The sequence below is a fragment of the Methanosarcina horonobensis HB-1 = JCM 15518 genome, from assembly GCF_000970285.1.
GTDB lineage: Archaea > Halobacteriota > Methanosarcinia > Methanosarcinales > Methanosarcinaceae > Methanosarcina > Methanosarcina horonobensis.
Window position 1 is genome coordinate 633,841 of sequence record NZ_CP009516.1, and the last position, 57,671, is coordinate 691,511.

53 protein-coding genes (1 of these 53 running past the window's edge) are annotated in these 57,671 nt (G+C 42.1%); 29 read left to right on the top strand and 24 right to left on the bottom strand.

Annotation, left to right across the window (positions count from 1 at the left end):
* From MSHOH_RS02740 to MSHOH_RS02755, 4 genes are all read left to right on the top strand, one after another.
* On the top strand, positions 1–1,055 hold the 3' portion of the coding sequence (locus tag MSHOH_RS02740; RefSeq protein WP_048137168.1) for a thiolase domain-containing protein. The gene continues 118 nt to the left of window position 1, outside the view; only the last 1,055 of its 1,173 coding nucleotides appear in the window; its start codon lies off the left edge, out of view; the stop codon is at positions 1,053–1,055.
* 6 nt (positions 1,056–1,061) lie between these two features.
* On the top strand, positions 1,062–1,460 hold the full coding sequence (locus MSHOH_RS02745) for a Zn-ribbon domain-containing OB-fold protein (RefSeq protein WP_048137170.1): 399 nt from the start codon (positions 1,062–1,064) through the stop codon (positions 1,458–1,460).
* A gap of 84 nt (positions 1,461–1,544) precedes the next feature.
* Entirely contained in the window at positions 1,545–2,075 is a 531-nt protein-coding gene (gene cyaB / locus MSHOH_RS02750) for a class IV adenylate cyclase (RefSeq protein WP_048137173.1), read from the top strand.
* 200 nt (positions 2,076–2,275) lie between these two features.
* A complete protein-coding gene (locus tag MSHOH_RS02755) occupies positions 2,276–2,740 on the top strand; it encodes a type IV pilin N-terminal domain-containing protein (protein WP_048137174.1) in 465 nt (154 codons plus the stop codon).
* Between the two features lie 112 nt (positions 2,741–2,852).
* Here MSHOH_RS02755 and metG read toward each other — a convergent pair whose 3' ends face one another.
* The gene (metG, locus tag MSHOH_RS02760) at positions 2,853–5,000 is read right to left on the bottom strand and encodes a methionine--tRNA ligase (protein ID WP_082089219.1); all 2,148 of its coding nucleotides are present in this window, start codon (positions 4,998–5,000) and stop codon (positions 2,853–2,855) included.
* Positions 5,001–5,317: 317 nt separating this feature from the next.
* Between metG and sppA the strand changes: the two genes are divergently transcribed.
* Both sppA and serS read left to right on the top strand, forming a co-directional pair.
* Entirely contained in the window at positions 5,318–6,550 is a 1,233-nt protein-coding gene (gene sppA, locus MSHOH_RS02765) for a signal peptide peptidase SppA (protein ID WP_048143075.1), read from the top strand.
* Positions 6,551–6,675: 125 nt separating this feature from the next.
* Positions 6,676–7,938, top strand: a complete 1,263-nt coding sequence (gene serS, locus MSHOH_RS02770; RefSeq protein ID WP_048137178.1) for a serine--tRNA ligase — start codon at positions 6,676–6,678, stop codon at positions 7,936–7,938.
* Positions 7,939–8,477: 539 nt separating this feature from the next.
* Here the strand turns inward: serS and MSHOH_RS02775 are convergent.
* Positions 8,478–8,981, bottom strand: a complete 504-nt coding sequence (locus MSHOH_RS02775; protein WP_158024024.1) for a hypothetical protein — start codon at positions 8,979–8,981, stop codon at positions 8,478–8,480.
* Between the two features lie 1,084 nt (positions 8,982–10,065).
* Between MSHOH_RS02775 and tnpA the strand changes: the two genes are divergently transcribed.
* Positions 10,066–10,530, top strand: coding sequence for an IS200/IS605 family transposase (tnpA, locus tag MSHOH_RS02785; RefSeq protein WP_048137183.1), 465 nt, complete (start codon positions 10,066–10,068; stop codon positions 10,528–10,530).
* A gap of 96 nt (positions 10,531–10,626) precedes the next feature.
* Here tnpA and MSHOH_RS02790 read toward each other — a convergent pair whose 3' ends face one another.
* From MSHOH_RS02790 to MSHOH_RS02815, 6 genes are all read right to left on the bottom strand, one after another.
* On the bottom strand, positions 10,627–12,603 hold the full coding sequence (locus MSHOH_RS02790) for a glycoside hydrolase family 15 protein (RefSeq protein WP_048137186.1): 1,977 nt from the start codon (positions 12,601–12,603) through the stop codon (positions 10,627–10,629).
* Positions 12,600–13,406, bottom strand: coding sequence for a V4R domain-containing protein (locus MSHOH_RS02795; protein WP_048137188.1), 807 nt, complete (start codon positions 13,404–13,406; stop codon positions 12,600–12,602). Before MSHOH_RS02795 ends, MSHOH_RS02790 begins: the two co-directional genes overlap by 4 nt.
* 52 nt (positions 13,407–13,458) lie before the next feature.
* Complete coding sequence (locus MSHOH_RS02800) at positions 13,459–14,655, bottom strand: glycoside hydrolase family 57 protein (protein ID WP_048137192.1); 1,197 nt, start codon at positions 14,653–14,655, stop codon at positions 13,459–13,461.
* Positions 14,652–15,788: a glycoside hydrolase family 57 protein gene (locus MSHOH_RS02805; protein WP_048137195.1), complete on the bottom strand. Its 1,137-nt coding sequence runs from the start codon at positions 15,786–15,788 to the stop codon at positions 14,652–14,654. The genes MSHOH_RS02800 and MSHOH_RS02805 overlap by 4 nt, the downstream gene beginning before the upstream one ends.
* 385 nt (positions 15,789–16,173) lie before the next feature.
* Positions 16,174–18,321: a phosphoribosylformylglycinamidine synthase subunit PurL gene (purL, locus tag MSHOH_RS02810; protein ID WP_048137197.1), complete on the bottom strand. Its 2,148-nt coding sequence runs from the start codon at positions 18,319–18,321 to the stop codon at positions 16,174–16,176.
* Positions 18,322–18,792: 471 nt separating this feature from the next.
* Positions 18,793–19,032: a helix-turn-helix domain-containing protein gene (locus MSHOH_RS02815; protein WP_048137199.1), complete on the bottom strand. Its 240-nt coding sequence runs from the start codon at positions 19,030–19,032 to the stop codon at positions 18,793–18,795.
* Positions 19,033–19,573: 541 nt separating this feature from the next.
* Between MSHOH_RS02815 and yciH the strand changes: the two genes are divergently transcribed.
* From yciH to MSHOH_RS02830, 3 genes are all read left to right on the top strand, one after another.
* Complete coding sequence (gene yciH, locus MSHOH_RS02820) at positions 19,574–19,882, top strand: stress response translation initiation inhibitor YciH (RefSeq protein ID WP_011032808.1); 309 nt, start codon at positions 19,574–19,576, stop codon at positions 19,880–19,882.
* A gap of 205 nt (positions 19,883–20,087) precedes the next feature.
* Positions 20,088–20,453 carry a transcriptional regulator gene (locus MSHOH_RS02825; RefSeq protein ID WP_048137201.1) on the top strand — a complete coding sequence of 122 codons (366 nt, stop codon included), beginning with the start codon at positions 20,088–20,090 and terminating at the stop codon, positions 20,451–20,453.
* The gene (locus tag MSHOH_RS02830; RefSeq protein ID WP_048137203.1) at positions 20,450–21,676 is read left to right on the top strand and encodes an Nre family DNA repair protein; all 1,227 of its coding nucleotides are present in this window, start codon (positions 20,450–20,452) and stop codon (positions 21,674–21,676) included. Before MSHOH_RS02825 ends, MSHOH_RS02830 begins: the two co-directional genes overlap by 4 nt.
* A gap of 186 nt (positions 21,677–21,862) precedes the next feature.
* Here MSHOH_RS02830 and purC read toward each other — a convergent pair whose 3' ends face one another.
* The gene (purC, locus tag MSHOH_RS02835) at positions 21,863–22,576 is read right to left on the bottom strand and encodes a phosphoribosylaminoimidazolesuccinocarboxamide synthase (protein WP_048137204.1); all 714 of its coding nucleotides are present in this window, start codon (positions 22,574–22,576) and stop codon (positions 21,863–21,865) included.
* A 479-nt stretch (positions 22,577–23,055) separates the two neighbouring features.
* Between purC and MSHOH_RS02845 the strand changes: the two genes are divergently transcribed.
* The 4 genes from MSHOH_RS02845 to MSHOH_RS02870 all read left to right on the top strand — a co-directional run bounded on the left by MSHOH_RS02845 (position 23,056) and on the right by MSHOH_RS02870 (position 27,792).
* Positions 23,056–24,342: an ATP-binding protein gene (locus tag MSHOH_RS02845; protein ID WP_048137207.1), complete on the top strand. Its 1,287-nt coding sequence runs from the start codon at positions 23,056–23,058 to the stop codon at positions 24,340–24,342.
* Positions 24,339–25,079 (top strand): MBL fold metallo-hydrolase, encoded by a 741-nt coding sequence (locus MSHOH_RS02850; RefSeq protein ID WP_048137208.1) that lies wholly within the window; start codon positions 24,339–24,341, stop codon positions 25,077–25,079. The genes MSHOH_RS02845 and MSHOH_RS02850 overlap by 4 nt, the downstream gene beginning before the upstream one ends.
* 155 nt (positions 25,080–25,234) lie before the next feature.
* Positions 25,235–26,350, top strand: a complete 1,116-nt coding sequence (tnpB, locus tag MSHOH_RS02855; RefSeq protein ID WP_048143078.1) for an IS200/IS605 family element RNA-guided endonuclease TnpB — start codon at positions 25,235–25,237, stop codon at positions 26,348–26,350.
* Between the two features lie 1,208 nt (positions 26,351–27,558).
* Positions 27,559–27,792, top strand: coding sequence for a DUF378 domain-containing protein (locus MSHOH_RS02870; RefSeq protein WP_048137212.1), 234 nt, complete (start codon positions 27,559–27,561; stop codon positions 27,790–27,792).
* A gap of 257 nt (positions 27,793–28,049) precedes the next feature.
* On the opposite strand, the gene MSHOH_RS02875 is transcribed toward MSHOH_RS02870, so the two are convergent.
* Together MSHOH_RS02875 and MSHOH_RS02880 are read right to left on the bottom strand one after the other, a co-directional pair.
* Entirely contained in the window at positions 28,050–28,532 is a 483-nt protein-coding gene (locus MSHOH_RS02875; protein WP_048137214.1) for a peroxiredoxin, read from the bottom strand.
* 192 nt (positions 28,533–28,724) lie between these two features.
* Positions 28,725–29,705 (bottom strand): hypothetical protein, encoded by a 981-nt coding sequence (locus tag MSHOH_RS02880; RefSeq protein WP_239451183.1) that lies wholly within the window; start codon positions 29,703–29,705, stop codon positions 28,725–28,727.
* A 202-nt stretch (positions 29,706–29,907) separates the two neighbouring features.
* On the opposite strand from MSHOH_RS02880, the gene MSHOH_RS02885 reads away from it, so the two are divergent.
* Complete coding sequence (locus tag MSHOH_RS02885) at positions 29,908–30,237, top strand: pyrimidine dimer DNA glycosylase/endonuclease V (protein ID WP_048137218.1); 330 nt, start codon at positions 29,908–29,910, stop codon at positions 30,235–30,237.
* A gap of 10 nt (positions 30,238–30,247) precedes the next feature.
* On the opposite strand, the gene MSHOH_RS02890 is transcribed toward MSHOH_RS02885, so the two are convergent.
* The gene (locus MSHOH_RS02890) at positions 30,248–30,883 is read right to left on the bottom strand and encodes a permease (protein WP_082089220.1); all 636 of its coding nucleotides are present in this window, start codon (positions 30,881–30,883) and stop codon (positions 30,248–30,250) included.
* 3 nt (positions 30,884–30,886) lie between these two features.
* On the opposite strand from MSHOH_RS02890, the gene MSHOH_RS23345 reads away from it, so the two are divergent.
* Positions 30,887–31,297: a hypothetical protein gene (locus MSHOH_RS23345; RefSeq protein ID WP_162197596.1), complete on the top strand. Its 411-nt coding sequence runs from the start codon at positions 30,887–30,889 to the stop codon at positions 31,295–31,297.
* 100 nt (positions 31,298–31,397) lie between these two features.
* Here MSHOH_RS23345 and MSHOH_RS02900 read toward each other — a convergent pair whose 3' ends face one another.
* A complete protein-coding gene (locus MSHOH_RS02900) occupies positions 31,398–31,733 on the bottom strand; it encodes a PadR family transcriptional regulator (protein ID WP_052730679.1) in 336 nt (111 codons plus the stop codon).
* Positions 31,734–32,286: 553 nt separating this feature from the next.
* Between MSHOH_RS02900 and MSHOH_RS02910 the strand changes: the two genes are divergently transcribed.
* From MSHOH_RS02910 to nikR, 5 genes are all read left to right on the top strand, one after another.
* The gene (locus MSHOH_RS02910; protein WP_048137224.1) at positions 32,287–32,883 is read left to right on the top strand and encodes a B-box zinc finger protein; all 597 of its coding nucleotides are present in this window, start codon (positions 32,287–32,289) and stop codon (positions 32,881–32,883) included.
* A 36-nt stretch (positions 32,884–32,919) separates the two neighbouring features.
* Positions 32,920–33,249, top strand: a complete 330-nt coding sequence (locus tag MSHOH_RS02915; RefSeq protein ID WP_048137226.1) for a carboxymuconolactone decarboxylase family protein — start codon at positions 32,920–32,922, stop codon at positions 33,247–33,249.
* An 18-nt stretch (positions 33,250–33,267) separates the two neighbouring features.
* A complete protein-coding gene (locus MSHOH_RS02920; RefSeq protein WP_048137228.1) occupies positions 33,268–33,666 on the top strand; it encodes an LIM domain-containing protein in 399 nt (132 codons plus the stop codon).
* A gap of 231 nt (positions 33,667–33,897) precedes the next feature.
* Complete coding sequence (gene ftsA / locus MSHOH_RS02925; protein WP_082089461.1) at positions 33,898–35,256, top strand: coenzyme F390 synthetase; 1,359 nt, start codon at positions 33,898–33,900, stop codon at positions 35,254–35,256.
* Positions 35,257–35,581: 325 nt separating this feature from the next.
* Positions 35,582–36,004, top strand: coding sequence for a nickel-responsive transcriptional regulator NikR (gene nikR / locus MSHOH_RS02930; protein ID WP_048137230.1), 423 nt, complete (start codon positions 35,582–35,584; stop codon positions 36,002–36,004).
* A 100-nt stretch (positions 36,005–36,104) separates the two neighbouring features.
* On the opposite strand, the gene MSHOH_RS02935 is transcribed toward nikR, so the two are convergent.
* The 3 genes from MSHOH_RS02935 to MSHOH_RS02945 all read right to left on the bottom strand — a co-directional run bounded on the left by MSHOH_RS02935 (position 36,105) and on the right by MSHOH_RS02945 (position 40,913).
* Positions 36,105–36,461 carry an ArsR/SmtB family transcription factor gene (locus MSHOH_RS02935; protein ID WP_048137232.1) on the bottom strand — a complete coding sequence of 119 codons (357 nt, stop codon included), beginning with the start codon at positions 36,459–36,461 and terminating at the stop codon, positions 36,105–36,107.
* Positions 36,462–36,712: 251 nt separating this feature from the next.
* Positions 36,713–38,464, bottom strand: coding sequence for a flippase-like domain-containing protein (locus MSHOH_RS02940; protein ID WP_048137234.1), 1,752 nt, complete (start codon positions 38,462–38,464; stop codon positions 36,713–36,715).
* A 286-nt stretch (positions 38,465–38,750) separates the two neighbouring features.
* Positions 38,751–40,913: a DUF2298 domain-containing protein gene (locus MSHOH_RS02945; RefSeq protein ID WP_048137236.1), complete on the bottom strand. Its 2,163-nt coding sequence runs from the start codon at positions 40,911–40,913 to the stop codon at positions 38,751–38,753.
* A 539-nt stretch (positions 40,914–41,452) separates the two neighbouring features.
* Here MSHOH_RS02945 and MSHOH_RS02950 point away from each other — a divergent pair.
* Complete coding sequence (locus tag MSHOH_RS02950; protein WP_048137238.1) at positions 41,453–42,892, top strand: aldehyde dehydrogenase family protein; 1,440 nt, start codon at positions 41,453–41,455, stop codon at positions 42,890–42,892.
* 231 nt (positions 42,893–43,123) lie between these two features.
* Here the strand turns inward: MSHOH_RS02950 and MSHOH_RS02955 are convergent, their stop codons facing one another.
* The 3 genes from MSHOH_RS02955 to MSHOH_RS02960 form a co-directional block, all read right to left on the bottom strand.
* The gene (locus MSHOH_RS02955; protein ID WP_048137240.1) at positions 43,124–43,393 is read right to left on the bottom strand and encodes a DUF3303 domain-containing protein; all 270 of its coding nucleotides are present in this window, start codon (positions 43,391–43,393) and stop codon (positions 43,124–43,126) included.
* 15 nt (positions 43,394–43,408) lie between these two features.
* A complete protein-coding gene (locus tag MSHOH_RS24190) occupies positions 43,409–43,567 on the bottom strand; it encodes a hypothetical protein (RefSeq protein WP_162197597.1) in 159 nt (52 codons plus the stop codon).
* A 347-nt stretch (positions 43,568–43,914) separates the two neighbouring features.
* Complete coding sequence (locus MSHOH_RS02960) at positions 43,915–45,234, bottom strand: NAD(P)/FAD-dependent oxidoreductase (protein ID WP_048137241.1); 1,320 nt, start codon at positions 45,232–45,234, stop codon at positions 43,915–43,917.
* Between the two features lie 260 nt (positions 45,235–45,494).
* On the opposite strand from MSHOH_RS02960, the gene MSHOH_RS02965 reads away from it, so the two are divergent.
* Positions 45,495–48,224: a calcium-translocating P-type ATPase, SERCA-type gene (locus MSHOH_RS02965; protein ID WP_048137243.1), complete on the top strand. Its 2,730-nt coding sequence runs from the start codon at positions 45,495–45,497 to the stop codon at positions 48,222–48,224.
* Between the two features lie 95 nt (positions 48,225–48,319).
* Here the strand turns inward: MSHOH_RS02965 and MSHOH_RS02970 are convergent, their stop codons facing one another.
* From MSHOH_RS02970 to MSHOH_RS02980, 3 genes are all read right to left on the bottom strand, one after another.
* Positions 48,320–49,504 (bottom strand): cation:proton antiporter, encoded by a 1,185-nt coding sequence (locus tag MSHOH_RS02970; protein ID WP_048137245.1) that lies wholly within the window; start codon positions 49,502–49,504, stop codon positions 48,320–48,322.
* 149 nt (positions 49,505–49,653) lie between these two features.
* A complete protein-coding gene (locus MSHOH_RS02975; RefSeq protein WP_239451184.1) occupies positions 49,654–50,325 on the bottom strand; it encodes a CBS domain-containing protein in 672 nt (223 codons plus the stop codon).
* Between the two features lie 94 nt (positions 50,326–50,419).
* Positions 50,420–52,006: a flippase activity-associated protein Agl23 gene (locus MSHOH_RS02980; protein ID WP_048137247.1), complete on the bottom strand. Its 1,587-nt coding sequence runs from the start codon at positions 52,004–52,006 to the stop codon at positions 50,420–50,422.
* A gap of 78 nt (positions 52,007–52,084) precedes the next feature.
* On the opposite strand from MSHOH_RS02980, the gene MSHOH_RS02985 reads away from it, so the two are divergent.
* From MSHOH_RS02985 to crcB (MSHOH_RS03000), 4 genes are all read left to right on the top strand, one after another.
* Positions 52,085–52,378: a ubiquitin-like small modifier protein 1 gene (locus MSHOH_RS02985; RefSeq protein WP_048137249.1), complete on the top strand. Its 294-nt coding sequence runs from the start codon at positions 52,085–52,087 to the stop codon at positions 52,376–52,378.
* A 19-nt stretch (positions 52,379–52,397) separates the two neighbouring features.
* A complete protein-coding gene (locus MSHOH_RS02990) occupies positions 52,398–53,591 on the top strand; it encodes a molybdopterin molybdotransferase MoeA (RefSeq protein ID WP_048137251.1) in 1,194 nt (397 codons plus the stop codon).
* A gap of 155 nt (positions 53,592–53,746) precedes the next feature.
* Positions 53,747–54,127, top strand: coding sequence for a fluoride efflux transporter CrcB (gene crcB / locus MSHOH_RS02995; RefSeq protein ID WP_048137253.1), 381 nt, complete (start codon positions 53,747–53,749; stop codon positions 54,125–54,127).
* 3 nt (positions 54,128–54,130) lie between these two features.
* On the top strand, positions 54,131–54,499 hold the full coding sequence (gene crcB / locus MSHOH_RS03000; protein WP_048137255.1) for a fluoride efflux transporter CrcB: 369 nt from the start codon (positions 54,131–54,133) through the stop codon (positions 54,497–54,499).
* Between the two features lie 185 nt (positions 54,500–54,684).
* Here the strand turns inward: crcB (MSHOH_RS03000) and MSHOH_RS23350 are convergent, their stop codons facing one another.
* Entirely contained in the window at positions 54,685–54,858 is a 174-nt protein-coding gene (locus MSHOH_RS23350; RefSeq protein WP_158024026.1) for a DUF5350 domain-containing protein, read from the bottom strand.
* A gap of 415 nt (positions 54,859–55,273) precedes the next feature.
* Between MSHOH_RS23350 and MSHOH_RS03005 the strand changes: the two genes are divergently transcribed.
* Together MSHOH_RS03005 and MSHOH_RS03010 are read left to right on the top strand one after the other, a co-directional pair.
* Positions 55,274–55,996 carry a YkgJ family cysteine cluster protein gene (locus MSHOH_RS03005; RefSeq protein ID WP_048137257.1) on the top strand — a complete coding sequence of 241 codons (723 nt, stop codon included), beginning with the start codon at positions 55,274–55,276 and terminating at the stop codon, positions 55,994–55,996.
* A gap of 203 nt (positions 55,997–56,199) precedes the next feature.
* Entirely contained in the window at positions 56,200–56,712 is a 513-nt protein-coding gene (locus MSHOH_RS03010) for a hypothetical protein (protein ID WP_048137259.1), read from the top strand.
* Between the two features lie 134 nt (positions 56,713–56,846).
* Here the strand turns inward: MSHOH_RS03010 and MSHOH_RS03015 are convergent, their stop codons facing one another.
* Positions 56,847–57,545: a 2,5-diamino-6-(ribosylamino)-4(3H)-pyrimidinone 5'-phosphate reductase gene (locus MSHOH_RS03015; RefSeq protein ID WP_048137261.1), complete on the bottom strand. Its 699-nt coding sequence runs from the start codon at positions 57,543–57,545 to the stop codon at positions 56,847–56,849.
* Positions 57,546–57,671: the final 126 nt, after the last annotated feature.

Genomic DNA, 57,671 nt, shown 5'->3' on the forward strand with positions numbered 1-57,671 from the left:
GCGGAAAAGACATCGATGCCCTTTACATTGGAAATATGAGTGGAGGCCGCTTTGTTGAGCAGGAACACATAGGAGCTCTCATTGCGGATTATTCCGGACTCTCAAGGAACCTTCATGTTCCGGCTACCAGAGTGGAAGCCGCCTGTGCATCCGGAGGGCTCTCCCTGCGCCAGGCTATAATGACTGTAGCTTCAGGCTACAGCGATATTGTGGTTGCAGCAGGAGCAGAAAAAATGACAGACGTGGGGTCAGAAGAAGCATCTTCAGCTCTTGCAGCAGCCGCTGACCGGGAATGGGAAGGCATGGCAGGAGCAACATTCCCAGGGCTTTATGCAATGATTGCAAAACTGCATATGCACAGGTACGGAACTACAAGCGAACAGCTTGCAGAAGTAGCCGTAAAGAACCATAAAAACGGGTGTCTTAACCCTATTGCCCAGTACAAGAATGAAATTTCCGTAGATGATGTACTGAAATCAATAATGGTGGCCGACCCGTTACATATCTTTGACTGCTCGCCGATAACCGACGGAGCATCAGCACTTGTTCTGGCGCCTGCGGAAATTGCCCATAAATATACCGATACTCCCATTTATATTGAGGCAACAGCACAGGCAAGTGACACTATTGCCCTGCACGACAGAAGGGACATCACTACTCTGGACGCAACCGTAATGGCTGCAAAGCGGGCATATTCAATGGCAAAATTAACTCCTGAAGACATAGACCTCGTAGAAGTACACGACTGCTTTACTATTGCCGAGATCTGCGCAATTGAAGACCTCGGCTTTGCTGAGAAAGGTAAAGGCGGAATTGTCACCGCAAACGGTGAAACTGCAATTGGTGGCAGGATTCCTGTCAACACATCAGGTGGTCTGAAAGCCTGCGGACACCCTGTAGGAGCAACAGGAATAAAACAGGCTGTGGAAATCGTAACCCAGCTTCGTGGGGATGCAGGCAAGCGCCAGGTAGCAGGAGCTGAGTACGGGATGACCCACAACGTAGGAGGGTCAGGAGCGACAGCAGTAGTACATATTTTCTCGAGGGAGAGGTGATATTCGATGTCTTCTGTTCCAAGATTCTGGAGAAACCTCGGCAGCAGGTATAACCTTGAAGGAACCCACTGCAAGGAATGCGGGGAATTTTTCTATCCCCCGCGCAATATTTGCGTAAACTGTAGGCGCACGGGCGAGCTAGAATCCTTTAAATTCAAAGGTACCGGTGAAATCATAAGCTATACACTGATTCACACCGCTGCGGAAGGTTTTGAAGGCCAGGCTCCCTATACCCTTGCAATTATTAAACTGGATGAGGGACCCCGTCTGACCTCTCAGGTAGTTGGCGACCCTGACAAAATCCAGATCGGAACGCGGGTCAGGTCTGTGTTCAGAAAGCTCGGGGAAGACGGTGACCGTGGTATGATTTACTATGGCACCAAATTCGTCCCTGTAGATGCCTGATTGTATCCGGATTTTTTTTCGGCCGGGCATCCTATTTATTTAAAACGGATTGAACCATGGATTTAACCGGAGATGTCTGGAATTATGATTGAAGTGGAAGTCAAGGTAAAAGCGGATCATTCAAAGATCCGCCCTATCCTTGAGAAAATCGGGGCAAGTAAAATCGGAGTTGAAGAACAGTCAGATGTCTATTTTGCAGCTCCATACAGGAATTTTGCAAAAACCGATGAGGCTCTCAGGATCCGTTCTCTGGGCGGGCAGGCTGTACTGACTTATAAAGGTCCCAAACTCGATAAGGTCTCCAAAACCCGGGTAGAGCTTGAAACACCTGTGGATGGAGCTACTACGGCAAAAATTTTCCATTCCCTGGGTTTCCAGGAAGCCGGTACAGTCCATAAAAAAAGGGACATTTTCAGGGCAGGAGAGATCACTGTTTGCCTTGATGCAGTTGAAGGGCTTGGAGAGTTTCTGGAAGTAGAGCTTGATGTGGAAGATGAAAAAGACCTTAAGAGTTCAAGGGATCAGTTATTTAAATTCTTGTCTCAGTTTGGACTGAGTGAAACCGATTCTATCCGGACTTCTTACCTTGAAATGGTGCTGGAAAAGAGAAACTGAAAGCATTTTTTAGGGTTAGGTATTCTGGAATTCGTACCGTTTTATGCTCACTTATTTTCTTTTTTCTTATTTGCCGTTTCCTTTGCTATGTCAGACTTTTATATTTAACAGTTAAAATTCCCTAATCCAAAACAGGCTAATATTTTATATACATGCAACTGCTAAATACTCCATGAACATTTTCGAGTTTGGAGTGGAAAATGAGTGCGGCAGAGATTTTAAACAACAAAAAAGCTGTCTCGCCGGTTGTTGGGGTTGCTTTACTAACTCTTTTAACCATTATTTTTGCATACGCTATAGGTTCCAGCAGCATTACAGGTATCCTACAGTCATACTCAACAGGGCTTTCAATGGGCGGCAGGCTTGACACTGGAGAGCTTGAGGGAAACCTGATAAAGCTTGAACATAACGGTGGAGAGCCATTTACTTTCAAGAACGATACGAAAATAGTTGTAGAAGTTGAAGGTGATAGTTTCGAACTAAATATTTCTCATTTATACGGCACAACCCTGAATGCCGGAGATACGGTAAGCCTTTATCTTACTCCCATGTATCCTGAAGATATTGGAAAACTTGATAATGTCACTGCAGGAGATAAGATTGTCTTAAAGGTTATTGACGGCCAGAAGAGGCTCATGGTCTTAAGGCAGGAAGTAGTCGTTTGATTACTTCCTGCCATACACTTTCATGCCCGTACAAATGCGGGCACGAAGACAAACATCAAATTTACCTGTTTTGGATCTTAAACCGGCTTTAAATTTCTATCTCATTCTAATTTTATCTTATTCTTGAACCCGGCTTAATCTCTTTATCAGGCATCAGGGCTGCTACAATTGCTCCTCCATCATCGGCTGCAAGCATCATGCCATTTGACTCAACTCCGCAGAGTTTGGCAGGCTTCATGTTGGCGAGAACGATTACGGGCTTTCCGACAAGCTCTTCGGGAGTGTAATACGAAGCCATGCCCGCAACGAGTTGCCTCGGCTTTTCCTCTCCTATGTCCACTTCAACCCTCAGGAGCTTTTTTGACTTCTTTACGGGTTCGGCAAAGACTACTTTTCCTACCCTGATGTCAAGTTTTGCAAAGTCCTCGCAATCGACCATTGGAAGCATTTCCATTTGCCCTTTCTCTTCTGGTTTTGCAGCCTTTACGGCCTTTTCGGCAGCTTTTGCCTCTTCAGAAGGTCCCATTCCTTCGGATTTTGAGGGCTCCTTTTCACTACCCTTTACTGCGTTTCTCTTTGCGTTTGCAGCTTTTACACGCTGGTTTGCAATTTCTTCCATCTCTCCTATCCTGTCATCTTCGAGCTTGGTAAAGAGGATTTCAGGTTTTGCAAGTTTTATGCCTACCTTCAGGGGCACAAGAGCTTCGTCATAGTGCGCGGCGTGTATATCGCTCTCCTGTCCGAGTTCTTTCCAGGCTTCTTCCATGGTTTGCGGGAGCACGGGTTCAAATATCAGGCTCAGGGCTTTTACCAGGTGCAGGCAATTATAGACTACCTGTCCGCATGCGGTTCTGTCTTCTTTTATCAGTTTCCAGGGTTCGTGGGACTGGAAGTAAGTATTTCCGAAAGAGGCAAGGGTCATTGCAGAGTCAACGGCTTTCTTGAACTCGTACTCAGCCATTGCAGCTTTAACCTCTCCTAAAGCCTTTTCTATCTCTTTCTTGACTTCTGGCTCGAGCTCTCCTTCGGGTACATCTCCGTAATTCTTGAAAGCAAAAAGCATGGTTCTATACATGAAGTTTCCGAGCACTGCCACCAGTTCGGCATTGATCTTTTCCTGAAGCACGCGCCAGGAGAAGTTCAGTTCTTTGGTGTGTGAGGTATAGCTTGCAAGGTAGTACCTGAGAAGGTCGGGATGGAATCCGTGGTCAAGATAGTCTTCTCCTACCCAGACGACATAACCTCTGGTTTTGGAGAATTTCCTGTCTTCTATTTTGACCATTCCTGAGGCTACAACGGCTGTAGGTACGGAATAATCTGCACCTTTAAGCATGGCAGGCCAGAAAATGCAGTGGTGGTAGGTAATGTCTCCTCCTATGAAGTGGACTATTTCCCCGTCCTCTTTCCAGAACTTTTCCCAGGAATTTCCTGCCTGTGCAGCCCATTCCTCGGTAAAAGCAATGTATCCTATCGGGGCGTCCACCCATACATAAACCACAAGTTCGTCATGTCCTGGGAATTTAACTCCCCATTCCAGGTTCCGTGTAATGCACCAGTCCGTAAGCCCCTGCTTTACCCAGCCAAGTGCATAGTTAATAGCATTGATGGTTCCTCCAAGGTCGTTTGAGAGATAATCCCTCAGGTAGTCACTGAATTCGGAAAGTTTGAAAAAGAAGTGCTCCTGCTGGCGGTACTCTGCAGGTCCTCCACAAATAGTACATACGGGATTCTGAAGCTCTCCGGGCTCCAGATGTTTTCCGCAGCCCTGGTCGCATTCGTCACCTCTGGCAATTTCCTCGCAATAAGGGCAGACTCCTTCTACATAGCGGTCAGGAAGGAAGCGGTTGCACGCCGGGCAGTAAGCGATCTCTATGACTTTTGGGTAAACATAGCCTTTTTCAATCAGCCTGTTTACGATGTCAAGGGTCCGGTTATGGTTTTCAGGGTCATCAGTTGTCCCGAAAGCATCAAAGTAAACTCCAAGCTGTTTGAAAGTTTCTTCAAAGTGTTTGTGATAAATCTCTACGAGCTCTTTAGGTGTGATCCCGAGCTCTTCAGCGTTTACGACAATAGGGGTTCCATGGGTATCCGAGCCGCAAACAAAGGTTACCTCCCTTCCTTCCTTTTTCAGGGAGCGAGCAAAAATATCAGCAGGCACATAGGTCCGAAGATGCCCGATATGTGCCTTGCCGTTGGCATAGGGCAGGCCACATGTGACAAGTACGGGTTTACTGGATGAGTTTGACATTCTTATCTCCATATATTTTTATAGGTGTATCTCTTCTGGATGATTGCAATTCTGAAATATATTTCGCTTATTGTATTTACAAGGTAACTTATTTGAGGGATAGTTGATAATCATATATAAAGAGGGGTGAAATGCAGAGAAACATATAATAGTTACTCTGGCAATTTAGACCTATTGAATTAATTTTTTTATCTGCGGGCTTTTGAAAAATATACTTCTGGCAGTTCCTCTCAGGAAATTTGCCTGCCCCTTAACTGGAGTTTTCAGCAGTGAAAAAGTACAGACCGGGGAAATTAGAGAAAAAATCCAAAAAATACGGTCCTGTAAATATGAATGATGAAAATGTAAATTCGGAAAACATTGATTCAAAAAGCACGGATTCTGAAAAGACTTTCGAAGACGACATTTCAAAAAACAGTACTTACAATAGAAAAGGAACCATTACATCTGATGGAGACATTTTGGAGAGTAAAATCAAAAATAATTCATCAGATTCCTATTCTGCTCCTGAAAGACAGGTGACAGCAAAAATGGATGTTCAGGGATCTTCTATCCAAAACCCTACTATGAAAAATATCGAAAATGAGAGTTTAAGTATGAATTCGGGCTCTTCTCCTTCTGTACCTAAAAAGAAACGCAGCGGTACATCCTATATCGTGGTATTGCTGGCTCTTATTACTGTTATTGTGGTCAGTATAGCTGCTATTTTTTATGGGCTCGGTTTCGGAGGAAATCTGGGAAGTTCTGAGAAAATAGCGGTAATTTATGTGCAGGGCACCATGCTCACTGGAAATGTTCCTGCAGGTCTCGGCTATGCAACTTCGGAAGAAATTTCTGAGAAAATTCGCTCTGCTGTAGCGGATAAAAACGTCAAGGCAATCGTACTCAGGATAAATAGTGGGGGTGGATCTCCCGCAGCCGCTCAGGAAATAACAGCAGAGATCGAGAAAGCCCAGGAACAGGGTGTTCCTGTTATTGTTTCTATGGGAGATCTTGGAGCCAGTGCTGCATACTATATCTCTACACCAGCAGATTACATCTTTGTAAATCCCTCTACAAATACGGGATCCATTGGAGTTATCTGGACCTTTGAGAACATGTCTGGTTATTACCAGAATGAAGGTGTGGATCATTACGTTTCGAAATCCGGCGAGTTCAAAGACATGGGGAGTACGTGGAGAGGGCTTACGGATGAAGAGAAAGAATATGCTGATACAGTTGTAATGGAGAGTTATGAAGACTTTATAACTCAGGTTGCAGAAGGGCGGAACATGAGCCGGAGTGAGGTAAAAGAACTTGCTGACGGCCGTATCTATAGCGGGTCCAGAGCAAAAGAACTTGGGCTTGTGGACGACTTTGGAAATCTCTATGATGCAATTGATAAGGCTGCGGAACTGGGAGGTGTCCAGGGGGAGCCAAAAGTTGTGTATATGAACAGGGTAAGCCTCTCAAGTTTACTTCTGGGTTCGGAATCCAATGATTCCAGCGAGGAGGCAAGTCAATTAGTCAGTTACTTTGAGGAAAGTCCTTATGGGAAAATCCTTGCCTGCTGGGGCAATTAATGGATTCCCTTACTTTCCTTTTTTTCCATTACTTATTTCTTCAGTTTTCTGTCTCTTATACAGGCTTACAGCCTAAAAATAGCAAAATATATATTAGCTAACATGCAGGATATCACGGGCTTAACATGCTGGAACTTAAATTTGTACGTAATAACCCCGACATAGTTGGGCGTGCTCTCGTTAGCAGGAACATGGGCACCGAGCTTATAGACAGCCTTCTTGAATACGACGCGGCATGGAGGGAATGTCTTGCCGAGGGCGACAGCCTGAAGCATAAGCGAAATGTGGTCACTCGCGAGATAGCGCAGCTTAAGAAGGAAAACAAAGACGCTGCATCCAAGATAAATGAAATGCAGAGCATCAACAGTCGCATTAAAGAACTGGACGATAAGATACGCGACTATAAGTCAAAAATAAATGAAATAATGCTCAGCATCCCAAACATCCCTTCCGAAACAACACCGATAGGCAAGGATGAGAACGACAATCCGGTTGTAAGGGTGGTTGGAGAGCCAAGAGAATTCACATTTACTCCAAAGCCGCACTGGGAGATAGGAGAAGAACTGGATATACTTGACTTTGAAAGAGGAGCAAAAATCGCAGGCCAGGGCTTTACAGTCTATAAAGGCATGGGTGCGAAACTCGAGAGAGCGCTCATAAATTTCATGCTTGACGTACATGCCGAGCAGGGCTATCTCGAGGTTTTTCCGCCTGTCCTCATCAATGAAAAAGCTATGACCGGCACAGGACAGCTTCCGAAATTTAAAGATGATATGTACCTGTGCGCTGACGGTTATTATCTTGCCCCGACAGCAGAGGTTCCGGTAACTAACCTCTATATGGATGAATATATGGAAAACCTGCCGGTGTTCCTTACTGCATATACTGCCTGCTTCAGGCGTGAGGCTGGAAAACATGGTCAGGATACAAGAGGCATTATCCGCCAGCATCAGTTCAATAAGGTTGAACTTGTCAAGTTCGCGAAACCTGAGACATCTTATGAAGAACTGGAAAAACTCACTCTCGATGCTGAAGAGATTCTCAAACTCCTTAATCTGCCGTATCGTGTAGTAAGCCTCTGCACCGGAGACCTAGGATTCTCGGCTGCCAAGACTTATGACCTCGAGGTATGGGTACCTGCACAGAAGAAATACAGGGAAATCTCCTCATGCTCGAATTTTGAGAACTTCCAGGCAAGGAGAGCCAATATCCGTTTCAGGACTCCTGAAGGTCCTCAGTTTGTCCACACGCTTAACGGCTCGGGCCTTGCTGTTGGCAGGACGGTTGTTGCAATACTTGAGAACTACCAGCGTGAGGACGGCAGCGTCGAGATTCCTGAAGTTCTCAGACCGTATATGGGCGGGGCTGAAGAAATCAGAAAAGTATAAACTTGCGAATCATTTCAAAAATCTCTCGCACAGCTGGTAGAACTATATTCCATAATTGATGGGACCGTTGAACTGAAGATATATAGGACTTACCCATTTGAACTGAAAAATGGCAAATAATATTTTATGTACTCGATCTTCTATGTCGAGTACATCTGTCCTATGTGAAAATGTATTATCTTTAAGGCCAATCTGTACTTAATTTCTGAAAAATTATGGTCGACTTCTTTGTTACTGAAAGATGCGAAAGCGCGGGTATTTTTCTTCCCTGCATCTTCGTTTCAGTAAGCTCCCTTCCTCGATAATACAACATAGATTCTATTTATCTTTTGAAAATTGAACAAAAATTACCTAAAAATCAGGCTGTTTTTTTGAAATGTTAGAAAAGTTATCTGAAAAATAGTTATGTTCAATAGTTTCAGTTTTAACTTTTGTGCGGAGAGTATTTCTAACTCTCCGGCACATAAACGTTTTTGGCTTATTGGTTATACTTATTCACTGGTCCTGTAATAATATCTGATCGCAGATATTATACGACTTCACCATTCATCTTCTTCATCATCCCACTCTTCATCGTCGTCCCATTCATTTACTTCGTCAAAGTTCCCTTCTTCATTATCCCACTCTTCATCATCCCACTCTTCATCATCGTCCCATTCTTCATCAAAGTTCCATTCATTTACTTCGTTAAAATCCCACTCTTCATCATCGTCCCATTCATTTACTTCGTCAAAGTCCCACTCTTCATCATCGTCCCATTCATTTACTTCGTCAAAGTCCCACTCTTCATCATCGTCCCATTCATTTACTTCGTCAAAGTCCCACTCTTCATCATCCCCTTCTTCATCATCCCACTCTTGGTCATCGTCCCATTCATCATCATAGTCCCATTCATCATCATAGTCCCATTCATTGTAGTCCCATTCATTGTAGTCCCATTCATCATAGTCCCATTCATCTTCTGAAATAAAATTCGTAGGATTTGCTGCAGGTTTTGTAATGTCATTATACGAAGCTGCTCCTACAGCAATTAAACTTGACATCATTATTACACTTAAAACACATATCAAAATTTTCATAACTGATTTTTCATTGAAATGCATTTTGTTCCTCCAAATATTCCTATTATTAATTGTCTGTTTTGATAATCTAATCTATGTTTGTCCCAAAATTCAAATAACTTCTACATTTGGATTCTGAATCTAACTTATTATATCTGATTTATCCATTTTATATGAGAAATTAAATCTTTAGATACAAAGATCAAATCTTTATATTTTTGTAATTTAATGGACAATAATGTCTTTTTTAATTCAAATATAATAAATAATAATCAGATTGTAGATTAAAAACTAAAACTAAGGGATATTCTTGAATCATTGGTAGTATTATTTAAATCATGTCTTTTTGAAGAAAAATTAAAATTAACAAAAAAATACTTTACTTTTTTTACTAGACTTTAATATTAATTCTCTTTTTTCCTGTAGGATACCAAAATTCGATAATATCAAAACTGTAGAATCTTACTAGAATAGAAATACTTTAACTATCAACGAAAGTGATAATACTCTTGATGGCTTTAAAATTCTAGAAACTTTAAAAAGATACGGTTTTATGAAGGTAGAAGAACTTAGATTTTATGTTAACATAAAATTTTAAAAATTGTTTTACTAGGCATATTTCTCTTGATTCTGTCCTCATCAAGGATACCTATTTCCCATGAATAATAGTTTAGGACTTACACGCTTAAGGTGCAAAGTCACAAACAATAGACATATCAAAAACAAATATCAAAAACAATAGACGCTGTAGTTAAATATACATTTTAGATATTTACAGGTTTAACGCGATTGATTTCTCGTCTCAATCGCGTAAGCCGTGATATACAAAGTGACTCGAAAATCGCGCATGTAAGAACTAAGCAACCTCAGGCTTCTTAATTTTATTACTAATGGAGCGCAGAGGGTCACGAATACCCCGTCCTTCAGGTCGGGGATGAAGTGAACCCTCGCCTCTTCGTTTTTTCACTTTAATTATCTAAATCCTCACTTTTTTTGTAAAATAAGGTTTTTTTGGCACCATAACCAGAGGTGGTGCCAGCCACCTTTGGCTAGGATGTGATATAAGTTGGAATTACGCAGTTTTAGCCATGGCTATGGTCAGATTACTTACCACATCGTGTTGGTGCCTAAGTATCGATACAATATATTCTACAATAAGAGAATTAAAAAGGATTGCGAGTTGATTCTCAGTATAATTTGTGCTAAAAATGGCTACAAAATACATGCAATGGAAGTAGTAGATGATCATGTTCATTTGTTTCTTGAATTTCATCCAAGTAATTCTCTGTCAGAGGTAATTCAGTATTTGAAAGGAGGTAGTTCTTACAGCTTATTCAAGCTTCATCCTGATCTTAAAAAACGATATTGGGGTGGAAATCTATGGTCAAGTGGAAAGTTCTATCGATCCGTTGGAAACGTAACTGCTGATACAATTAAGCATTACATTAAAGAATCGCAAGGAAAACCGAGTGAAGAGTCTCGATTGCATAGGTTCATGAGATCCAAGCAAAGAAGACTTGATGATTTCTAATTACCAGAACAACCGGGCGGGCGGCCCGAAGCATACCCCATCCTTTAGGGTGGCCGCCCGCAATTTGATTTTTCCAGCGTTTGTTTTTTTACAGTCTTACTCGTGACTTCCTGCGTTTCTTCTACAAATTTTATCGAAGAGGATAATATTGTCAAGCATAAGAGAACTGCTCCAGCCAAGAGGAATTGCCCAGGCTGGTTTGCCTGTAGATTTATCTACCTGTTCAGGGAGGAGCCCTGTGCTTGTTGCTCCCGCAAGTGCCCATCTAAGGAATTTAATTCCTTCATCGGTCAATTTTTTCACTTCTTCGGCATATGGTCCTTCTTTTCCGTTGGGAAGATCTAGAACAAAAGCAAACATCACTTCTGAGAGCCAGAGAGTTGTTACTACCCAGGGATTTCCGTCAATGTACGTGTCATTTTCATAACGCTTGATTCCATAACCTGTGTTGATGGGAATCGAGAGCTTTTTCTGGATATTTTCTATCAGGAAAAGGATCATATCCCTTTCTACAGGATCTTTTGGAGAGATCATTCCAAAGGGAATATAAGCACCCAGAACACTTGCATCAAGCGTTTTGTCAAGCTTTTCATGAATGATTCCTTTTGCAAAGTAACCTTCCTGAAGCCAGAAGCGGTCAATTGTAGCCTGTTTGATGAACTCAGCCCTTTTCTTCCAGCGCCTTGCCATTCCGGACTCACCGTTTTCTTCTGCAAGATGGGAGGCACCCATAAGCCCTGCATATATAGAGGAATTGGTGTACGTGAAGATTCCGTAATAAGTCTCCCACAGATCCATACAACTTTCGTGCAAGCCGGATTTGGTCCGCTTCATCAGATACTCGGCAGCCCTGAGTACTGAGACCCATACTTCTTCCAGAAACTCGACTTTTTTAAGCCCTTCAAGAATCCTGTAGTACACATCCATGGCATGAAGTGTGGACCCGGTCTCATCGATCTGCGTTGAATAGTCAAAATTCCCCCAGGAAGGGGCTATGTCTCCGTTGAGCCAGTACCTCTGAAACCAGGAACCGTCAGGCAGCTGGGTCCGGATGCACCACTTAAAAAATCTGTCGCAATATTCGGGATATCCGGAATGCTTGAGGGCAAGCACCAGTTCCGAAGTATCTCTGTTCCAGCAAAATCCATACCCTCCGCATTTCTCGAAATTGGAGTCAAACTCCGGAGCAGCTACGAAAGATCCGTATTCACGGTCGTTCAGGAGGTAAAGCATGAGAAGAGCCCGGTTATAAGCATTGAACAGCTCCTGACGCAGATTATTGTATCCTTCGATTCCTGGCATTTTAAGTACATGTTTTTTCGACAGCCACATAACCCAGTATTCCCGTGTCTTCTCAAAGATCTGTTCCAGAGGCAGTTTGGACAACTCACGCATCCTTTTATACAGGAGGCTCCGGGAAGATGCGGCTCCTATAAAGATGACAAATTCGTTTGACTCGTCAGCCTCAAGCTCTAGATCCCAGCCTGCAGCGTTATTGATGTTTCCGATGTCTTCTTTATTCCGCTGAAGCTTTCCGTCTTCCATATCATATTTGGAGTTTGTCCACCAGATAGTGTCCATTGCCTTTCCGACCTGCCACTCAGTAAACTCCGGCAGGGCGTAGATCCCTATATAATAATCCTGCCAGTACTGCGCAAGCAGGCGGGCCTCGGAATCGCAAAAACCCGAGTTTTTCTTGGAGGTTTCTCCGACATCGAAGTTTGAGTAGTAGAAAAACTTCCCGGAAATCTTCTGCTGGGACTGAACTTTAAATCTGCGAATAAGGACAGGGACATCAGGATGCACAAGGTCAAGAATAGAGATCCTTATCCCGGAATCATGGTAAAGTTTCGTGGATACGATATTGGTGTCCTCTATATAGTTCTGAATTGAGTGCCACTCATTGTCGTTTGTCCAGAGAAGTCTTTCTCCTGTATGGATGCAGGCAAGGGATTCTTCTACATGCTGGGCATGGTCTCTGCGGGGATAAAATAAGCCTAAAATTTCTCCTTTTCTCCCCATTGTCACAAGCAGCTCGTCATTCCCCAGAACGACGTTAGGTTGTTTGATCACTTAATCTCCCCTCTGAGCTGATGTTCCTGGTTAGTGTTGGTGGGAGCCAGTGAGATTATGTGTTCGCAGACACTTTTCCCAGTGGCTTTACAGCTGACTTCCCTTACACTTATGTTCTTCCCGAAATATTCGGTCAGGTAACCCGCAAAATAGCCGCTCATGAAGGCACAGACCGGCTGGTCCGAACCCCCGTAAACATCGGCTATAAACGAGTCTTTTACAACGATTTTCCCTTCATATGTTTCGGGATCGCAGTCAATTTCCAGGATTCCCCAGCCCACAGCTCTATAGAGTTCTGCAAGCATGCTTGCGAAGTTGCTGTCATTAATAGGCATAATACTCTTGAAATATTTTGCGGCATGGCTCCCTCCACGCAGTCCGGACAGGGTAAGAAGCCCTTCCGCATGCGGCACACTCTGGTTAAGGGTCTTGATAATGTCAACAATTGTGAGTGCTCTTGCCATAACTCCTCTTACTCCTATTACGTTCAGGGGGAAGTCAACGGAGTAAATCATGCCGAATTCCGAGATTCCGTGTTCCACTGTGCTTACAACTTCCAGTCCTTCGATTTTTCGGGCAAGATCCTCAATATCTACATCTTTCTTAAGTTCCGTAAATATTGAGTATTCTCCTTTGTCATGTGTGATATTGTCAATGTGCCCGAACTTAATGAACGCGTTTTCTTTTTCAAGAAAATCAGTTATTAAGGATAAAGAACCAGGCTCTTTCGAATAAGTAATCTTGAACCATACAATTCGCGAATCTTCATTGAATCCTGCAAACATGCATAAGTCCCTGACCATACGACTCAAACTCCTACCGATCTGTGCGCATATTCTGTACGTATATATTTTCTTAAGCCATTCTATTTAGTTTTTTGAACACCTGAGCTTTGAAGTCCATAAGTACAGCCATGAAATTGACTGCTGCCTCGAAAGGTGTGGAATGAACACTGAAATAAGAATGCACATCTCCGTCCCCAAGCCACTTGGTACACATATAGTAGTAGTGGTCCGAAGTCAAAAGATGCTTCCATATCCTCAGGATTTCGGGATCTTCTGTCTTTTTCACAAAAGGTTCAAGCAGTTTTATTTCCTCAAAACAACGCCGTTGCATATCGTTTCCGAGCCATGCGCTGGTATCGCGCTCCATATCAGCCCAGGAAATCGTTGAGAAGTCTCCAACATCGATCTCAGCTACAGGTGAATACTTTCTGGTAAGCTCTACAGGAGTGCTGAACTCCAGATCTTGTTTAAGAACTTCTGCAGGCAGTTTTTCCATAAAATCAAAAATTCCGGTTTCTCTCCACTGGTGTTCTCCAAAAGTTTCGTAGTCCATAAAGATATTAATACAATCTTCCTTAACTCCTGCAGCCCAAGAAGCCCATTTTTCAGCAGTCAGAGGATAACCTTCCCACCACCTTGCAGAGAAGCGGTATCCTATATCGTCGCTTAATTTGTAATTCCTGAAAAGAATGGGTAACCCTGAATTTTTTGCTTTGTAAAGTACGTTAGGAGACCTCCCTTCAAGCATATGATCCGCGCCTTCCGTAAGAATTGCCTTATAACCCAGATTGGAAACGATCTTTGCTATGGTGTTATTGTAGAGTAGTTCTGTGTTTCGAAAGACCTGAGGTTTAACTCCAAGGAGATCGGAAACCATTTTTCTATGTTCCTTCACTTCTTCGACAAACTCTGTTTTGTCTTCAAAAAGGCTTGAGAGGGAGTGGTAAAAAGTTTCTTCCAGGATCTCTACAGCCCCTGTTTCTGCAAGCTGACGGAAACTCTCCAGCACGTCTTTTCCCCAGAGTTCGCATTGTTCAAGCAGGGTGCCGGTAATTGAAAGAGAAAACATGAATTCTCCCTTATGTTCTTCAAGGGATTCAAGAAGAGTCCTGTTCGCAGGAATATAGCATTTCTGTGCTACTCTTTCAAAGATCTCTCTGTTGCTTCTTTCATCAAAATAGCGGAAAAAGCCGGATCTGTCATCAGGCCAGAACCTGCGCAGTCTGAAAGGCTGATGAACCTGAAAATACATGCAAAGAGAGGTCATACCCCTTCCTCCAGAACAGCTCTTCTTAAGTCCGAGAGAATGGAATAATAGTTCACAGCTCTTTCATACCCTTCACGGGTGTTTCCAGGGCCCATTGAGAAAAGGATTTCACTCTGCTGAAGATAGCCAAAGACCTGTTTCAGCCTCTGATAGCTCCTTTTTTCTTTAATTTCCGCAAGATCTTCCCCTACCCTTACAAGCTCCCTCAGATAGAGTTGCTGTGCGTGATTTCCTACGGCATTGTGCATTCCATAACGGATTGTCTGTTCGGTCCCGAGGGTCGGAAGTCTCAAAGAACCGAACCTGCTTATCGCTTCCGAAGGTTTGATCATTTCAATGCCCCGGCTCTTCAGGGCTTCCGGAAAAGCCCGTATAAAATCAGCTATCATGCTCTTGTTCCTGTGATGAAGGCAGAGGCTTGTATAATTTAAGTAAAGTGTCAAAACGTCTCCTTCAATGCCTGCAATCCAGTCTGCGAATTTATCCGGAATCAAAGGATAGCCTTCCCAGCTTTTTTCCGAAAAGCGCAGTTCGAGATCTTCGCTGAGGTTTATATGCCTGAGAAGGATCGGAAGCTGGTTTTCAAAAACGCGGACTGGATCGTATCCATCCAGAATATTTCTTGACCCTTCGGCAATAAGGCACCTGAAACCCATACCTGCAAGTGTGTCTCCTACTCTTTGCGTGTAAAGGAGCTCCGTATTCACGAAAGTATCGGGGTATACTCCTAAAAGTTCCCTTAACATTTCCCTGTAAATTGTTACTTCTTCCCTGAACCAGGAAAGGTCAGGATAAAGGGCGCTCAGAGAATGGTAATTGCAGCTCCCTGTAAACTCCACCTTTCTGCTTTCTGCGAGTTCCCTGAATGACTCAAGCAGTTCAGGGTCCCACCTGCACTGTTCAAGGAAAGGACCTGAAAGATCGAATGCATAGCTCCCTCCCCTCTCAATTGACTCCATAAAATGGTCATTAAGGTGTAAAAACTCTCTACCTGTTTTTAAAAGTCTTGAAAAAATCTGATTCCGGTCAAAATACCGGTCCATTTCAGGCACCCCGAAAAAACCCTCTACAGGCCAGTACCATTTTGGACTGTAAGGAAGATGCACTCCCAAACACATACAAACAGCTTTCATAACAAAATAATCTTGTGTGGAAACCTACTAAAAACTATTGTTTCTTTTGTTTTCTTACCTGTAACGGAATTATTGATCACATCAAAAAAACCAATCTTTGATTAATTGTTTTATCTATTCCGGAACCGGAGAGGATAATTTTTCAGTTTTTCTGTCCCTGCGCCGCACCAGGTCGGGGCCGATCTGTCAGGTAAGAAAACAACAACTACAAACCAGCAGGCAATTAAGAGTAAAAAAGAGATAAATATAGTGGAAACGCTAACCAGGCTATAAGAATACATTTCTTAGCCCTGAAAATCGGTTTTCAATTAAGTGAATATAACGGACTAAAAAGGTATGTTGCGAGTTAAAAAGAGCACTGATTAAGAAAGTAGGGATGAAGTAGTCATCCCATCATAAATCTGGTAAGGCTGCCGTATGCCTCTTTGATTTCTCCTAAAGAGAGGGAAAGCTCTAAATCCCTGCCTCTGATCTCAAGGGTGTCGCCTCCAACCTTACCTATCACGGTATGGGGCACACCTTTAAGAATTTCCTGCACTGCTTCAGGTTCGGCTGTAGCAAGCAGTGCTCTTGCCGGGGTTTCTGAGAACAGGAGTTCGTCTGCTTTCGTTTCGCCGACAATTTCGCTAAAGTCTACCTCTCCGCCCAGGTTTCTGCACATCCTTGCAAGCCCTGCTCCAATCCCTCCGAGGGAAAGGTCGTGTGCAGAACTCAATTTTCCGCTTTTAATGGCTTTAATTATGGCTTTTATAATTTCAGGGGCATTTTTCGGGACTTCAGGAACTTTTCCGGCATTGCCAGCTCCCATGCAGGCATAGTATTCCGAACCTCCCATTTCGGGGACTGTTTGTCCTACAAGGATGATGCTGTCTCCGGCTTTTGCAAAGAAGCCTGAAGGGAGAGGAGTTTCGAGATCAACTTTACCTACCATTCCTATGGAAGGGGTCGGGGGAATAGCGGTCTTGAATTCGTCACTCTCATTATACAGGGAAACATTTCCTCCTACAACCGGGATTGATAGCTCCCTTGCTGCATCCCCAAGCCCTAGTACGGCGTTTTTGAACTGCCAGTAAGTTTCAGGGTGCTCCGGGTTTCCAAAGTTAAGGCAGTTTACAATAGCCAGTCCTTCCGCACCTTTTACTGCAAGGTTCATGGCATTTTCGATAATTGCAGTCTTTCCCCCTGTGTAAGGGTCAAGAAGGGTTGCTCTGGGCTGGCAACCGCAGGAAAGTGCAATTCCTTTAGTATCGGTAATTCTGAGCACTCCTGAATCTTCCCCGGGTTTTACAACAGTCCTTAGCTGAACTTCATGGTCATACTGCCTGTAGATCCATTCCTTTGAGGCGATATTGTATGAGGACAGGACTTTCAGGAAGGCTGCTTTCAGGTCTTTCGGGGTTTCCGGTTTTTTGCTTTCTTCCCTGCGTGTGGGAGCTTCTGAAGGCTTTTCGCAGGTAGGGGCTCCTCCTGTCAGGAAACCTATCGGGATATCGGCTACGATTTCTCCTCTGAACTCAACTGTATAATTGGGTTCTTCTGTGAGATATCCGACCACAGCTCCATTCAGGTCATACTTCTGCGCCAGGTCAAGGACTGCATCGACATCTTCAGGGGCTACCTCAAAGAGCATGCGTTCCTGGGATTCGGCAAGCAGGATCTCGTAAGCGTTCATATTGGGTTCGCGTTGCGGGACTGCGTCTGCAATAATGCGGGCTCCAAGTCCTCCTTTGGCAGCCAGTTCCGAGCTTGCCCCACCGAGCCCTGCAGCTCCAAGGTCTTTGCAGGATTTTACATATCCTTTTTCTATGGCTTCCAGGGTCATTTCTATAACAAGCTTTTCAGTATAGGGGTCTCCGACCTGGACGCTCGGGCGGTCTTCGGCTTCGGCTGATTCCGAAAGGTCCCTGGAAGCAAACGAAGCTCCGCCGAGTCCGTCTTTCCCTGTACTTGAACCTGTAAGAACAAGCTTGTTTCCGGCCTTCTGGGAGCGGGAGGTCGTAACGTTTTCTTCTTTACAGAGCCCGACTGCAACAACATTCACCAGCGGGTTTCCGCTATATCTTCTGTCAAAAAAAGTCTCGCCATTGACAACGGGTACTCCTATACAGTTCCCATACCCTGCTATTCCTTTTGTTATCTGCTCGAAAAGGAATAGATTTTTCGGGGTGTCCAGAGGTCCGAAATAGAGCGGATCCATAAGGGCTATCGGACGGGCTCCCATTGATATTATATCTCTTACTATGCCTCCCACACCGGTAGCTGCCCCGTTATACGGATCTACATATGAAGGGTGGTTGTGGCTTTCCATGCCTATAGCAAGCACATATCCGTCTTCGAATTTAATGATTGCAGCATCATCTCCGGGACCGATAAGCACGTTTTCTCCCGTGGTTGTGAAGGTTTTCAGGAGAGGAGCGCTTGAACGGTAGGAGCAGTGCTCACTCCATAGATTTAAAAAACAGCCCTGTTCTACAAGGGTAGGCTCTCGCCCGAGTTCTTTTTTAATGATCTTCAGGTCTTCTTCAGGTAACATTGCCTTGCCTCTGATTCTTAAGCCTCATTTGGATACCGAAGCTTCAGTTTTTTATAATTCCCTGAATTTTCAGGGACTTGAATGTAGTGTTAACAGATTAACTAGACTATGCGGACATAAAGGGATAGGGGTTAGATAAATATTTCTTTAAATCTGAATGAAAAGTTTTTCAGGAATAAGTACCTGCAAACACTTTACCTGCAGACGGCCAGTGTTCCTGTTTCAATCACCATGTTTAGGTTTACTCCTGATATAGTACTCAATTTTCAATATTTTCTTTCAGGCAACTGACAGTAAACAAATTCAAGTTACTTATCGAGCTAGAAGAAAGAGGATCGGTTAATTCAAACGATATCTCCAGGAAAACAGGTTCTTTACAGAATTTGAAATCTGACCTAAAAAAGACTGTAGACAATCTAAAAATCTATCTTCAGGTAAAAAATTAAATTTGAAATGAGAATTAATGAAAAATTAAATCTGCTGAACCATCTTTTCTATTTTGGTTCCGGTTTCTGTCAGGAAGTAAATCTCTTCTTTTTTTGCGATAAGCTCTTTTTCTTCAAGTTCCTCGAGAGTTTTTGCTATAGTAGGATATACTACCCGAAGAGTTTTAGAGATACGTTTCCCTTCCATTTCCCCTTTTGAGGCGAGCAGAGAGAGCACTTTTTGCCTTACATTGTTTCCATTTACAAAACCTATTAACTCGTTCATAGGGTACCTCCCGGATATACTTACTTTTTGATATTATTATATAGTTATATTTATATATTAAAAGTACCTAAATATGTGACTATACAGATTATATAAAAAGATGGGGTTCAAGATATATTTAGCTTTTTGCTGGCTGAAAAATGCTTTTTCCGGCAAAAACACAAATTTTCGGGGTCTTATTGAACCCGGGTCTTCCGGGATTTCTTCTTCTTGATGTTACATGCACCCGAATTTTTGATTTTTTTGTAGATTGTTTCCATTCTTTATACAAACCTGTTAAATTATATTATTTAATATATGAATTATTTCCTATCTCTGTAAATCATTTACTTAAAACGCAAAGAATAAAAAAAATACAAAGCTCCGGTTGGCTTTTTATATTATTGAGGATTTTTGCTTATAGTCGAAATTCAGTATAAAGTGCCTGAAAAATACCATTAGGCTTTAATACCATCATTGATAAGTACTTTATATCTACTTAGATACTTTCGGATGTAAATTACATATACAATGATTACAAATTTGGAGGACATACTAACAAATGAGCAGCGGAATGTGCCCGGTATGCGGGCTTCCAAAAGAACTTTGCATATGCGAAGAGGTTGCAAAAGAGCAACAGAGAATAACTGTTAAAGTTAACAGAAGAAGATATGGTAAGGAAGTTACTGTTGTAGAAGGTTTCGATGCAAGTGAGATCGATCTTCACGAACTGTCCACTTACCTGAAATCAAAGTTTGCATGCGGCGGTACAGTAAAAGGAAATACTGTAGAACTTCAGGGTAACCATCTGACCCGCATGAAAGAAGTCCTCATGGAAAAGGGTTTCTCTGCTGAACAAATCAAAAATTAAACTCTGAATCCGTCCCCCACCGGAACTCTAGAGCCTGAAAACAGGAATACAAGCTTATAGATTCAGAGTTGTACGTATCTTTTTGCCAGTTTTTCCGATAGCATGCATCTTCTTCCGGGTGTGTTGACTGGAACATGAGTCCCGGCGAAAAACTATACAAAAAGTGCGTCATTATATATTTTATCTCTTCAAGTGTTGGTCTCCAATGAAAACAACATGCGAAATTATGGTACAGAAAGTCTTGCCTGCAATCAGAGCTGAGCTCTCAAGAGCAATGATTTTTGAACATGGATGTACACAGCAGGATGTAGCAGATATCCTTGAGCTCTCAAGAGCTGCAGTATCTCAGTACGTTAGTGAAAAACGCGGGGCTGAAGTTGATTTCTCTGAAGAGACCCAGAATGAAATCCGAAAATTCGCGTCAGTGCTTTTAAATGACGGTTTATCCTCTCAGGAAAAGGTAAAGGGTATGTGCAGTATATGCTGTTTTGTCCAGAAGTCAGGCTGGCTGTACAGAAACGCTCCTGAAGCTAAAGCCTGCATAATCTGTAAGGATATGAACGGAAAGTGAAAGACACACTGTGCATCAAATGTAAAGGAAAAGGACTTTGCGGGCGTCCTCGCTGCCCAATTCTTGAAAAGTTCAAGTCCTTGCAGTCAATTTCTCCTGCAATTTCAGGAGATTCTGTTTTTGGAGCATCTCCCCCGGCTCTTTTTGTCGGAAGTTACGGTTACCCCAGGGTTTCGGCGGGACCTCTTATTCCTCCTTTAGCAAAGGAAAACGAAGCTTTGCTTTTCGAAGATCCTTCAGCCTGGGGAAATATGCAGATAGAAGATATCATCTCCATGCGCTCCCGTATGGTCAGGGCAAATACAAGTCTGCATATAAAGGATGCACGGAGTAAAGAAAATCCCCTGCTTGTAAAAGCTCAGGAACTGGCTCTCTCCAGAAAGCCGGTGGATACTGAAGCCTGGTTTTTTAAAGCACCCAAACAGGAACTCAAGTTCGATGCAGTCCTCACGCCTATGGGTCCCTCAGGGCTCATGAAAAACTTCGAGCTTGCCGAAAATCCGGATGTCCCTAAAAAGGTGGATTACCTTGTTTACGATACCGATGCCCTTGCAAAAGATGCTGTCACCGAACTTTTTAAAAGTGACGTTTCTACTGAACACATTACCCGCCTCTTTTCCATAGGCCTTCTCGGAAGAGAACGAAAAATAGTGCCTACCCGGTGGTCTATCACTGCTGTTGACGATCTGGCTGGAAAGGAACTTTCAGATCGCATCAAGGACTTCCCCTGGGTTTCTGACATTAAGCTCTTTAGCGGAACTCATTTCGGAAACCATTTTGAAGTTCTTATCCTTCCTCGGGCTTATTCTTTCGAACTTATTGAAATCTGGCTTCCCAAAACAGTCTGGTCCGGGGAATCAAGCTGGATCGGAGAGGACAGCGAAGGGCTTGACGGAAAGAAAGGGTACTCTCCTCTGGCAGGAGGCTACTATGCAGCAAGGCTTCCTGTGCTCGAGTACCTGACAGAAATTAAAAGACAGGCTTCAGTCTTTGTACTGAGGGAAATAACTCCTGATTACTGGGCTCCTCTTGGAGTCTGGGTTGTCAGGGAGGGCATGAGAAAAGCTCTTCAAAATCCTCCTAAAACCTTCGAATCCATGGAAGCCGCAATTTCGGACCTTTCAGGCAGAGTCAGGACCCCAAAAACTGAATGGATCCAGCAGGCAAAATTGCTTTCTGATTTCCGGTTCCAGAAAACGCTTGATTCTTTTTTCAAGATTTAAGGGATTCAAAACAAAATAAAAAGATTGGAAAATAGACAGATTAAATAGAGCCATTAAAAGAAAATTACTTCCTTGATTAAAATTCATAGGAAGGTCTTAAATTCATAGGAAGGTCTTGAAAGCCTTTTCAGGCCTGTTCAAGTTCCCCTATTTTCAAGGTTAAACCTATCAGGTTAGACCTATGGATTATTCGAATATCTCGGGCACTATGCGCCGGGCAACTTCTTCATAGGCTTTGGAAATATCACCTTTATTAAACCTGAAGACATCTTTGTCCATGGACTGTCCGGTTTTCTTGTCCCAGAAACGGCAGGTATCGCAGGAAATTTCATCGGCAAGGATAATTTCTCCGCCTCTTCTTCCAAACTCAAGCTTGAAGTCAGGAAGCAGAATTCCTTTCTCGTCAAGGTACGGCACAAGAAGTTCGTTGATCCTGAGCGCAAGTTTCCGGAGGGTTGCAAGTTCTTCGAGAGTTGCAATGCCAAGCGCAAGAGCAATGTCGTCATTCAGCATGGGATCTCCGTACTCGTCGCTTTTGAAATCAAAGACCAGAACCGGGGACTCGAAAACAGTACCCTCTTTTACAGGGTATTTCTTTGTAATTGAGCCTGCGGCAATGTTCCTGACAATAACCTCAATCTTAATGATTTCAACTTTCTTCACGAGCATATCAATATCGGAAAGCATACTGACAAAATGAGTTTTGACTCCGCTGGCTTCCAGCATTTCAAAAATTTTCTTTGAGATCTGAGCATTGTAGTACCCCTTCAATTCCATCTCGCCTTTCTTTTCCCCATTGAATGCGGTAAGGCTGTTTCGGAATTCGGCGATAAGGGTATCGAGATCATCTGTCTTGTAGATGGTTTTTGCTTTCCCTGAATAGAGTTGTTCTCTTTTCATGTAATGGTCCTCTCTAGGGATAATTCTGGATTTTCCTTAGATAGAGAGATTTCCAGAAATAACATTCCGGAATAACAGTAATTTTAATATATGAGTTATTTTATAATAGTCGAGGCATTCCAGAAACGGATAAGTATTCTCCGAAGCTGTATGCTTATGGAAATGAGCTGCATTTCCAGACTTTTCAAAGATCCTCCCAGAAACCTGAGTTATTTGAAGATTATAGAGATTTTTTTCCTCAAATGCACTCTGAATTTCATGAAGGGATGGAGTAAATGAAAAGCCTTTCTGCTAGATAAACTTATCACTTGTACCGGCTTTCTATCCTTCTGTAGAGTTCTGTCTCCTGCTTCGTAAATTATATCTTTAAAGAAAGCCCATTACTAGGTTTAGCAACTTAAAAAAAGATTTAAGAACTTTCTGCTTTGGATGCACACTACTTGATAGTGGTCTAATCTAAGTACTAATGGGTAAAAAACATGTCAGGCATTATACTAGACATCGTAGAGCTACTGCTTACCGCAGAGATCTATAACCGCTATTCAGAACTGGATGTTAACGATCTTCCCAAAAACATCCGCAAAAGTTACTGGAACAGCGTGGAAAAAACAGTTCCCAAGCCCATAATAGCTTCATTTGTCAGAATCGAAAAACTATATGGGATAACAGATATTGAAAAAACCGTGAGGAATGTACCTTTCATAAGTGTTGATAGGTCTCACTTTGAACTCCGCCTTAGTGCTTTTGAACTTGCCGCGGAATGGTTTGAAAAACAGGAAGGTTCTCAGGAGAGAATCGAAAATAATCCTGTCCTTGCCTACTATTTCGGGGAGATCCGAAAGGTCGAGGCTGCAAATTATGCAGTAGCAAAAGCAAAGATCAGGCCAAAGGAAGTCGACAGAGAATGGATAGAATCCCTGATAGCTGAAATCAGGAAAGAAGACAAGAGCGAGGAGATGCTTAAGCTCGTTGTCATTATCGCTCCTGAGGACGTAAAACAGAAAGTCAGAGATCTTGTGCTCACGGAAGAGCAGCAGGATGAAATTGAAAAAATCATGAAAGCCATTCAGCACAGGGAATATCTGCGGGAGATAGGGTTGCACGATATAGGAAAGCTCCTGTTTGTCGGGCCTCCGGGCACAGGTAAAACCTCAGTTGCCCGTGCACTCTCAGAACAGCTCTCCATTCCCTTTGTTGAGGTTAAGCTCTCAATGATTACAGATCAGTATCTTGGCGAGACTGCAAAGAATATAGATCGCGTTTTCCTGCTTGCAAAGAAACTGAACCCCTGCATTCTTTTCATAGATGAGCTGGACTTTGTTGCAAAAGCCAGGACTTCGGACGAAAACGCTGCAATTAAAAGGGCAGTCAATACCCTCCTGAAAGCTATAGATGAAATCAGTCTGGTAGAACATGGGGTCCTTCTTATTGCTGCAACGAACCATCCCAGAATGCTTGACAGTGCGGCGTGGAGACGTTTTGATGAAATTGTTCATTTCCCTCTGCCTGACCTTGACATGCGTAAAAATATCCTGGATATTGTGACCAGGCATATAGAAGGTGACTTTGATACGTCAGAGATTGCGGCCCTGACAGAGAATTATTCGGGTTCTGACCTGCGCATGGTTATCAGGGAAGCCGTCCTTAGTGCTCTTCTCGAGGAACGCAAAGTTCTTACCCAGAAGGACCTGCTGGAAGCAGTAAATTCCTTTGATGAAAGGGCAGACCTCAAGTCCGACGAGTACGTAGGGAAGAAATCCTCATGAGACTAACTCTGCTTGGGACCGGGGATGCGGTAGGGACCCCTAAAATCGGGTGTAACTGCCCGGCATGCTCTGATGCCCGCGAGGGCGGAAAGAGCCAGCGCCTTCGTTTTTCTATCCTTGTGGAATCGTGTCAGGGTAAAATCCTTATTGATACCAGCCCCGATCTCAGGCAGCAGTTTCTCAGGCAAAAGCTTTCTGGCGTAGATGCCGTAATCTGGACACATGGGCATTATGACCATTATGCAGGTTTCGGGGAATTTTACAGGGTTCAGAATAAAGTTAATGTTTATGGAGTTCAAGAAACCCTGGACTACATAGACCAGTATGTTTCTTTCCTGAAACCAAGGTATCATTACGTAAAGTTCTATGAACCCTTTGAATTGATCGGGCTTCAATTCACACTTTTTAAGGTTACTCATCCCCCTGTAGAAACTCCTGCAGGAGTTGTTATCCGGGAGGGCAACACCAAAATTGTAATTACGGGGGACACGAGTCCTGATATTCCTGAAAAAAGCCTGGAATTAATAAAAGACCCTGATCTTCTTATTGCAGATGCCATCGTTCCCCCTCACATCCATATCAAGAAGCATATGAACTCAGAAGAGGCTATGACGCTTGCTCAAAAGCTTAATGCAAAAGAAGTGGTACTGACCCACCTCAGCCATCTCTTCCGCCCGCATCGCATTGAATCAATGTTTTTACCTCTCGGATACGACGGGCAGGTCTTTGAGTTTTAAAAATTTCTCATTTTTCCCAAGATTTTTTATTTAACTTTAAGGCGGGAAGTCCCCTTCCTCGGAGCGAAGCGACAGTTGGGGGATGAAAGCCGTCAACTTCACTATATTAAGTTTAACAAAACCTATATATCTTTTTAAAACGCATAATGTATAGTATGTTAAAAGCCTACAAATATCGAATCTACCCTAGCAAAAAACAAAAGGAAATGATACAAGTTCATTTTGGTGCATGTAGATTTGTCTATAACTGGGCTTTAGAACAAAAGATAAAAACTTATGAACAAACTAAGAAACCAATATCAAGATTTGATTTACAGCACATTTTAGTCCATGAAGTAAAACCTTCTAACAAATGGTTGAAAGAAGCTAATTCACAGGCTTTACTTGCCTCTTTGGTAAATGTAGAATCAGCATTTACGAAATTCTTTAGAGAAAAATCCGGATTTCCCAATTTCAAATCTAAGAAAAATCCGGTTCAATCATATCAAATGCCTCAACATTATGCGGTAGATTTTGAGAAGCAGATAATTAAGCTTCCTAAAATAGGTGAAGTTAAAACCATACTTTATAGAAGGTTTGAAGGCAAACTTAAAACCGCAACAATTTCAGGATCAAGTACAGGAAAATATTATATCAGTATCCTTGTAGATAATGAAAAAGATATTCCTGAAAAGCAGAACTTTTCAGAATCAACTACAATAGGTATTGATGCAGGCATCAAAGATTTTGCAGTTCTATCAAATGGAGAAAAGGTTGAAAATCCAAAATACCTTAAAAATTCTCTAAAAAGAATGAAAGTTCTCCAAAAAAGAGTATCGAGAAAAGTTAAAGGCTCTAAGAATAGGAATAAGGCTAGACAGCATCTTTCAAAAATCCATGAAACTATTAGCAATCAGAGAAATAATTTCCAGCATCAACTCTCTTTTAGACTGATTAGCGAGAACCAAGCTATTGCGCTGGAAACTCTGAATGTTAAAGGTATGGTAAAAAATCATTGTCTGGCTCAGTCCATTTCAGATGCTTCGTTGAGTAGTTTTGTAACAAAATTAGAGTATAAAGCTGAATGGTTGGGAAAAACCATTTTACGAATAGGAAGATTTGAGCCATCTTCTAAATTATGCAATGTTTGTGGGTATCACAATTCCAATCTAACTCTTGATGTTAGAGAGTGGACGTGTCCTGATTGCAAAACAAAGCATGACAGAGACATAAATGCTGCAATCAATATCAAAAAGTTCTCTCTTCAAGATCAAAATCTTATAGTTATCTGACACCTATGGAACGTAGGGGATGAGCTTGTGGACTTGCGAACGGTAGTTCGAGGGATGAAGCAAGAAGCCCCTTCCTCGCTTTCATCAGAAAGCAGGGAGGGGTAGTTCACTTATTTACTGAACTGAACAGAATCACTCATTAATTATAACTTTTGTCTGGTGGTTTGATATGTGATGATAGTAAAAGAAAGTTCGGCACTAATCATATATTGAAAATATTCGATTTCGTAAAAATTTTTGATTTTATCCAAATGGTTTCTGTAACTTTTTTTGTTTATGTTGTATACTAAAATTCCAACTTTTATCGATATGTATACAGGCTTATTAAAGCTTAAACTTTCTTTTTCCCCAGATAATTGGAGTGTTTCACCTGCTACCAGAAACATGGCTTGAAATGGATCTATTTCTTTAGATAGACTGGCGTTTAAACCTACCAATCAGCAGGTAAACATAATTCGCATTGAAGCATTAAGTTAATATTTATCTTAATATTTTTTATTTTATGAAAGGAATTTATACGGTGTACAAGCATGAATCAGCATTACTTTTCTTTAGATGATTATTATAAATCCCTCATAAATCTTGACGGCATGAACGATTATTATAAGTATTTCATAGGTCTTGACGGTATTATACTTACTTTCTTAATAATAAAGAGTTATCCAACGGTTATTAATTTATCAACGAAAACTAGCTTTCTTATTATGTTAGTTGGCACCTGTTGTGTGTTAATTGATAATTGGAATCGAAAATCAATAGCTTACAGATTATATGTTGAGCTATATGATAATGAATATCAAGCTAATTCTGACTATAAAGCTGGTAAAATATTTATAAACTTAATTTTTTATGTAATCTCTATATATTTAGTATCTGGTGTGTTTTGTGCTCTCTGATACTCGCCCATAGGCTTTCATGAAGAGGTTATTTAATTTGGGCGGGAGGTGAAGAACCGCCCACCAGATTCGACGAGAGAATAGGCCTATCATACTTTATTTTTAATATGTTATTTAATATCCAACGCTGCTATTTATAAAAAGTTCCTGTATCAAAATAATGATTCGTTTCTTATTTTCTGTTTTTCTAAGAGGCTCTAATTTTTAATTAGTCACATATAAATACAAGTAAATCCAATTTTAAAATTGGATTTTTATATTTCTACTTATTATAAAATAGAAAAATAATGAAGCAAAAAGGGAGTGATGCCTATGGCAGTAAGAAATCCGGTAGACTTAATTGCACTTATACTTGTTATAGTGGGCGGATTAAACTGGGGGCTTATAGGGCTCTTTGATTTTAACCTTGTAGATGCTATCTTCGGGGTAGGAAGCACTCTTTCGAGAATTGTGTACATAATTGTTGGGCTTGCAGCTCTTTATATGATCTATTTCACTGTAAGAGCTGAAACGTATCCGACTCATGAGGCCGCAGTACGTCACTAAGTAAAAAAGATTGGAAAAGCTCCTTTCCGGTGTAATGCTGTGAAAGGGCCTTAACCAGCTAATCTTTTTCGGAAGGCTGGACTAAAAATTAAGATAAGGCCATTTTTTTTAGACATTTTATTTTTATTTCTTTTATCTTTATTTTCAATCTAATTTTTCAGTTATAACTAAAGCTCAGGTTTTACAGTTTTACACGCATTATCAATTTTTGATATGTGTAATTTTACTGACATTTACTTTTATAACTTATTCTCGTTTCACTTCTCTTTCATGTTTTTCAGTTCTGAAAGCACTTTCTCAGCATGCCCTGCAGCTTTAACGTTATCCCATATCTTTACAATTTTTCCTTCAGGGTCGATAAGAAAAGTTGTCCTGACAGCACTTATAACATCCTTGCCCCTGAAGTATTTGGGATGCAGGACGTCATACTTTTCGTGGATTTCCGCCTTCTCGTCGGAAAGCAGCTTTATTTTAAGCTCTTTCTTTTCTATGAATTTTCTGTGAGATTCCTCACTATCTCTGCTGACTCCCAAAATTATCGCATCTTCGGCTTCGAAATCCTTTCTCAGACAACTGAAGTTTTTTGCTTCCAGGCTGCAGCCCGGAGTGTTATCCCTTGGATAAAAGTACAGGACTACCCATTTTCCTCTGAGATTTTCAAGGCACGTCCGGTTTCCTTCCTGGTCCGGAAGGCAAAATTCAGGTGCAGTTTTTCCTGATTCCAGTGATGTTTTTGCCATATTTTCCCCCTAGTAAGTCCATACTGCATATACGCAGTTCCTGAACAAATTTAAAATTATATAACCTAATCTCATTATACAAGTTATATTTTTAATGTATTACTCTTTCTTTATTTCAATTATATCTTTTTTGCTTCTTTCATTCCTTTTTTGCTCCCGTTTTCATATATTTTATTTTGTACTCTTTTGAGTTTATATTTTTCTTTTCCAGGGCAGGACTGCCGCTTCAAACGACAGGATCGAGCCCATGAGCCAGCCTGCCCAGAGCAAAAGCCCTGCAAGCCCGAGGACGAAAAAGTAAAGTCGTTTTCGTGTTGATTTTACGCCGTATCCTTCATTCTTCATACTCAGAACCAGAGCTATAGTTCCAAGAACTATGCTAGCAAGAACCAGAAAAATTGTAATGATTACTTCGGGAGAATATGAACTCCTGCTCAGTGAAACCATCATCTGGAGTATATATGATAAGCCTGTACCCAGAAAGAAAAGGCCTGCAAAAGCTCCTGCCCAGTGTGCCGGATTGAACCTGGCTGCAGCTTCCTTTTTAAGTGAAATTGCCAGAATTCCGGCTGCGAGGGTTATTCCAAGCGGGAAGAATATAAAAGGCAGGCTCTGTCCTTCCCAGCGGTAGATCCTTATCTGGTTAAGAGGAATAAACAGCCATTCCATAAGGGAAAACTTTTCCCTATACCCCAGAATAACCCCGTAATTGCCACTTTCTTCAATAGAACTTACTGTTGCATAGTATGTGCCGCTTTCCGGGGCATCGAGATCTGCACGGACAAGGGAATAGAAAGCGCTCGGAGTAAACCCCTCGTACGTTGCGCTTTCAGGCATCTTTCCCGAAAAGACCTTTGCTCCGTATCCTTCAGGAATTTCTACGGTTTCTGGCACTTCCCCTTCATCCACAAGCCCGGGTCCTATAAGGATCAGATCTGGAACAAAAGTTTGGCTCTCCTCTCCGGCGGGGATGATCAACCCAAGTGAGATCCTTTCCCCTTCTTCAGCCTCAAAACTGTAGTATTGAAGATCTCCCCCTGAAAACTGCCCGTAGAGTACCCTGGATTTTGCAGGGTCCTCAACATGAGTTGCTGTGTCAGGGTTCCTACCTCCCCCTTCGAAAACCGGAACATGAGCAAATGCGGGAGTAAATACAAAATAAATACAAGCCACTAAAATACACAGCAAGGCAGAATATCTTGATATCCTCCATTTCATAGACTAAACTCTCACCTGCTGTCAGTAAATAGGTATCAGAATCTAGAATTAGAAATAAAATCCCTGATTTATGTTCAGGTTTAAAATTTATTTCAGGCTTTAAAGATCAAAGTTTCCTGTCGAAAGCCCTTTCTGAGATGCATTCAAAATTCATCTTATGCGAATCTGGGATATCCCTCCTGAGAAAATGTGCCGGAACCACCTGTTAGGGGAGCATCGAGAATTACATGCTTTATGGTCCATAATAATCAACAACAAGAAAGCTTATGCCCATCATCCTGAGACTCTGCGCTGGAAAGGAAAACTAAAAGCCCTCTACCTGAGGCATGAAGCTCTGGTCAATGAGATGACTGCGAGAGGTTATAAGCACCATACCCCCCTTGACCCTGCTCTTGCGACAGGAAAAGCCGTGCAGGACGAGTTTGTGAATACCTATGAGGAGCAGGTCCGGATCCTGAAAGAAAGAGGGTGTAAATGCAGGGTTTGATCCTGCTTTTTTAAGGGAACTCTGACTCAGCTTTTATGTACAGTGACTCCCTTTCGTCTGCTGACAGTATCTTTTCAATTGCCAGGGAGAAGAGGAGAATCAGGGGAATGCATACTGCTACTTGAATTACCGTGAACTTCGCTCCCATATATGAAATTTCATAGATTAAAAGAGGAATTTTAGTCGTGGACCATACTCCAAGGAAAAATAATACATATGCAAATTTTGCTTTTTTCTTCATTAGAAGCACGGCAATCGGAAAAGCGATATAAAGGGGGCCTGCTGCAGCAGATCCTAAGAATAAAGCTGTGAGTATTCCTTTAAGGCCTGAACTTTCTCCCATATACCTGATGAATGTTTCTTTAGGGACCCATACATCTAGCAGGCCCATAAAAATAAAAATAGGAGGAATAAGGCCTAGCATTTCCTGCGTGTTCGATACTGAAATTTCTAAGGCTTTAAGACCTGCAGGCGAGTTTACACAATACAGAACGATTATAACAAAAGAAGTAACTATAACGAATCTTAATCTTTTTATCAAGGAAAAGGCTCTTTTTTTCAGACTCATTTTTTCATTTTTGGTTTTTTTATTTTCAGGTTTTACATATTTATTCTCGGAACTGATGGATATGCCCTGAATACTCATTACATGAACCTCCAGATCACTATTGTGAAAATTAGAGACACAAAAAATGCGAATGCGTTTCTCAGGATTGCTATGCGTCTGCTGAAGTATTTGATTTCAAGGGGCAAGGTTACAATTCCAACTGCCATAAGTGAAGAAACGAAGGCTGCAATCTGTGCATATCCTGCTCCCCCATTAAGAAGGGCAGCTCCCAGTGGAAAAGCAACAAAACCAGGAATCAGTGCAATAGAACCTGCCGTAAGTGAAAGAACAATACCAGAAAAACCAGACTCGGAACCAATAAGCATTGAAATGGCCTCCGGGCTTAAAACAGCTAAAGTAATTCCTGCAAACATCATAACCGATAGGATTTCCGGAAGAAGACCTGAAAAGGACCTCCAGGCTTTAAGAAGAGCAATTTTTGTTTTTTTCTGATCCTTTAAGTAAGAAATAATCAGAAAAAGAAATGCAGAGATATAAAGATAAATGGTATTCAGGGAAATCATCTCTTTTTAGCTGTACTGGTATTTTGGGCTTAAATTTGCAATTTTTCGTAAGTCTCCAGGAAAAAATCCAGGTCTTGCCTTCTTTTTTCAATATCCTGCTTGAGTTCACTTAGTCTTTCCATTCCTTTCAGAGTTATTCGATACCATTTTTTTGCAGGTCCGGGTTCCGATGTGTCCCAGTAGGCTTCAATGGCTCCTTCTTTTTCCAGACCATTCAGTGCCCTGTAAAGAGCAGGGGTATCTATTAGATTGAAGGGCATCTCCTCATCAAGTCTTTTAAACAGAAGGGCTCCATAAGCCGGCTTCTGTGCCAGAAAAAGAAGTATAAAAGCTGGGGTATGGCGAAAGTATTTGTTCATGGACATGATCGATACATCTGATTCTGCTTGCTTATATGGAATCTTATTCTTTCTTCTTACTACTTTTAACACCTTAGTGTATTTAACACTATGGTGTGTTTCGTATGTACAGTTTTCCATGAATCTGTGAGACTTATGAAGACAGGTCAGAACTATGAAAGAGAATGTGAGCAGATTAAACTGCCAGTTCAGAAAATCAACAATCAAGAAAGTTTAATCTCAGCTCTTCTGTATATGTTTTCTCAGGGATCAACAGGAGAATATCTTCTTGATTGTACAGGAAATGGGCAGAAAAAAGAGGAACACTTGCTCTTCAGGAACTATAGATATATATCGATCTCTCAACTCTTTCTACTTTCTTTTAAAGAAAGTTCTATTTTTATATTTATAGTTATCGATATATTCTTATATAATAACGTAATATAGAGAGACTAAACAAAATCTCTGGAAAGATCTGTTTCTGAACTCAGCTAAGTGGAAAAATGAGTTAAAGTGAGTTCTAAGACTGCTTCTTACTCAGAGGTTATTCCATTATTTGTCAAGAATCTCAGGGACTTCAATGAAACCTGTGCTGGATGAAGAGGAAATATGGGTTCTCGAATGCATAAAAGAAGCTAATCTGGATCGGGGCTTCCATATTCGGGACATAATCAAAAAAGCAAAAACAGAGTATGGATTATCCAGGTCAACAGTTTATGAAATCGTAGGCTATTTGGAATTTCATGACCTGGTAAAAACGAATAAACTCGGCAATCGCGAACTTGATCCAAATATTCAATATTGTGTAACATGTACGAGTTGCGGCAAAGAAATTCCCGGGAATGAATATATCAAAGAAAGCGGGAGGGCAATATGCGAGGATTGTTATTTGGAAGGGCATCAGAGAATAAAGTTTGCAGACCCTGTAGCAGTGCGCTCCAAAAGGCTTTTCAGAAAACAACATGGGTTTGAAGGGACTGAGGGCCTGACAGAACTGCAAAAAGAAATCTATAGGTTTATCCTGGAGGAAGGAGGAGCTACACCCGAAAAGATTTCAAATTTATTCAAGCTTACCTTGCAGGAAACCAGGAATCAGCTTGCAATACTCAGGCACTGCGAGCTTTTAAAGTGGAGAAAAATGGGAGAAGAGATGTACATGGTTCCCTTTGATTCTTAAATTTTTTATATCTTGATACACTCAGGAGGTGAAAGGTTGGCAGAAAAATTCGATATGAATGAAAGGATGAAAGCAATGGCCGGGGAACTTCCGGGAGTAATGAACGCTCTGATGGGACTTCATTCGGAAGTTGTCAAAGACGGAGCTTTAAGTGCTCGAACAAAAGAGCTTATGATGGTAGGGATTGCAGTTGCACTGCGCTGTGAGCCCTGTCTATGGAAGCATGTTCCTGAGGCTGCAAGCCTGGGAGCAACCCGTGAAGAGATTATGGAAGCTGTAAGTACCGCAATATTGATGGCAGGAGGACCTGCAGTAGCTTACGGATCAGTAGTCGTCCTCAAAATTCTTGATGAGCTTAATGTCTAAACTCTGGAGTGATAAAAGATGGTCGAAGAAAAAACCAGCTCTGCCGCATGTGCAGTTTGCGGGTGTGAGCTATCAGAAGAGGATAGTATCGAAAAAGACGGGCAGATTCTTTGCGAAGACTGCTATATAGAAAGTAGTCATAAGATCCAGGCATGTGATCCATGGGCTGTCCGTTCTAAAAAGATTTTCAGGGAAGAAGCCGGACTTGAAGGGACTGAAGGCCTGACAGAACTGCAAAAAGCCATTTATGATTTCATAGTCTCCCGGGGCGGGGCAAAAAAAGAAGAAATTGCAGAAAAATTTGGAATCTCTGCAAGGGAGACCGAAAACCAGTTTGCTCTTCTAAGACACTGCGAGCTGGTAAAAGGGCAGAAAAGGACAGATGGAGTATATCTTGTGCCTTTTGAAGTCAGATAAGTTTAAAATATACAGCTTTTATTTTTTTTCTTTTCTAACCAACAGACAGAGCCTTGCATGGATTTATTTTCGGAGATGAATCCAGCTTAAATAACACCTGTTCATGCCTTATCCCTTCTCAAAACTCTTACCACCGTCCAAAACTGTTTCATAATTGAAGATTAATTTATCTTTTAAGACGATAAATATCAGGTTTTTATATTGTCAAAGGTTTCAGCCGGGGTGGTTTTATTGGACAGCTCAAAGCATTATTTTAATCCAGAAATCGAGACCATGGATAGGGGAGAACTCGATGCTCTCATTGAGGAACGGGTGCGCTATACAGTAAGATATGCAGCTGAAAATTCCCCTTTTTACAGAAAATGGTTTGAAAAACACGGAGTAAATCCGGGAGATGTTAAAACCCATGAAGACTTGCTTGAACTTCCAATCATCTCCGGGAAAACAATCCGGGAAAACCAGCCTCCTGAGGAAAAGGATTTCCTGTTCAGGAGTGTGGGCTGGGAAGATGTTTTTACAATCCACGAGACCAGCGGCACGAGTGGGACTCCGAAGAGCTTTTTCCTTACCTGGGAAGACTGGGAGCGCTATGCTGAAAAGTACGCTAGGGTTTTCAGGTCTCAGGGTTTCGGGCCCGGAGACAGGGTAGTTGTCTGTGCATCCTATGGAATGAATGTGGGAGCAAACACAATGACTCTTGCAGCCAGACAGCTGGGTATGAGCATTATTCCTGAAGGAAAGTGCACTTTTCCTCTGCGTGTTATTAAAACCTACAGACCGACAGGCATAGTGGGCAGCGTATTCAAGCTCCTGAACCTTGCTCGCAGAATGCAGGCTGAGGGCATCGACCCAGGGCAGTCCGGCGTGAACAAGCTGGTTGTGGGAGGAGAAGCCTTTGCTGACGAGTCAAGAAATTATCTCTCTGAAATATGGGGCTGCCCTGTCTACAACACCTACGGGAGCACGGAAGGGACAATGTGCGGAGAGTGCACTGAGATCTCAGGGCTGCACGTTCCCGAAGACTTTGTTCATCTTGATGTTTACGACCCTCATTTAAAGGAATTCGTGCCTGATGGGGAATGCGGAAGAGTTGTCCTGAGTACGCTTCTGCCTGTCGGGGCAAAAGCAGGAAACCTTCTTTTAAATTACGATACTGAAGACACAACTGTTGTCCTTACGCGCAAAAAATGTGCCTGTGGAAGGACCCATATGAAAATTTTCACTCCCCAGAGAGAGGCAGAAACCGTCTGGGTTGAAGGAACTCCTTTTAACCGTGTAGATGTAGAAAGAGGCGTCTTTCAGAGTGGGAACATGGACTACCTGACAGGAGAGTATGAAGCTTTTCTCTATGGTGCGGAAGACGAAGGAGAAACCGTACTCAGGGTCAGTTTAGAATACGAAAATCCAGAAACCTGTGATAGGGACCTTATACAGGAAAACTTTATTCGCTCTTTCCTTAAATATAAGCCTCCTCTTTCCAGGGCTTATGAAGACGGCACTTTCAAGATTCTCTTCAACTTCACAGGTCCCAAGGGCCTTGAACTGTACAAAATCAAAGGAAGGCCAAAAAGACTTGTAGACAGAAGATAATTTTTAATCTACGTTTTAATTTTTATTCTTGTGTTAACTTCTTAACTTCCATTAAAATGTCTTGTTTATTTATATCTTTTGAATATTCTTCCTTTCATTCTTATTTTTTTTCTATTTTTGTCGTTTTTATTCTTTTATTGACACATTGTCTCATTCATTAATGCCAGATTTTATAGCTCCCAAACATTAATATAGTGAGGGATGAATTAACATATGAGCATAACTCTTTTATATTAATGGTCAAGTGAAAAAAACATATATAGTATTACTTACAATAAGTTAATGTATTATCATTCGGATAAATTACAAATTACTTGGTGATACGATGGAAACAGAACTTATGAGGATAGGGGTCTCCCTTCCCGACACCCTTCTTGGTAAATTTGATGAGATTATAGAAAAAAGAGGTTATTCTTCCCGCTCGGAAGGCATAAGGGACGCCATCAGGAGTTATATTTCTTATTACGAGTGGATGGGTGACATTAAAGGCCATCGTGTCGGGACAGTCGCCGTTATTTACGACCACACGAAGCGCGGTCTTTCAAATGCACTTGCAGATATACAGCACAACTACTCTCACCTGATAAAGTCTTCAGTGCACATTCACCTTGACCATGATAACTGTTTTGAGGTAATTGTTCTTGATGGGGACGGCGAAGAGATTAAAGAGCTTGCCGAATCCATTATGGCCCTTAAAGGGGTAAAATTCTCAAAACTTACCACTGTGGCCTCAAACGAAAAGATTTAAGCCTATCCTGCCTGATAAGACTCCACAGACATAATTTGATGCTTTGGAATCTCGAGGAGACAGATTTCTTAAGTTATAAGAAGTCCCTCAGTTCCTTAGCTTAACTTTTTTCGAAATGTTTTTCAATATACTTCAGGAGCAGATTTCCGAATTCTGTAAGGTAATAAATCTGGAAACTGCGCTCTCTCTTCGAATCCACAAGTCCTGCTTCCTTTAAAAGCTTGAGGTGGTAAGAAAGTGCGGAGTGTTTTTGATCGGTAGCTTCAACGAGGACACAGACGCAGAGGCTCTGGACTTCGAGGGCTTTAAGAATTCTCAGACGGGTAGGATCTGCAAGAACCTTGAACAAACCGACGATCTCTTCAACATCTTCATTAAGGGCCGTGTGAACAGCTTCAAGCACATCTTCCGGAAGGGAATAAGCCCCTCTGACTTCTATTAATTTTTTTTCAGACATTTCTTCCACTCAGGCCTTTTTTCGCTTACCACAACTTAAGGTAAAGCATGTGGTCGTTAATTTAACTTCCTGTTTAAAGCTTTCAGTTATTTATTCTCATCTTATTACTCTCTTTCACTTCTAAATTACTTTATCTTCTAAATTTCTGGACTTGTTACTGTTCCGGGCTTTGGGTTGTGATTTAAATTTCTTTAATCTCCAGGCTTGAGAAATTTCATCTATCGTTTCTATTGATTCCTCTTTTCATGTTTTTACATCCCTTTTAGAGTATCGGTATTCGTGGAGAGGACCTCTCTCCATCTGAATCCCAGTTCCGATAAGGCGAGCCCCCCTCCAAGCAATGTGATTGAGTTTTTTATTATGTGATCCAGAACAGCGACAGTAAACCCGAGTTCGGGTCGAATTCCTCCAAGCCCGAAAACTGCAGTAAGGGCAACCTCATATGTTCCTATAGCTCCAGGAGTAACCGGAAAGGTTTTTGCGATGTTTCCGAGAGCTACTGCCAGGAAGACCAGGGATATGGTAAATGCTGAAGACAGATCTACTCCGGCTGTCGGAAAGGCTTTCAGGACCAGAAAGCAGGTAAGGATATCCATGCCCCATATGAGGAGAGAGGATGCAACCACTGCAAGAAATGCTCCCGGACGGACTGCAATCACACTCATTTGACGGATAAAAGTGGATGCAAACTCTTTTATTTTACTAAGAGGTTCCCCTGAGAAATTTGCCGAAGTTTCTTTCCTAACTTCCTTTTTACTGCGGCTCTCTCTAAAAGATAACGTAAAGATGGCTACAAAGAAAAGGAGGACTGCAATCCCTGAGAACCTGATTAGTGACTCCATCCAAGAAGCAAGTTCAAACCTGGTAGCTACGCCTGAGGATGCAAGTACGGCAATGAAAGTAATTGCAATTATGTCAAAGACTCTTTCCACTGTCAGAGAGGAAAAGCTAGTTGTAAAAGCAAGATCTTTACTTTTTTTCAGGATATACATCCTGCTAAGGTCTCCTATTCTTGCTGGAAGGATTACATTTGCAGATTGGCTGATGAAAATACTCCCGGTAAGAAATCCAAGTCCGTAATGGTTTCCTAGTCTTTTAAGGATCTGCTGGAAACGAACTCCTCTAAGCGGCCATGAGGCGCAGTAAACAAGAGAAGCAAGAGCCAGGCTGCCCAGAGATACCTGCTTTATATTTTCCAGAACTTCGGATGCACCCAGAAATGTTGCAGCAAGTGCGAGAATCATAAGTGCAAGAAAAGCTGTCAGGAACATTTTTCCTTTCCCTGAAAATAAGCCAGGAAAAAAGAGTTCCCACCAGAGACGGAAGACCTCCGACCCCATTCCAACAATATCCTTTGCAAAATTAACCTTGCTTGATCCTCCATGCCTCCAGTACACAGGGAACTCAAGAACCCTGTATCCCCGATACTGGGCTCTGACAAGCAATTCGGTATCCCAGAACCAGTGCTGGTTCTCAATTTCATCAAGCAGTTCAAAAAGAGGTCCTCTCCTAAAAGCCTTGAAACCGCACTGGTGGTCATAGAGTTTTGAATGCAAAAGAAGCCTGACCATGGAGTTATATCCTCTGCTTGCAAACTCCCGTTTAAAAGGTCTTTTTGCATCGCTTTCAGGCATTATTCTCGAACCGGTGGCAAAGTCATAACCCTCCGTACTTACAGCTTTGATCAGCTTTTCCAGATACTTCATATCTGTTGCAAGATCTACATCAATATAACAGAGTACCTCCCCCGAGGCTGCCTTAAAAGCCCTGTTAAGAGCTCTCCCCCTTCCCTGTCGTTCATCGGAATGCAGGTGTTTGACATAAGGGTACTGTTCCGAAAGCCTCGAAGCTATCCGGTCCGTACCGTCCGTGCTTCCGTCCTCTGCTATGATAATCTCAAAAGAATGAGTTATCTTTGAAAGAGTCTCTGCTGTTATCGAGACCGTGTTTTCTATTCTGGCGGCTTCATTATAAGCGGGCAGAACTACCGAGACGCTGGTTATACGAACGACCTCTTGATGTTTATCTTCTCTTTATACATAAACCGAGCTTTTATATTGACTGCAGTTTCATATCAAATTCCGTTAATTCGAATATTCATATTTAAAAAATGCACTTGGAATTCCATTTTATAAAATGCATTTGTGAAATCTGTTTTGAAACGTATTTATGAAAAGTATTTATGAAACAATGTTCAGATACTGAAATAAATCATATATTTTATTTAAAATGAAAATTTTTTGCCTGGATCAGGTTTCTCTCTGAAAGAGGAAAATTATAGTATCCTTTTTACGGGTCTTTCTTTAATTTATATATTGTGACTGAGCCCTGATAAACCGGTTCAAAATAAGTTTCATTCTCGAATTTTTCCGTTTTTACCTGATATATTTGCTGTTCAAGCCGACCAATATACACATAGCTTACGTTATATTTATCCATTAGCTCAACCGCTTTCTCTTCGCTGTCAGTGGAATAAATCGAGCGAACATCTTCTATTCTCTTTCTTACTTCTGCATGGTCTCTTCCCCAGAACCTCTCATGTCTTGCCCACCCAATGACTGTAGGTAGTCCCGTGTTTGCAGAAACCCGGCAGGCATAACTGTAACTGCTGTCATCTTCAGAAGCTTCAAGAATCACAGGCGAGCCTTCGGTGTTCTCCTGCATCCACTCTATGGCATTGTAGTCTCCCATATCCAGCTCCCTCATATATCCCATCCCATCAAGGGTAGGCTTGGCATTCATATCTTTTACTCTCGTGAAGGTTGATACTACAGGAAAAATGGCACAGGAGATGATCAGGAATACAAGTACAGCTGTCCATGCTTTTTTTACAACTCCATTCAAAAGCTTTCTGTTTCCGGTTTTTCCCTGGTAACGTAAATTAAGTTCATAATACGAGTAAGAGGCTGCAATGGCAAGGAAGATCCATAAATGCATGTAAAATTTGAAAACCGTGTTCATACGGGCAAAATTCCCTGAAATGGGGTCGTCAAGAAAAATAAACTCACAGAGTAGGGCAATAAAAGCAGATGTTGCTGTTAGAAGAGACACAAATCCTGCCACGCTTCTTTCCGGTATGTCCTTCAGGAACAGAAACAGGGAAAGAGCAAGCAGGGGTAAAAGTATCGTAAGCAGAGGAATAACCCATACTTTTGAAAGCATTACTGAAATACCTGCCAGCAGAAGAAAAAATCCAATTTTTCTTCCAGAACCCAGACGAGTTACAAGGAATGAAAAGACCAGAAAAAGAAAAAGTCCGAAAAGGATCAGGAACTTATCAATCTGTGTCCTGAACGCAGGCACAACAAAGTCAAATCCTCCTGCAGCCTGGGGATTAAATGACAGATAAAAAGGTAAATACGGCAGGAAACTGAAAATGGAAATAAAAATTATCGAATTGGAGAATTTAGCAATAGTCCCGAATAAATTCCTATTATGGATATAATTCCCGCAATAAAACGCAAAAACAACTAGAAATGTCAGACTGAAATATACAGGAAAGTCCCAGGAATTGGATGGAAACAAAAAGCCGAGAGATATAGAAAATGTAAAAAGTGCCAGACAGTTTTCAAACACTGAACTTTCATTTTTCCTGAAATACATATTCAAGAGAAAAACAAGTATAAGCAACTGAAACGGGATTGCAAGCATATGAGAGTGAAGGTCCCCATGTATGAAGCTGAAGTACGGGAATTCATTTATTGTAAAAGGGATGACTCTTGAACTGCTCCAGTAATATCCTCTTGAGACCTGCTCATGCTGGATATATATAGATACGAACTCTATAAGTCCCTGCAGATTTCCGAGCAGCATTCCAAACCCTGCAGTCAGGATTCCGTACTTGATTTTCCCATATGTAAGATTGTACCCTATACCGAAGAAGGCGTTCAGAGACAGGGCAAAGGTCAGTGCAATTGCCAGGTTAAAAAGGATAGAGGGGTTGACGCCGCTGAGTTTTCCAGTTACTGCCACGGAAAGATATCCGAAATAGTAGTAAAAATCCATGAGCCCGCCTGAAAACCAGGGGTCCAGAGGAGGAAAAGAAGTAGTTTTTATCACTGCATTTAAAAATGCAAAGTCCATAAATTTTTCATGCATATATATCTCGGGCAGGTGCACACGTACGAGCAAGAAAAAAAAGAAGCCTGAAACGAACACCAATTCGTTCATGATAAGAATCTTCCTGCTTGGGAGAAGCCGCTGTTTCCGGTAAAGGATAGCAGATATAAGGCAAAGCACGAGAAATGCCATCAGGATCGCAATAAGATTGAAACCCAGTACGTACGAAAAAATCCAGGAAAGATAGGTGACGAGTATAATTCCAAGGGTCCTGGATACAGAATATCCTCCATCAGCAAGTTTGTTTCCTGCGTTTTGAGTTAGCGGAATCGAAATGAATCCCAGAGTTTCTATAAGAAAAAACCATAAAATTATATGAAAGTAGTCTGACACTGTTCCCTTCCCCTATGTGTAGAGAGCAGGCTTTCAACTGAGTCAATCTTCAGTTTTTCCGGCAAAATGCAATTCTGAGATCTGCTTTAAGCGGAAGCCCCAAACTTCAAATCTGAAGTATGCTCTTCAAACCACAATTGTAATTCGTACTCCCTCAAATTACACCGCTGAAAATTTCATTTAACTGCGATATTGTCATATTTTCGTATGTTGCATCCTGCAAAATAACGTTCCTGAATTTTCCGTATAAAGCAAATCTGGCATCCCCACCATAATCCAGAGTAGCTTTTACGAACCAGTAAAGTCTCAGGAGGTTTTTTAAAGATTTTCCCCCAGGTCTTACCTCCCTTTTTTTAATCTGTAACGAGAGACATATATCGATAATATATATTTTGTTAATATACTTATATTTCTGTCGAGCGGGAACTTGTTTTTCTTTTCCTTCCTGTCTTATTCTTTGAAGCGGTCTTTAAAATTATTGTAGTAAATTAGTGCATTTGTTGTGATATTTGTTATCTTAAAATAGGCCTTCGTAAATAATGGTAGCCATGAAAATGCTAATTAACGGAAAAGCTGCAGGGGCGTGCGGAGGCGAATGCTTTGATGTTAAAAACCCTGCAACAGGTGAACTTCTAGAGCAGGTCCCGAGAGGCACAGAGGATGACATTGCCCTTGCGGTAGAAGCCGCTGTGTCGGCTTTTGAAGGCTGGGCCTCCACATCTCCACAGCAGAGAGGTATGGTTTTTTACAGAGCTGCAGGAGTTGTCAGGCAGAGGAAAGAGGAGCTTGCTACTCTGCTCACGCAGGAACAGGGAAAACCTCTTGCAGAGGCCAGAAACGAAATTGAAGGTTTCGCACACGTTCTTGAATACTACTGCGGGCTTGCAGGCAGTTTGCGGGGTGACTTTATCCCTGTTCCGGGAAATGGGTATGCCTTTACCGTAAAGAAGCCTCTGGGAGTTTGTGCGGCTATAATTCCCTGGAACATGCCTGCCCTGATCATGAGCTGGAAAATTGCTCCTGCTTTGATTTCGGGCAACACTTTTGTCCTGAAACCGGCAAGCAGCACTCCCCTTACAAACCTCACTCTGGCTTCTGTCCTGAATGAAGCTGGCCTGCCCGCAGGTGTTCTGAACGTAATTACAGGCTCTGGCGAGACTGCAGGAGAGAGTCTTGTACGTAATCCCCATGTAAAAAAAATCTCTTTTACAGGAGAATCCGGGACAGGGATAAGAGTAGCTGAACTTGCAGCCAGCGGAATGAAAAGGGTTACCCTTGAGCTGGGAGGGAGTGACCCCATGATCGTATGTGATGATGCCAATCTCGAAAGTGCAGTTGCAGGAGCTATTAGAGGGAGATTTTACAATTGCGGTCAGACCTGTACGGCTGTCAAGAGGCTGTATGTTTTTGAATCCGTTGCTGAGGAGTTCATAAGTAAACTCAAAGCAGGCGTTAGAAATTTAAAAGTCGGTAACGGGCTGGATAACAATACAGATATGGGGCCTCTTAACAACAGCCATCAGATGGAATATATAAAAGAACTCGTAGCAGAAGTCAAGGAAAAGAGTGAAGGCAGAATAATTACCGGAGGAAAAATTCCTTCATTCAAAGGTTCCGATAAAGGATATTTCTTTGAACCTACCCTGGTCTCAGACGTGCCTGAAGACTCCAGACTCCTCAAAGAGGAAGTATTCGGACCTGTGTTACCCATAGTCAAGGTGAAAAATCTGGATGAGGCGATAGAGGAAGCTAACAGGAGCAGTTACGGGCTTGGTGCATCTGTCTGGACAAAAGATCTGGACAGGGCAAGGATGGGGTGCGAACAGTTAAATGCAGGGATTATATGGGTCAACCAGCATTTCAAGGTAGCTCCCGAAGTTCCTTTCGGAGGAATTAAAGGGAGCGGATTCGGAAGAGAAAACGGACCTGATGTCCTTTCCGAATATCTGGAAACCAGAACCATTATGCTAAAGACTTGATTTTGGAACATAAAATCCGGTAAACAGGGATATTATAACAGAGTTACTAGAACAGAATATTAAAAAAGAACATTAAAACAGAACATAAAACGGGATTTGATACATTTATTTGCTTGAGAGTATAAAATAAAGATTTTCGATGAGCCTTAATCAGCCGGCTCACCGAGTTTCTTTAAGTAAACTGACAGGTAAACTGATACCTTAAGGTAAACTTATACTTTATCTATTAACTTACTTTTTGTACTTGGGCAGAAGCTGCATGAATTCGGAAGCTTCCATTACGGGGACGCTGTCAATCACGCAGATATCAGACCAGGGCAGGTTGAATGCTCCGTAAGCTTCGGCACTTTCTGCTTCGTAGAGAATGTAATAGCGGTTTCCGGAAAGGTCAACCCACTGGTTGATAACATCGATTCCTTCTGGAATTTCCAGTTTCTTAAAGTGTTCAAGGATCTTATCGCGATTCGAAGGGTCCCAGGTACTAACATCCATGAATAACATCTTTTACCACTCCTTTTATTTTTCTATGCCGCCCATACCCCTTCCCGGAAGCTCAGGCAGCTTCTGTTCAGCATCCGGGTTCTTTTTTGAGAACTCATCCACTGGAAAGCATATATATTTCCCTATACCATCCCTGTATAGGGACGGCACGTGTGCTCCCAAAAGCCGGTTCACGGCAGAAATTTAAATTGTTTTTAAGCTTCTCTGCCCCTCCTTATCTGCCATTCTCAAGTCCCCATGAGTGACAAATCTGGGTGAGACAGGTAACCGGCAGAAATAAATTCTGCAGGTACAGACAGTATAATATCATCCCTTAGGCTATATAATAGTTCGTCCGAAAGGATTGTTTTGAGTTAAATATCCTTATTTATATACACAGCTCTATTTTTTAGATTTTATATTTAACCCTGAATAGTCTCTAACCAGTCGGCTGATATTATCCTGTATGTCCTGAAGGGATGTTCTGTTTTTTTATCATTTCGCCGCGTGAGGATGTAGCTGGCCTTCAAATTTCTTTTTTATTAACTTTTAGTTCCTTTTTCTTTCATCAACAGTTCCGCTGATTCAAACCCGGCTTTTACCGAGCCGTTCATGCTTCTTTCCGGATAATTACTTGAGGAGAACATACCTGCGAGGTAGAGTCCGGAAGGACCTGCAGCAAAAGGAAGGACTTTTTCAAGGTAACCCTGTTCGTATACGGGAGCTGTATCTATTCTGCGGTATAATTTTGTCCAGAGTACATCCTTTCTTGAGAATTCGGGAAACATTCTTTCTAGCCCTTTCAAATAGGAATCGATAACATCTTCTTCTTTCTGCGTCCAGAGAGGGCTCTTTCTATTCTGGAAATAGGACGTCACATAAACGAGATTTTCTCCATAATCTTCAAAAGGCAAAAAGTTAGTGTGTTCGATTACAGCTCCAAAAGGCACATCTGCTTTTATGTTCAGCCAGTAATTCCCGTCTCCCATAAGCCTACTGTCAAGCCCTATCAAAGCACATGCTGTCCCTTGATAGTGTATGTTCCTCAGGGTATCGTGAAGAGCTCCCAGCTTGCCTCCGGTGATTGAATCCAGTACCACTGGTTCTGCAGTTGAGATTACCGCGTCGCAGGCAACAAAATCTCCATTAACGATCACTCCCTCTACGGCGTTGTCTTTAATCATAATCTCTGTTACTTCCCTGTTTGTTCTGATCTCCCCACCGTTTGCAGTTATCTCACCTGCAAGGGCTTCTATAAGGGAGTTAAACCCTCCTCTCATGTATCCCAGTTTCTCTCCTTCTTTTCCCCTATCGGATCTTATTTTCACCCTTCCGATAAGCCAGGCAGCTGAAACGTTTTCGGCATTGTCTCCGAATTTGCTTTTCATCAGGGGAGCAAAAAAGTTTTCATACACGGACTTCCCTGCAGTATCAAGAATCCAGTCCTTTGCTTTTACCCTGTCATAGGGTGTCGTGTCTTTTATCAGCCTTATCCTTAAGACCAGCAGGCCAAGTTTTGCCAGATCAAGAATGGAAAGAGGGCTAAAATGTAAAATCTCAACAGGCGTATTCATGGGATAATTTTTACCGTCCACAAAATAGGCGTTTTTTCCTTCCAGCCATAGCATCTGCTTTTCGAGTCCCAGTTCCTTTATAAGGGCGAGAAGTTCTGAATCACTCCTGAATATGTGGTGGTAGTACTTTTCGATGAAGTATTTTTTTTCGGAGTGTGCTATAGAGTAGCTTGCGGACATACCCCCGATATCAGGGTCTTTTTCAAAAATGAGGACTTCGTTAGCTCTGCAGAGCCTGTAACCTGCTGACAAACCGGCAAGCCCGCTTCCGATTATTACTATCTTCATGTGTACTTTTTCCCTTTATCCTTTTACTGTTAAACTAATTCTTAATATCTGGTGTTTATAATCACAAAGTTCCTATATAGAAAAATAGATAGACTCCTCATATATTTCCCGGGAAAGATTTTGTAGACTGCAATTACTTAAAAAAACCCCTTTTGCATATCGATATGTCTAACCGATATATATACATTAAACTTACTTATATTATATTGCAGGACATACTGAGTCTGAATTATCTGGTTATAAAACAGTGAGGGTGAGGGTTGTACTACGATCAGGAGATTAGCTCGGTTTTTGAGGAACTGAGGACATCAGAGAAAGGGTTAAGCCCTGAAGATGCTGAAAAGAGACTGGAAGAATACGGGAAAAACGAACTTAAAGAAAAAGAAAAGGTCTCTGTTTTTAGACTCTTTCTTTCACAGTTTAAAAGTATTTTGATTTTTATCCTTATAATTGCCTCTGTCGTTTCGGCTGCACTTGGTGAAGCTATCGATGCGGTGGTGATTTTATTTACCGTATTTCTTGCCGGCGTCCTCGGTTTTGTGCAGGAGTACAGAGCCGAAAAGGCAATTGAGCTCCTTAAATCCCTTACCTCTCCAGAAGCAGTCGTAATAAGGGGTGGATCTGAAAAAGAGATCCCATCTACAGAACTGGTTCCCGGTGACGTAATTCTACTTCAGACAGGAGACCGTATTCCTGCAGATGCCAGGATAATTAAAGAGTTTAACCTTAAAGTTGACGAATCCTCTCTTACCGGAGAATCCGTTCCTGTTCAGAAAACTACCGACGCCCTGCCTGCAGATACTGCCGAGGCTGACAGGAAGAATATGGTTTATGCAGGGACTGCGGTTGCCTATGGGAGAGGGAAGGCTGTTATTACGGCAACAGGCATGAAAACTTCTTTTGGAGAACTCGCAGGGCTTCTCGGAACAATAGAAAGATCGAGAACCCCTCTACAGGAAAGTCTTGATAAATTCGGCAGATGGATTGGCGCGGCAACTCTCGTAATCGTAGCTTTTGTTGCAGTGCTCGGTATTTTTTTAGGCTTTCCTCCTCTTGATATGTTTCTCTGGGGTGTTGCGCTCGCAGTTGCTGCTATCCCTGAAGCCCTTCCTGCGGTTGTGACAGTAGGGCTGGGGCTCGGAGTAAGGCGCATGGTCAAAAGGCATGCACTTGTAAGAAAACTGCCTTCCGTAGAAACTCTGGGTGCTACGAATGTCATATGTTCGGATAAAACGGGCACGCTGACTCAGAACAAAATGACAGTTGAAGGAATGTATGTTAACGGAAAGATCCTCAGGGTCACGGGACAGGGATATAATCCAGAAGGAAAATTTCTAAAAGGCGATTTAGAAAAAAGTGGTTCGGAAGTTTCCGCGGACGACGAGCATCTTCGTGTTCTCCTGCTAGGGGCTGCTCTATGTAACGACTCAAACCTCTATAAAGAAGAAGACGTATGGAAAATTACAGGAGACCCGACGGAAGCAGCTCTTGTAGTCGCCGCGACAAAAGCTGGATTTGAAAAATCCGAACTTGACCGGAAATATCCCAGGCTTGCAGAAATACCCTTTTCTTCCGAAAGCAAGAGAATGACCACCTTCAATAAACTGGAAGACGGCCTGGACAGTTTTCTTGATTCCGAACTTGTGGCTTTTTCAAAAGGAGCTCCGGAGGTTATCCTTGGTTCGTGTACGAAGATTTTTCTCAATGGTGAAGTAAAGGCTTTGACTCCTGAACAGAAACAGGAGATCTCCGAAATAGTTAAAGAGCTTGCTGACCAGGCCCTTCGAGTTATGGCTTTTTCTTTCCGTCCTCTTGAAGAAGGTTTTTCTCCCGATAAAGTTTCTTCCGGGGAAATTCCTGCAGAAAAGGTCGAAGAAGATATGGTCTTTTCAGGACTGGTTGGTATGAGAGACCCTCCGAGAGAAGAAGTAAAAGCTGCAATCAAAACCTGCGAGGATGCCGGCATCAAGACCGTAATGATAACCGGAGATCATAAGATTACGGCAGCTGCAATTGCGCGAGAACTCGGGATTTTGAAAGAAAATGACCTAACTCTTACGGGTTCTGAACTCGACAGCCTTGAAGATAAGGAGTTTGAAGATAGAGTTGAAAAGGTCTCGGTTTACGCGCGGGTCTATCCTGCTCACAAACTGAGGGTGGTAGAAGCACTTAAAAAGAAAGGCTATGTTGTAGCAATGACCGGTGATGGGGTTAATGATGCTCCTGCCCTGAAAGCTGCGGATATGGGCATAGCCATGGGAATTACAGGTACGGACGTCAGTAAAGAAGCCTCAAGCATGATCCTGACTGATGACAATTTTGCATCCATTGTCTCGGCAGTTGAAGAAGGGCGAAATATTTTCAAAAATATCAAAAATTTTATCACCTACGGGCTGTCAGCCCATATAGGGGAGGTTCTCATTGTCCTCATAGCAATCCTGGGCTGGCAGATACTGCCGCTACTTGCAGTACAGATCCTGTGGATCAACCTGATTACAGACGGTCTGCCTCCGATGGCTCTTTCTGTTGAACCTCCTGACAGGGGGCTTATGAGGCAGAAGCCCAGGAACGTTGAACAGGGACTTATCACCCGACGTGAAATTGCTGCAGGATTTGGGCTTGGAGGGCTTATTGCCGCTCAGGCACTGACAGTTCTGGCCTGGGCTCTGGACAGCGGTTTTTCAACTTCAAAACTGCAGACTCTGATCTTTACACTCATAGTCTTTTCAGAGATGTTCAATGCCTTCAACTGGCGTTCTGACAGGTATTCGGTCTTTTCTCTTGGGCTTTTTACGAACAAAGCTCTGGTCTATGCGGTCCTGACCACTATAATCCTGCAATTGATGGTAATTTATGTCCCATTCCTTCAATTTGCTTTCAGGACAGTTCCCCTTTCTCTTTATGAGTGGGGGATCATACTGGCTTTAGCTTCCACTACCCTGATATCTATGGAGATTGTAAAACACATAAGTGCAGGGAAGGAACGCTGACATAAAGGAAGATGCAGAAAAGGGTGGTATCTTCTTATCTTTCCTTATCGAAAAGCATATTCCCGTTTCTTTTAAAACTCCAGATATTTATGCCATTATCCAATATTCATTTCATTGCAGGTTCTGTTTTTTCTTTCAGTTTTTATAGCAAACTTCAAAAGCGAAGGTGAAACCAGAATGGACACAATAACCATAAACACCATTGCTGAGAATGTTTCCTGATCGATAATTCCAGCTCCTGTGCCTATTGTCAGCATCACAAGTTCTATTCCTGCTCTGGGCATGACCACTATCCCGAAAGCAAGGCTTTCACAAAAATTGAAGCCTATAGCTTTTGATCCTATAAACCCTCCGATTAGCTTTCCTGAGAGAGCCAGGAGAGTAACCATGGGGACAAAAAAACCTGCATTTATCAGGTCGTATAAGTCAATTGAAAAGCCTATGAATGCGAAAAAAAGAGGGATTAAAATCCCGTAAGCCAGTCCTTCTACTTTGCTCTGCACATCCGGCGTCCTGGCAAGGGAAATTTCCGAAATTAACATTCCTCCTATGAACGCTCCTATGGTTGCATGAAGCTCAAAAAACTCCGCAAGATAGGCAGAAAATAGTGCTATCATAATCACAAGGGAAAATACTGCTTCCTTTGCATGCATTTTCTGAGAATATATAAATAGCCTGGGAAAAAAATATTTTCCGAGAATGTACATAATTAGCAGAAATAACAGGATTTTTCCTGCGATCGTAAGAATAGCCAGAATTGAGGGTGCACGGTTAAAACGGGCAAAAGTGACCACAATAGAGAGCAGGGATATCCCTATAATATCGTCCAGGATTGCCGAGGAAAGCATTACTTTCCCGGGTTTGCTGGAAAAGTAATTAAGGTCTATAAGGGTACTGAGCACCGTTGCTATGCTTGTTGGGCTAAAAGCAATTGCTATAAAGAGGCTTTGAACAAAACTGAAGTCAAAGATCTCTCCAAGTGCAAAACCGAAAGCAAAGGCAAAGGCTATCTGAGAAAGTGTGGGGACAAAAGCAACTAATGCCGCAGGCTTCATGTCCCTTAAACTAACTTCTTTATATCCTATAGTAAAAAGCAAGAAAATGGATCCGAGTTGAGCAAAAAAAGTGACTATTCCGGTTTCTACATCCAGAAAAAGCGCTCCAAACAGAATACCAGCCAGAATTTCTCCTGTTACTGAGGGGATGCCAATTCTTTCTGCTGCTTCACCCAGAACTTTTACGCTGAGAATTAGAAACAGTATCTGGAACAGAGCACTTATGGCTGTAATCCCCCTTCTTTTTTACGTTAACTCCGTCTAAAATTGTCTGCTACTTAATATTCTATGGAGGCTTCTTTCATTCTATTTCATTTTCTCTTTTAACCTTTGTTTTCTTTAATTCCCTTTTGAGCCTCCTCTTTAATTCTCTTTTATAAGCCTGCGTCCTCTTTTTTTCCTTCTTTTTTTCTTCTTCTGCAAATCTCCTCTACAAGATCTCTCTTTGATAAGATTCCTACCAGCTTTCCAGCTTCACTTACACATATCTGGTCAAACCTGTGTTTCATCATAAGGTCAGAAGCATCCTTCAGTGTGGATTTTAAGGAGATTGTCACCGGATGGGTAATCATAATCTCTTTTGCGTTTTCTCCTAGTGACCTTCTGGCTGTAAGGGGCGTATGCCTCTCTCTGGGCATCAGGCATAGAAGCAGAACCTCAAGAATAATGTCAAGATCAATAACACCTGCAAGTTCCCCTTTTTTATTAACTACCGGCAGGGTATGGTAAGGATTCTTTGCAAAAACTGAAAACACTTCTTCAGTAGGCGTGTCTTCGTTTACTGTTACCGGATCTCTGGTCATAAGCTCTTCAATCGTCATCCAAAGACAGCCTTCGGACCCCCTGACAATTGATTCGAAAAATGCTTCCGAACCCTGAGAAGATCCCTGAACGGCTTCTGAAAACTCGTTCCCTTTTCGGAAATTTTTTTCAGGTTCTTCATTATCGTTGCCTTTTTTTCCAGAAGTTTTTCCCTGCGTAAAACTCTTTGCCAGAATGAACACCCCACCCACAGCTATCTTTATATTCTGATTCTTTCTGTTCACCCCACTTACTATTTGCTTCCGGGTTTATATATAAAACCCGGAATCTCTGTTTCGCTGCCGGGAAAAGGGTTATCCTGTTTTTTCAAGATTGTTCTTATTTTTCAAGATTGTTCTTATAATAGAGCGTGAAATCTCTTCCAGGGCGTAGAGTAAAATTATAAGAAGAGTATTCTTCTTCAGGAAGTTCTCTGTACATATCATAGGATATGGGAACGATTATGGCATCGTATTTACTGCTTGCTGGTGGTTTTGAGGAGTACGCTGCTTTTTCGTAGTCCCGCAGGTACCAGGGCAGGGGCCAGTAGAGTTTACTCGGGTCAATCACGTAAATCCTCAGGGTTTCAGGACTTCCGTCGAATGCCTCTATCTTTTCCATAAGCTCCCTGATATCAGGAGACGCCTGCGTGTATGTCATCAGTTCTGACGGCTCCATACTCCTGTAATAGTTCACCGAGATACACTGACCCATAGAGACCAGCAGAGTGAGTACCAGAATTCCTGCCAGTAAAATGCGGTTTTTATTTGAGTAATTTGCCTCTTTTGGTTGGCCGTTTTCAGTATTTCGGGAAAATGTCTCTCCAAGGAGAGCTCCTGCAAGGACTCCGAAAGGCAGGACAATGTGCACGACAAGCCAGGGGACCTTCTCCTGAAGATATGAATAAAGCAGCAGACTTGTAAGGGCCCAGTAACAGAGGAAAAGGAAAAATGAATAATTCTGTCCGTTATTTCGCCCTTTGTTCCTCAGAAAATGGAAAAAGCCAGCAGTTCCAAAGAGTATAATCGGGATCTCGTATCTAAAAAGGATGGGGATATAATAGTAAAAGGGGCCTCCTATCCTTTCTATCCTGTGCATTGCCATCCAGTGATTAAAAGCCCTTTCCACGATTGAGATAAGGGATATATCGTTTCTGAAAACGCTGGAATAAAAAAACAATATGATAAAAATAGAAAGTGCCACTGAAAGAATGATTTCAGGAAGGTAGGGCAAAACAGCCGAAGTCTTACGGAGAAGGGTCTTCTGCAATCCCAGGTTCTCTTTTTTCCAGTCTGAATAAACCCGGTATAGTAGGCCTAGTCCGGCATAAGCTCCGAAGATGAGAAGGATAAGGTAAGCGTTTTCTTTAGAGGACACGGCAATGGCAAGAGATGAGGCTGTCAGGATGAGGTAAGGATACCTCTTGGGGCTGTGAATATTGTCGAGATAGCGGAATGCACCTGCAACAGCAGCCAGGGTGCAGAATATAATTATCATATCGTTTCTGAAGAACCTTGAAAAGTACACCATACTTGGAGAAAATGCAAGCAGAAACATCGACCAGAGAACCCCTCTTTTTCCAAGTTCTTTCTTCAGCAGAAAAAGCACAAGAATAGTTGTAACTCCGAAAAAGACCGGAATCAGGCGAGCTGTTGCATCGTTTATTCCCAGGAAATGAAAGACGGCTGCTGTAGTATGAAAGAGAAAGGGGCCGTGATAGGCAGGATCATAGCTGTATTCTCCGTTTTCAAGTAATTTGAGGGTAAAACTGGAGTGTACGCTTTCATCATGATGAAAAACTCTTTCTCCAAGCTCGAACAGTCTAAGGATCAGGGCAAAAAGAACAATTAGAAGTCCGTAAAGCCAGTAGTTTTTATCCGGGAGCCCCTGCGAATCCGCGTTTTCGTTATCTGGACTTTGCTGCATTGTTTCCAAACCTTCGGTGATGACTGCTTCTTATGAGGCATAGGTATATTTAAGGAATAGGATGAAATAGTCTTCCTCATGGCTGAAGTAAGAGTTAAGTTATTTGCAAATCTGCGCGAGGCAGCAGGTACACCGGAACTCCTGCTTTCCGGAGAAAAGGTTATTGATGTCCTTTTGTCCCTTACCGAAAAATATCCCGGGTTAAATAATATCATTTTTGAAAAGCCTGATGAAAGTGATGGAGGTCCGGTTCTTTGTGGCTCAATTAACGTCTTGGTAAATGGAAACAATGTCCGGCATCTCGAAGGGCTTGATACTGATCTTAAAGATTCGGATGAAATCGGAATTCTGCCTCCTGTTTCCGGAGGATAACTTTTCAGGGGTCAGCAGTATGGGCAGGATATTCAAAGAACGTACTTCCGTTGACGAAGCTCTACAGCTTTTTCTTGATAGCTTCTCTTCTCTCAGGAGTGCCGAAGAAGTGCCGCTTGAAGTCTCTGCGGGCAGGGTACTTGCAGAATCTGTAATTTCCGGGAGGGATGTCCCTCATTACAGGCGTGCTGCAATGGATGGATATGCTGTCAGGGCATCTGATACTCCGGGTGCTTCTCCTGCAAATCCCGTAATTTTACAGCTTTCTGATTGGGTAGAGGAAGGAACCACTATCTGGGTCCATACAGGGGCTTTTCTGCCTGAAGGAGCCGATGCGGTTGTAATGGTTGAGGATACCGTTACAGCCGGAAATATGGTTGAAATCAGGGCTCAGGTTTATCCTGGAAGGAATGTGGGGCAGGTTGGAGAAGATATAAAAAAAGGAGACCTGATTTTTGAGGCAGGACACTTCCTTCGCCCCTGTGATGCTGCAGTCCTTGCCTCCCTTGGAATGGACAGGATGAAGGTTTTCAGAAAACCGGTAGTTGCAGTTATCCCCACAGGAGACGAGCTGATAAGCCGTGAGAAATCCGGAGAACTCCCCCCTCCGGGAATGATAATTGAGACCAATGGGCTTATGGCTACCCTTTATGTGAAAAAATGGGGAGGAATTCCCAGGTGTACGGGAATCATACCTGATCACCCTGAGAGTATAAAAGAAGCAATAGAGACAAACCTTGATGCCGATATGATCCTCCTCTCAGGTGGGACTTCAGTCGGGAAAAGAGACCATGCCCCCGGAGTTGTCGAATCTCTGGGAAAACTGCTTGTGCATGGAATCGGGGTCAGTCCCGGAAAACCTGCAGCCCTTGGTGTGATAGGTAAAACTCCTGTGGTTTGCCTTCCAGGCTATCCGGTTGCCGGACTTGTTGCTCTATACTTCTTTGTCCGCTCCGGGATAAGGAAACTGGGATCGATTCCTGCCCTCCCTGAGCCTGTCCTTAGAAAGCGCCTGGCTGCAAAAATAAGTTCGAAAATAGGTTATGTTAATTTCATTCGTGTTGTTTTTGAAGGAGAAAGGGTACGCCCGCTTATGGGAGCCGGGGCAGGAGTCCTGAGTTCGGTTGCAAAAGCTGACGGTTACGTGCTGGTACCTGAAAACGTGGAAGGGTACGAGGAAGGACAGGAAGTGGACGTCTTTCTAATTGAATAAAACCGACATCCGGAAATGGACACATAAACGGACACGAATAACTTTTTTTGTTTCTTCACTCTATATAAATGAATAAAATTTTATACTTACAGGAGGTAATAGGAAGGACATAACCGTCCGTCATTCCAATTTTTAGTAATATTAAAGTGAAAAAAATGTCCTCATCAGATAAAGAAATGGATAAGATTTTTTTAATAGGAGTCGGTGGCTTTTTGGGAGCTGTTTGCCGATTTTTGCTCTGCGAGCTTGTGGAAGGACAGCTGGGCATCCTTTCTGTAAATGTGCTTGGAAGTTTCATGCTTGGCATGATCATGTATGATACTGAATACCTGGGCTTCATAGGTCCTAAAGGAAGGATCGCATTCGGGACAGGATTTATGGGGGCATTTACGACCTTTTCCACATTTGCAGTCCAGTCTTTCAGCATGCCCTTTCTTCCTGCCCTTGGAAACATCAGTGCCAACCTCTTTCTGACCCTTACAGGCGTATTCTTTGGCAGGAGCGTTATAAAGTCTCTCTCAAACAGGGAGGTTTGAAATATGCTTCCTGTTTCAGGTCTCGGAGAGCTCGTTTTGATAGGTACGGGCGGTTTTATAGGGGCATCCCTTCGCTATACGATTTCAAGCCGCGTGCCAAAGGTCCTGAATATTCCGGCAGGAACCCTTACTGTAAACTTTCTGGGGAGCATAGTGCTTGCTCTCCTTACCTTTTCCTCTGAGCCCAAATCCGTGGTCTATCTGGTAAATATCGGAATTCTCGGTTCCTTTACAACCTTCTCGACTTTTGCTTACGAAACCTTCAAGCTCTTAGAAGAAGGGCAGAATGTTTCATTTTTTATGAATATCTTTCTAAATGTCATGCTCTGCCTTCTGGGAGTAAGCATCGCATATCTTGCTCTCAGACTTTGATTTTGAAAAATTTTAAAGCATCAGCTGTTAAAAGCAGCAGTTTAAAGCATTTTCAAAAAATCTTTTTGAGAGATAGAGCTATTGGAAACTAACCCTTTTATTAATAAAAAAGATTTTAAATAGCGTAAGAATTGATTAGCTGAAAAATTGATAATTAAAAATGGTAAAATAGAAAAGCCCTTAAGTTATTTTACAAGGGCTTTTGCAGATCTTCTTATGAAGCGCCTCTTATGACCTGAAGAGGTGAAGCGCTGTGCAGGTCCTGGGTGTGCTTTCTGAGATTTTGACTTCTGGACCTTGATTACTCTGCCTTTTCTGCCTTTTACCTTTACCCAATCAATGCTGCCGGTTTTGCCCATTATCATTCCTCACTGATTTTGATCTTAATTTAGTGTATCTGCTTTACTTCTAAGTGATTTATTCACATACCATATTTGCCTTATCGCCTATCACTGCTGTTTGCCGCGGATTTCTTTTCCTTCAGCAGTGTTCAGCAACAGAGGTAATCTGATCGATGATTGTGAAATCGATAATTTTTCAATGATCTTGATCGGAATATTTGATATTCCTTGAAAGCCTGAAGTAAGAGACTGTGGTTCAATCAAGCCTTGAGTTTATCATAAAGAGAAATGCTACTAGTTAAATGTTACGGATATTGGCGAAATTCAGAGATAAAAATGTGACAGATATACGTAAGGTATAAATAGTTCTACCTCTGGATGATGCATATAAATCTCCTGAAACTGTAACGTTTCATTATTCTTTTCTGAAAAGGTGATTCCCGTAAAAAATGATTCCATTGAGACCAGGCTTGCCGAAGTGAGGGAGGAACTTCTAGGTTTAAAAAATTTTCCGGACTCCGAGTTTGTCGGCATAATCAAAGAACTTGGGTTCAGGTGTGAATTCTGTGCTCGCTGCTGCACTAAAGAGTTTAATGACCATGTGTTTTTGCTTGACTCAGATCTGGAAAGAATACGGAATATAGATCCTGGTGCCATCACTCCTGCTCCGTATTATGAGTTTTGCGACCAGAAGAGCAGGTTCTATGTTTCCGGTTATGCCCTGAAAACAAAACCTGACGGTTCCTGCATTTTCCTTGAGAACAGGAGATGTAAGATTTATGAGAGCCGCCCTTCGATCTGCAGGGTGTATCCCCACATGCTGCACAGGGAAGCCGATGAAACCGGAAAAATAGACTGGCGGCAGATAAGCGGCTTAAACGAGCATGGGAGCTATCATTCAGAACTCGACGATTCAACCTGTGAAGCAGTCGCACTGGAGACCAGGGCTTATGAAGAAGCTTATCTCAAACAGATGATTGACTTTTTCGAAGCTGTGAGGACTCACTTCGGGAAAAAAGGCTTAAAACACGTCCAGAGAACCTATGACCGCAAAATGAGAGAATTTCTTAAAAGTGAATGCGAACTGGAAGTTTTCGTGTATTGTAAAGGCAGGTTTGAAAAGCACAATCTTGAGCCCGATATCGAGAGTCTTTGAGATAGATATCTCGTTGATTTATTCCATCTATATTCCCAGTTTCAATGAAATATTAAATAATATTAATTTGAGTTACAGATCACTTGAGATGTGTTGTCAATAAGATTTGATATTTTTCTTTTCAATACCAGTTACTAATATCTTTTTATAAGTAGCTCCACTTCTATTGTTAGGGTTTTAGGTTCCAAAATTGGAGGAGCTATATGTCCTTTAAATGTTTCATATTGAAGAGGTTGATTGCATGGGATAGAATCCCGTACCATTTGAGATGGGAAAAATCTGTAAGTGGTATTGGGATGATATATGTAAACACTCTGGAAATTATGCAGGAAAAATATGGAAAAGACGGTGTAAATAATTTAAACGAAGTTATGTATAATATCGGCATTGGACAATCAACTGAAATCCTGGAAATGCTGGATTTAGAAAGAGATCTGGAAGGTTGTGCCTATGTATTGTTAGCAATGCATAGGGTTTTTGGGATCAAAAGCAAAATAGTACATAAAGATAACCACAAAATAGTAATTCATGCGAGGAAGTGTCGCTGGGGAGGACATTTAACAAAATGGAATGTCAGAACTTGTTTATCCATAGATAATTATGAAGCAGGGTTGATTGAAGGCATATTACCACTTTCGAAACATGAATATACTAAAAGGAGAAGTCGCGGTGACGATGTCTGCGAACTTGTTATCAGTTTCAGCGGTAACAGTTGATTTTTCCTCTATTATTGACTTCCCACTCCCCTGATAGTACTGAAGATATGGCACTAAAGACAATACTTCCGGTAATAAGTTCTGTTATAAATTAGAATGGCTACATTAGAATAACTATAACGGCAAAAGGAAATTTAAGAAATAATTTCATTCTTTTTCCCTTTTACCTTCCACTTAAGGAGCATTCCTTCTTCTATTTTCTCAGCCGAAAGTAGTTCAAGTTCAAGGAGTTCGGCTTCTGTGAATCCTTCTCCGTCCGTAAAGGTCGGAGCTGTTTTCCCTCCTATGATAAGGTTTCCAACGAAAGTATAGACTTCATCAACAAGGCCTGCGGAGAGCATGCCCCAGTTCAGGGTTGCCCCTCCTTCGACCATGAGGGTGTCTATATCTATTTGCTTCAGTTTTGCCGCAAGCTCCTTAAGGTCAACTTTAAGGTCTCCTGTTTTTATGATCAGAGCTTTTTCTTCCAGGCTTTTGATTTTTTCTGCAGGGGCTGAATTTGAAACCGCAATTATCCTGAGCCCTTCCCCTTTTTTGAATATATCGGCATCCAGAGGGGTTCTTGCGGCACTGTCAACAATAATCCTTACCGGATTTTCACTTTTTCCGGCAGCTTTTCTTGCGTTTTTCCTTTCAGGAGATTTTACAGTCAGGCTCGGGTCATCGGCAAGTACGGTTCCTATCCCTACCATGATCGCATCTGCCTGAGCTCTGAGTTCATCCACTCTCTCAAAGTCAAGTTTTCCGGAAATCTTTACCTGTTTTCTCTCCTTTGTTGAGAGCTTGCCGTCAGCTGACATAGCAGAATTTATAAAAATAAAGGGCCTGTCCATTTTACGGCTCCTGAAAAAAGTATTAAATTGAAGAACACATTTAACTGAGGAACATATTTTTTATTTTTTTGCTGAAATATGTTTGAGCAAGGGTTTAAACTACTCTGCCCCGGCTCAAAACTGTTC

Bases quoted from the DNA above. Each gene is read 5' to 3' on its own strand.
- MSHOH_RS02755 (WP_048137174.1), top strand. From the start codon at position 2,276: ATGAGTGCGGCAGAGATTTTAAACAACAAAAAAGCTGTCTCGCCGGTT.
- MSHOH_RS23350 (WP_158024026.1), bottom strand. From the start codon at position 54,858: ATGGGCAAAACCGGCAGCATTGATTGGGTAAAGGTAAAAGGCAGAAAA.
- MSHOH_RS02935 (WP_048137232.1), bottom strand. From the start codon at position 36,461: ATGTCTGAAAAAAAATTAATAGAAGTCAGAGGGGCTTATTCCCTTCCG.
- MSHOH_RS02850 (WP_048137208.1), top strand. From the start codon at position 24,339: ATGAGACTAACTCTGCTTGGGACCGGGGATGCGGTAGGGACCCCTAAA.
- serS (WP_048137178.1), top strand. From the start codon at position 6,676: ATGCTGGAACTTAAATTTGTACGTAATAACCCCGACATAGTTGGGCGT.
- MSHOH_RS03010 (WP_048137259.1), top strand. From the start codon at position 56,200: ATGTCCTTTAAATGTTTCATATTGAAGAGGTTGATTGCATGGGATAGA.
- MSHOH_RS02985 (WP_048137249.1), top strand. From the start codon at position 52,085: ATGGCTGAAGTAAGAGTTAAGTTATTTGCAAATCTGCGCGAGGCAGCA.
- MSHOH_RS02910 (WP_048137224.1), top strand. From the start codon at position 32,287: ATGAAACCTGTGCTGGATGAAGAGGAAATATGGGTTCTCGAATGCATA.
- purC (WP_048137204.1), bottom strand. From the start codon at position 22,576: ATGAAAAGAGAACAACTCTATTCAGGGAAAGCAAAAACCATCTACAAG.
- purL (WP_048137197.1), bottom strand. From the start codon at position 18,321: ATGTTACCTGAAGAAGACCTGAAGATCATTAAAAAAGAACTCGGGCGA.
- MSHOH_RS02845 (WP_048137207.1), top strand. From the start codon at position 23,056: ATGTCAGGCATTATACTAGACATCGTAGAGCTACTGCTTACCGCAGAG.
- MSHOH_RS02885 (WP_048137218.1), top strand. From the start codon at position 29,908: ATGCGAATCTGGGATATCCCTCCTGAGAAAATGTGCCGGAACCACCTG.
- sppA (WP_048143075.1), top strand. From the start codon at position 5,318: ATGAATGATGAAAATGTAAATTCGGAAAACATTGATTCAAAAAGCACG.
- MSHOH_RS02990 (WP_048137251.1), top strand. From the start codon at position 52,398: ATGGGCAGGATATTCAAAGAACGTACTTCCGTTGACGAAGCTCTACAG.
- MSHOH_RS02805 (WP_048137195.1), bottom strand. From the start codon at position 15,788: ATGAAAGCTGTTTGTATGTGTTTGGGAGTGCATCTTCCTTACAGTCCA.
- crcB (WP_048137255.1), top strand. From the start codon at position 54,131: ATGCTTCCTGTTTCAGGTCTCGGAGAGCTCGTTTTGATAGGTACGGGC.
- MSHOH_RS02795 (WP_048137188.1), bottom strand. From the start codon at position 13,406: ATGGTCAGGGACTTATGCATGTTTGCAGGATTCAATGAAGATTCGCGA.
- metG (WP_082089219.1), bottom strand. From the start codon at position 5,000: ATGGAGATAAGAATGTCAAACTCATCCAGTAAACCCGTACTTGTCACA.
- MSHOH_RS02890 (WP_082089220.1), bottom strand. From the start codon at position 30,883: ATGAGTATTCAGGGCATATCCATCAGTTCCGAGAATAAATATGTAAAA.
- MSHOH_RS02815 (WP_048137199.1), bottom strand. From the start codon at position 19,032: ATGAACGAGTTAATAGGTTTTGTAAATGGAAACAATGTAAGGCAAAAA.
- MSHOH_RS02745 (WP_048137170.1), top strand. From the start codon at position 1,062: ATGTCTTCTGTTCCAAGATTCTGGAGAAACCTCGGCAGCAGGTATAAC.
- yciH (WP_011032808.1), top strand. From the start codon at position 19,574: ATGAGCAGCGGAATGTGCCCGGTATGCGGGCTTCCAAAAGAACTTTGC.
- MSHOH_RS02980 (WP_048137247.1), bottom strand. From the start codon at position 52,006: ATGCAGCAAAGTCCAGATAACGAAAACGCGGATTCGCAGGGGCTCCCG.
- MSHOH_RS02960 (WP_048137241.1), bottom strand. From the start codon at position 45,234: ATGAAGATAGTAATAATCGGAAGCGGGCTTGCCGGTTTGTCAGCAGGT.
- MSHOH_RS02950 (WP_048137238.1), top strand. From the start codon at position 41,453: ATGGTAGCCATGAAAATGCTAATTAACGGAAAAGCTGCAGGGGCGTGC.
- MSHOH_RS02900 (WP_052730679.1), bottom strand. From the start codon at position 31,733: ATGTCCATGAACAAATACTTTCGCCATACCCCAGCTTTTATACTTCTT.
- MSHOH_RS02800 (WP_048137192.1), bottom strand. From the start codon at position 14,655: ATGACCTCTCTTTGCATGTATTTTCAGGTTCATCAGCCTTTCAGACTG.
- MSHOH_RS23345 (WP_162197596.1), top strand. From the start codon at position 30,887: ATGAACCTCCAGATCACTATTGTGAAAATTAGAGACACAAAAAATGCG.
- tnpB (WP_048143078.1), top strand. From the start codon at position 25,235: ATGTTAAAAGCCTACAAATATCGAATCTACCCTAGCAAAAAACAAAAG.
- MSHOH_RS02775 (WP_158024024.1), bottom strand. From the start codon at position 8,981: ATGTCAAGTTTAATTGCTGTAGGAGCAGCTTCGTATAATGACATTACA.
- crcB (WP_048137253.1), top strand. From the start codon at position 53,747: ATGTCCTCATCAGATAAAGAAATGGATAAGATTTTTTTAATAGGAGTC.
- MSHOH_RS02920 (WP_048137228.1), top strand. From the start codon at position 33,268: ATGGTCGAAGAAAAAACCAGCTCTGCCGCATGTGCAGTTTGCGGGTGT.
- MSHOH_RS02870 (WP_048137212.1), top strand. From the start codon at position 27,559: ATGGCAGTAAGAAATCCGGTAGACTTAATTGCACTTATACTTGTTATA.
- MSHOH_RS02825 (WP_048137201.1), top strand. From the start codon at position 20,088: ATGAAAACAACATGCGAAATTATGGTACAGAAAGTCTTGCCTGCAATC.
- cyaB (WP_048137173.1), top strand. From the start codon at position 1,545: ATGATTGAAGTGGAAGTCAAGGTAAAAGCGGATCATTCAAAGATCCGC.
- MSHOH_RS02875 (WP_048137214.1), bottom strand. From the start codon at position 28,532: ATGGCAAAAACATCACTGGAATCAGGAAAAACTGCACCTGAATTTTGC.
- nikR (WP_048137230.1), top strand. From the start codon at position 35,582: ATGGAAACAGAACTTATGAGGATAGGGGTCTCCCTTCCCGACACCCTT.
- MSHOH_RS03015 (WP_048137261.1), bottom strand. From the start codon at position 57,545: ATGGACAGGCCCTTTATTTTTATAAATTCTGCTATGTCAGCTGACGGC.
- MSHOH_RS02955 (WP_048137240.1), bottom strand. From the start codon at position 43,393: ATGTTATTCATGGATGTTAGTACCTGGGACCCTTCGAATCGCGATAAG.